At 45.0% G+C, this 57671-nt stretch carries 50 protein-coding genes (2 of these 50 only partly in view); 8 read left to right on the forward strand and 42 right to left on the reverse strand.

Translation table 11 applies throughout. The features are described 5' to 3' along the window. Positions 1-158: the start of an RNA polymerase sigma factor gene (locus MKY54_RS23960; RefSeq protein WP_076128962.1), read on the reverse strand. The gene continues 403 nt to the left of window position 1, outside the view; 158 of the gene's 561 nt are visible here — the first part of the coding sequence; the start codon lies at positions 156-158; the stop codon falls past the left edge of the window. Positions 159-449: 291 nt separating this feature from the next. Here MKY54_RS23960 and MKY54_RS23965 point away from each other — a divergent pair, with 291 nt between their 5' ends. Beyond that, complete coding sequence (locus MKY54_RS23965) at positions 450-629, forward strand: hypothetical protein (RefSeq protein ID WP_076128960.1); 180 nt, start codon at positions 450-452, stop codon at positions 627-629. Between the two features lie 214 nt (positions 630-843). On the opposite strand, the gene MKY54_RS23970 is transcribed toward MKY54_RS23965, so the two are convergent. The 5 genes from MKY54_RS23970 to MKY54_RS23990 all read right to left on the reverse strand — a co-directional run bounded on the left by MKY54_RS23970 (position 844) and on the right by MKY54_RS23990 (position 3497). Next, positions 844-1755, reverse strand: a complete 912-nt coding sequence (locus tag MKY54_RS23970; RefSeq protein ID WP_076128958.1) for a methyl-accepting chemotaxis protein — start codon at positions 1753-1755, stop codon at positions 844-846. A gap of 531 nt (positions 1756-2286) precedes the next feature. Beyond that, positions 2287-2436: a hypothetical protein gene (locus MKY54_RS23975; RefSeq protein WP_175619034.1), complete on the reverse strand. Its 150-nt coding sequence runs from the start codon at positions 2434-2436 to the stop codon at positions 2287-2289. An 11-nt stretch (positions 2437-2447) separates the two neighbouring features. Continuing rightward, a complete protein-coding gene (locus MKY54_RS23980) occupies positions 2448-2822 on the reverse strand; it encodes a hypothetical protein (protein WP_076128956.1) in 375 nt (124 codons plus the stop codon). Positions 2823-2919: 97 nt separating this feature from the next. After that, a complete protein-coding gene (locus tag MKY54_RS23985) occupies positions 2920-3099 on the reverse strand; it encodes a YfhD family protein (protein ID WP_036683923.1) in 180 nt (59 codons plus the stop codon). Positions 3100-3137: 38 nt separating this feature from the next. Next, entirely contained in the window at positions 3138-3497 is a 360-nt protein-coding gene (locus MKY54_RS23990; protein WP_076128954.1) for a hypothetical protein, read from the reverse strand. Between the two features lie 284 nt (positions 3498-3781). Between MKY54_RS23990 and MKY54_RS23995 the strand changes: the two genes are divergently transcribed. Next, on the forward strand, positions 3782-8332 hold the full coding sequence (locus MKY54_RS23995; RefSeq protein WP_339188175.1) for a S8 family serine peptidase: 4551 nt from the start codon (positions 3782-3784) through the stop codon (positions 8330-8332). Between the two features lie 1672 nt (positions 8333-10004). Here the strand turns inward: MKY54_RS23995 and dnaJ are convergent. The 16 genes from dnaJ to gpr form a co-directional block, all read right to left on the reverse strand. Continuing rightward, positions 10005-11129, reverse strand: a complete 1125-nt coding sequence (gene dnaJ, locus MKY54_RS24000; protein WP_036677487.1) for a molecular chaperone DnaJ — start codon at positions 11127-11129, stop codon at positions 10005-10007. Between the two features lie 253 nt (positions 11130-11382). Next, entirely contained in the window at positions 11383-13230 is a 1848-nt protein-coding gene (gene dnaK, locus MKY54_RS24005; RefSeq protein ID WP_036677488.1) for a molecular chaperone DnaK, read from the reverse strand. A gap of 174 nt (positions 13231-13404) precedes the next feature. Next, positions 13405-13986: a nucleotide exchange factor GrpE gene (gene grpE, locus MKY54_RS24010; protein WP_036677491.1), complete on the reverse strand. Its 582-nt coding sequence runs from the start codon at positions 13984-13986 to the stop codon at positions 13405-13407. Positions 13987-14034: 48 nt separating this feature from the next. Beyond that, positions 14035-15066: a heat-inducible transcriptional repressor HrcA gene (hrcA, locus tag MKY54_RS24015; RefSeq protein ID WP_036677493.1), complete on the reverse strand. Its 1032-nt coding sequence runs from the start codon at positions 15064-15066 to the stop codon at positions 14035-14037. 103 nt (positions 15067-15169) lie between these two features. Continuing rightward, positions 15170-15661 carry an N-acetyltransferase gene (locus tag MKY54_RS24020; RefSeq protein WP_051490987.1) on the reverse strand — a complete coding sequence of 164 codons (492 nt, stop codon included), beginning with the start codon at positions 15659-15661 and terminating at the stop codon, positions 15170-15172. Positions 15662-15754: 93 nt separating this feature from the next. Further along, positions 15755-16927: a radical SAM family heme chaperone HemW gene (hemW, locus tag MKY54_RS24025; RefSeq protein WP_076105910.1), complete on the reverse strand. Its 1173-nt coding sequence runs from the start codon at positions 16925-16927 to the stop codon at positions 15755-15757. Positions 16928-17112: 185 nt separating this feature from the next. Continuing rightward, entirely contained in the window at positions 17113-19389 is a 2277-nt protein-coding gene (locus MKY54_RS24030) for an FAD-dependent oxidoreductase (protein WP_339188178.1), read from the reverse strand. A 19-nt stretch (positions 19390-19408) separates the two neighbouring features. Further along, entirely contained in the window at positions 19409-20236 is an 828-nt protein-coding gene (locus MKY54_RS24035; protein ID WP_076129699.1) for a carbohydrate ABC transporter permease, read from the reverse strand. 63 nt (positions 20237-20299) lie between these two features. Beyond that, positions 20300-21184 carry a sugar ABC transporter permease gene (locus MKY54_RS24040; protein WP_249267723.1) on the reverse strand — a complete coding sequence of 295 codons (885 nt, stop codon included), beginning with the start codon at positions 21182-21184 and terminating at the stop codon, positions 20300-20302. A gap of 91 nt (positions 21185-21275) precedes the next feature. Then, positions 21276-22580 carry an extracellular solute-binding protein gene (locus tag MKY54_RS24045; protein ID WP_076141557.1) on the reverse strand — a complete coding sequence of 435 codons (1305 nt, stop codon included), beginning with the start codon at positions 22578-22580 and terminating at the stop codon, positions 21276-21278. A gap of 95 nt (positions 22581-22675) precedes the next feature. Next, positions 22676-23443: a response regulator gene (locus MKY54_RS24050; RefSeq protein WP_076141556.1), complete on the reverse strand. Its 768-nt coding sequence runs from the start codon at positions 23441-23443 to the stop codon at positions 22676-22678. After that, positions 23428-25233 (reverse strand): histidine kinase, encoded by a 1806-nt coding sequence (locus MKY54_RS24055; protein WP_254848730.1) that lies wholly within the window; start codon positions 25231-25233, stop codon positions 23428-23430. Before MKY54_RS24055 ends, MKY54_RS24050 begins: the two co-directional genes overlap by 16 nt. Before the next feature lie 105 nt (positions 25234-25338). Beyond that, entirely contained in the window at positions 25339-27153 is a 1815-nt protein-coding gene (gene lepA, locus MKY54_RS24060; protein WP_036677511.1) for a translation elongation factor 4, read from the reverse strand. A gap of 140 nt (positions 27154-27293) precedes the next feature. Beyond that, entirely contained in the window at positions 27294-27779 is a 486-nt protein-coding gene (locus MKY54_RS24065) for a hypothetical protein (protein WP_339188179.1), read from the reverse strand. A gap of 35 nt (positions 27780-27814) precedes the next feature. Next, positions 27815-29152 (reverse strand): stage II sporulation protein P, encoded by a 1338-nt coding sequence (locus tag MKY54_RS24070; protein ID WP_076129693.1) that lies wholly within the window; start codon positions 29150-29152, stop codon positions 27815-27817. 156 nt (positions 29153-29308) lie between these two features. Beyond that, a complete protein-coding gene (gpr, locus tag MKY54_RS24075) occupies positions 29309-30310 on the reverse strand; it encodes a GPR endopeptidase (RefSeq protein ID WP_036677518.1) in 1002 nt (333 codons plus the stop codon). Between the two features lie 240 nt (positions 30311-30550). On the opposite strand from gpr, the gene rpsT reads away from it, so the two are divergent. Further along, positions 30551-30823, forward strand: coding sequence for a 30S ribosomal protein S20 (gene rpsT, locus MKY54_RS24080; protein ID WP_036677521.1), 273 nt, complete (start codon positions 30551-30553; stop codon positions 30821-30823). Between the two features lie 149 nt (positions 30824-30972). Here rpsT and MKY54_RS24085 read toward each other — a convergent pair whose 3' ends face one another. From MKY54_RS24085 to MKY54_RS24110, 6 genes are all read right to left on the reverse strand, one after another. Next, on the reverse strand, positions 30973-31461 hold the full coding sequence (locus MKY54_RS24085; RefSeq protein ID WP_076193273.1) for a hypothetical protein: 489 nt from the start codon (positions 31459-31461) through the stop codon (positions 30973-30975). A 37-nt stretch (positions 31462-31498) separates the two neighbouring features. Next, positions 31499-32518: a DNA polymerase III subunit delta gene (gene holA, locus MKY54_RS24090; RefSeq protein ID WP_036677525.1), complete on the reverse strand. Its 1020-nt coding sequence runs from the start codon at positions 32516-32518 to the stop codon at positions 31499-31501. Between the two features lie 276 nt (positions 32519-32794). After that, a complete protein-coding gene (locus tag MKY54_RS24095) occupies positions 32795-34051 on the reverse strand; it encodes a zf-HC2 domain-containing protein (protein WP_339188181.1) in 1257 nt (418 codons plus the stop codon). Then, positions 34048-34596, reverse strand: coding sequence for a sigma-70 family RNA polymerase sigma factor (locus tag MKY54_RS24100; RefSeq protein ID WP_036677530.1), 549 nt, complete (start codon positions 34594-34596; stop codon positions 34048-34050). The genes MKY54_RS24095 and MKY54_RS24100 overlap by 4 nt, the downstream gene beginning before the upstream one ends. 308 nt (positions 34597-34904) lie before the next feature. Then, complete coding sequence (locus MKY54_RS24105) at positions 34905-35141, reverse strand: hypothetical protein (RefSeq protein ID WP_038572950.1); 237 nt, start codon at positions 35139-35141, stop codon at positions 34905-34907. Positions 35142-35379: 238 nt separating this feature from the next. Continuing rightward, entirely contained in the window at positions 35380-36021 is a 642-nt protein-coding gene (locus tag MKY54_RS24110; RefSeq protein ID WP_339188183.1) for a bifunctional 2-keto-4-hydroxyglutarate aldolase/2-keto-3-deoxy-6-phosphogluconate aldolase, read from the reverse strand. Positions 36022-36367: 346 nt separating this feature from the next. Between MKY54_RS24110 and MKY54_RS24115 the strand changes: the two genes are divergently transcribed. Continuing rightward, positions 36368-37318: a sugar kinase gene (locus tag MKY54_RS24115; protein WP_076179379.1), complete on the forward strand. Its 951-nt coding sequence runs from the start codon at positions 36368-36370 to the stop codon at positions 37316-37318. 3 nt (positions 37319-37321) lie between these two features. After that, positions 37322-37501, forward strand: coding sequence for a hypothetical protein (locus tag MKY54_RS24120; RefSeq protein WP_339188186.1), 180 nt, complete (start codon positions 37322-37324; stop codon positions 37499-37501). 377 nt (positions 37502-37878) lie between these two features. Here MKY54_RS24120 and MKY54_RS24125 read toward each other — a convergent pair whose 3' ends face one another. The 4 genes from MKY54_RS24125 to MKY54_RS24140 form a co-directional block, all read right to left on the reverse strand. Beyond that, positions 37879-38895: a LacI family DNA-binding transcriptional regulator gene (locus MKY54_RS24125; protein WP_076179378.1), complete on the reverse strand. Its 1017-nt coding sequence runs from the start codon at positions 38893-38895 to the stop codon at positions 37879-37881. A gap of 72 nt (positions 38896-38967) precedes the next feature. Further along, entirely contained in the window at positions 38968-40086 is a 1119-nt protein-coding gene (locus MKY54_RS24130) for a hypothetical protein (protein WP_076278810.1), read from the reverse strand. Further along, on the reverse strand, positions 40083-40622 hold the full coding sequence (locus tag MKY54_RS24135; RefSeq protein ID WP_339188188.1) for an RNA polymerase sigma factor: 540 nt from the start codon (positions 40620-40622) through the stop codon (positions 40083-40085). Before MKY54_RS24135 ends, MKY54_RS24130 begins: the two co-directional genes overlap by 4 nt. A 134-nt stretch (positions 40623-40756) precedes the next feature. Beyond that, complete coding sequence (locus tag MKY54_RS24140; protein ID WP_339188190.1) at positions 40757-42820, reverse strand: glycosyl hydrolase 115 family protein; 2064 nt, start codon at positions 42818-42820, stop codon at positions 40757-40759. 247 nt (positions 42821-43067) lie between these two features. Here MKY54_RS24140 and MKY54_RS24145 point away from each other — a divergent pair, with 247 nt between their 5' ends. Continuing rightward, entirely contained in the window at positions 43068-43418 is a 351-nt protein-coding gene (locus MKY54_RS24145; RefSeq protein WP_339188192.1) for a hypothetical protein, read from the forward strand. A gap of 374 nt (positions 43419-43792) precedes the next feature. Here MKY54_RS24145 and MKY54_RS24150 read toward each other — a convergent pair whose 3' ends face one another. From MKY54_RS24150 to MKY54_RS24160, 3 genes are all read right to left on the reverse strand, one after another. Beyond that, positions 43793-46468 carry a ComEC/Rec2 family competence protein gene (locus MKY54_RS24150; protein WP_076129705.1) on the reverse strand — a complete coding sequence of 892 codons (2676 nt, stop codon included), beginning with the start codon at positions 46466-46468 and terminating at the stop codon, positions 43793-43795. Positions 46469-46582: 114 nt separating this feature from the next. Beyond that, the gene (locus tag MKY54_RS24155) at positions 46583-47101 is read right to left on the reverse strand and encodes a dCMP deaminase family protein (RefSeq protein ID WP_076129685.1); all 519 of its coding nucleotides are present in this window, start codon (positions 47099-47101) and stop codon (positions 46583-46585) included. A gap of 113 nt (positions 47102-47214) precedes the next feature. Next, a complete protein-coding gene (locus MKY54_RS24160) occupies positions 47215-47916 on the reverse strand; it encodes a ComEA family DNA-binding protein (RefSeq protein WP_076129684.1) in 702 nt (233 codons plus the stop codon). 187 nt (positions 47917-48103) lie between these two features. On the opposite strand from MKY54_RS24160, the gene comER reads away from it, so the two are divergent. Further along, positions 48104-48955, forward strand: a complete 852-nt coding sequence (gene comER, locus MKY54_RS24165; RefSeq protein ID WP_036677548.1) for a late competence protein ComER — start codon at positions 48104-48106, stop codon at positions 48953-48955. Positions 48956-49016: 61 nt separating this feature from the next. On the opposite strand, the gene leuS is transcribed toward comER, so the two are convergent. The 6 genes from leuS to MKY54_RS24195 form a co-directional block, all read right to left on the reverse strand. After that, complete coding sequence (gene leuS / locus MKY54_RS24170) at positions 49017-51467, reverse strand: leucine--tRNA ligase (RefSeq protein WP_076129683.1); 2451 nt, start codon at positions 51465-51467, stop codon at positions 49017-49019. Positions 51468-51984: 517 nt separating this feature from the next. Continuing rightward, complete coding sequence (locus tag MKY54_RS24175; protein WP_036677553.1) at positions 51985-53052, reverse strand: AI-2E family transporter; 1068 nt, start codon at positions 53050-53052, stop codon at positions 51985-51987. Between the two features lie 179 nt (positions 53053-53231). After that, a complete protein-coding gene (locus tag MKY54_RS24180; RefSeq protein ID WP_036677557.1) occupies positions 53232-53441 on the reverse strand; it encodes a hypothetical protein in 210 nt (69 codons plus the stop codon). Positions 53442-53455: 14 nt separating this feature from the next. After that, entirely contained in the window at positions 53456-53977 is a 522-nt protein-coding gene (locus MKY54_RS24185) for a PRC-barrel domain-containing protein (RefSeq protein WP_036677560.1), read from the reverse strand. Positions 53978-54069: 92 nt separating this feature from the next. Further along, complete coding sequence (locus MKY54_RS24190) at positions 54070-55221, reverse strand: cysteine desulfurase family protein (RefSeq protein ID WP_339191273.1); 1152 nt, start codon at positions 55219-55221, stop codon at positions 54070-54072. 128 nt (positions 55222-55349) lie between these two features. Beyond that, on the reverse strand, positions 55350-55805 hold the full coding sequence (locus MKY54_RS24195) for a DUF523 domain-containing protein (protein WP_076129681.1): 456 nt from the start codon (positions 55803-55805) through the stop codon (positions 55350-55352). 156 nt (positions 55806-55961) lie between these two features. Between MKY54_RS24195 and MKY54_RS24200 the strand changes: the two genes are divergently transcribed. After that, the gene (locus tag MKY54_RS24200; protein WP_076129680.1) at positions 55962-56630 is read left to right on the forward strand and encodes an SOS response-associated peptidase; all 669 of its coding nucleotides are present in this window, start codon (positions 55962-55964) and stop codon (positions 56628-56630) included. 113 nt (positions 56631-56743) lie between these two features. Here the strand turns inward: MKY54_RS24200 and MKY54_RS24205 are convergent, their stop codons facing one another. Beyond that, a protein-coding gene (locus MKY54_RS24205; RefSeq protein ID WP_280753810.1) for a glycosyltransferase family 4 protein crosses the window boundary here: on the reverse strand, positions 56744-57671 show its 3' portion. The gene runs 173 nt beyond the window's last position; the window shows 928 of its 1101 coding nt (coding positions 174-1101); the start codon falls outside the window, past its right edge — the gene reads right to left on this strand; the stop codon is at positions 56744-56746.

Genomic DNA, 57671 nt, shown 5'->3' on the forward strand with positions numbered 1-57671 from the left:
GCCTTGATATGCTCCACGTGCTCACGATTACTGCGAAATACGGTAATAAAGACATCCTGAGTCAAATCCTCTGCATCCGCCGCGTCATGCACCATATAGTAGCAAGTCCGGTATACATCTTTATTGTAGGTTTCAAATAACTCCCGGTTACTCTCCAAATTTTGCGCCCTCCTTTCTTGACTGAGATATCTATATGACAACCAATCCTTGGAAAAGGTTCGTTTTTCTGAGCATAAACTATCGCTACTCTTAAAGACATAGAGAAAATCAAACAGGCTTAATAATCTGAATGAAGCAAATGGAGGAAGGACAATGACTCTTTTAACTACTGGTCCGTAGAAAACAATGTTAACTCAGAAAACAACACAAGACTTACACAACAGGTCACTGTCAAAATTGCTAATGGTAGCGGTCAGATTGCTTCCACAGTTCTGATCGAAGGCTACTACATGAATGAAGAAAGAATTCAATATGTAGGTGATCTGCTAGATGTGATGCCAAATCATCCAATCCAACTCTCATTTTGGGGTAAAGACAGTGCAGAGAAATTAGTAGCCCAGCATCGATTAGCTACAGCAGAATTACTCGGATATGGGGCAACTGGGGCAACTGGGGGGACGGGGGGCTAAAGGTGGGACTGGCTCTGATGGGGCGATTGGGGACACCGGAGTTACTAAGGTTAGTATTACTGTAGACGGAGTCATCACAAATCATAGATATATGATTCCTACCTTGATTGTTAACAAAATCGGATAATACCAACAATAAAAGGGTCCATCTCTTTCAAGTAGGAGACCGACCCTTTTTTGCTGATATTCAATCTATCAACATACATATTAACAATTAAAGGATATCCATAACCTCGCGCGCTTGTGTGTCGAGATTTTGTGCAGAAGAAGCAATCTTCGAAAAATCCTCCAACGCTACCAGAACCTGCTGCTGACTATCTTCTATACTTTCTTGTACTTGATTTGTACCTATAGAGATCTTTCCAATTTCCAGCGTGATCGCATCCACACTATCCCGTACCTTTATGATCGAATCTTGTACCATGGAAGATAATTTTCTTACTTCTTTTGCCACTACGTCAAAACCTCGCCCATACTCCCCGGCATGCGCTGCCTCAATAGCAGCATTTAGGGCTAATAATTGCGTTTGCGAAGCAATATCGCGAATCGTTTGCACGATGCTATGAATCGCTACAGCTTGCTTTTCAAGATTAGCTAAAGTATGTGTATTTTCTATCGATACTTCGGCGATTTTGTTGATGCTTCGTAATAATTCTTGACTGCGCTCAATACCTAAATCTGCTCTTTGATTCAAGCTGTCTGCCATCTCTTGCATCCGTTGGACAACATTACTCATGTTGTTTTGTCTTTGGGTGATATTAGTTGCTATTTTAGATACTCCGATGACTTGTTCATTGCTTTCATCAAACACTGGCATGTAGGTGGCTTCAAGCCAAACCGCATTTCCTTTCGAATCCATTCGTTCGATCTTATCCTGAAAACTCTTCCCTGTAAAAAGATCCTGCCAAAACCGTTCGTAACCTGGGCTATCTGCGAAATGTGGAAAACAGAATTCTTTATGATGCATTCCGTACATTTCATCTTTTTTATATCCCATGGAATTTGCAAAAACTTCATTCACATAAGCTACCCGGCGATCAAGGTCAAACCGGATAATAGCTAAATTTCTTTCTAAAGATCTAACAACAAGCTCATCAGTAACTCCTTGAGAGTGTACCAGCCCCATTCTAATTCCCCCTGAAAAAATTCAATAGTTGATTGGTCGTAGTTAGTATATTCGAACAATTATACATCCTTAATCTGTAGTGTGATATTAGCTATTTTACTTAAAATATTTATAACATCTGCAGACGTTAATATACTCGAAATGATGATAATTAGGGAAAACATCCCTAATGATGTGCAAGATTCGAATGTTCATCTATCTTTTTGGGAAATACTCCCCAAAAACTCATGAAATCAGGTCTTTTTCTATCTTTTCGAGCGTTTTTTAGGGAGGTTTTCCCTAAAATCTCTTTTTTTCGAGCATTTAGAGAAAAATAGAGGGAGGTTTTCCCTAATTTCATTTTCCAACAGAAAAATATCTACAGCTACGTCGACTATGAGACCCCCAAATTCTTCTTAGCATTAGCCTTACTTATAAGCTAAAAGCTTGCCCTAACTTAGTTCATTTTTACTGATCCATTACCAAAAACCCCAGCTGCAAATATCAGCTAGGGTTCAAACTCTCAATTTCATTTTCAAATTCCTATCATTCTCAATCCCATTTAGCAAAGTATGGAAGTTCCTCCGTTTTCAAATGCACTCCAGCCAGGCTGCGGCGCAGCAAGCCACGCCTACCCTCGCCTTCATGCAACAGTTGTCTGCGACCTGTACGAATATATTCCTTCTCCCATTGTACACACATTCAAAATTATCTTACTTATTGGATTTATAATCTTTTATTTTAATCCCCAAAACCATATCCTTCTGATATGCGTCAGCTTGCTTCAAACCAATAATCCTTGGGTCTGAAGGGTAGTGACGTTCAAGATATAACAAAAATGCGTGATGAAACCTAATTTCGGCATCCAATTTATTCAGTTCATTCGGATGATTCTCTAGTTCGGTTAATTCTGCTTCCCATCGATACAAATCGCTCGCCTCAGAGCGCTCCATACGAACCTTCTTTGTCAGCTCCCGCAACTCACGATAGGCGCGTTTTACTTTTGGAGAGTACAACTGCTTCTGGTTCAAATAGGTTAATAATGCGATCAATAAGGCTAACCCTGTCCACAAAATAACGTTATCCATCTTCTCCCCCCACACTTAAGCTCTTCGCCCTAATTATACATGCCCAAACGCAAAAATACCCCACAAAGTGAGGTATCCGCCTTAGCTTTTTTAGCTGCTATTCTTTCTTCATAATCTCATTCAGCTGACGTTTGTCCGCTTCTTGTGCGCGATCCTGAGCTTCAATATCATCAAGATCGGCTTCCGCCGCCGAGAATTCTACATCCTCTGCTTTAGCTTCGTATAACATTTTCAATTTCTCCGTCTTGGAGAAGATTTGTGAGTTCTCTCTATCCATTGTTCGTCTCCTTTCTTCTTACTCAATGAAGTGCCTGATCAGGCCATCCCGCCTGCTTCTTCAATTAAGCGCAGAGCCTGATCGTAGGACTTCGTATGCACAATAACCGTAAGCAAAATATCTCTCCCCGTTGGACCACCGTTACCACCATGACTCATCCCGCTAGAGCTGGTGTCCGCAGCTGCAAGTATGCCTGTGTGTGCATGCTCAGCAGTCATGGAGTCCATTCTGGCCACATTGCCTGTCACCGGATTTACCCCTGAGCTAAAGCTGGTACCTCCATATCTACTGAAGCGATCAATGGAAACTTCAATGGCCCGAAGTGCACGAAGCTTGCGCGCGACGCCTTCGGCTTCCTCTGGACTTTTAAAATATGCCAAAATATATCTTTCCGACATCTTATCCCCGCTCTCGCTTGAAATTCAGATATCTATTGCATTCATTTATATTGTCTTAATTTCATTTGTTTTATGCTCTGATTTTCTTATATTCCACTTATCTACTGGGAATTCGACATTTTCCTCAACGCTTCGCTGCAATATGGTACTAAAGTTGTATATTCGATTTGAAGTTATAGCTGTAGAATAAATTTAATTTTCATAATTTTTTACATTTTATTTTGAGGAGGAGAACCACAGACTCATTGCAATACAAAAAAATTCATTTGGGAGGATGAACTTATTTGAAACGTACCTTTAAACACTCTATTCAAAGATTTGGTATTGGAGCGGCAAGCTTCGGACTGGCTGTGTCTGTTCTTTTTCCATCAGCTGCATTTGCGAACTCATCCCTTGAATCTTCAACCCTGGTTACGGATGTACAGTCTCAAAGTGTAACCCCTCATAACTATGCTGGAATACTCAAAGGTTCAGCACCAGTATCAGTAATTGTGGAATTGACTAATAAACCAGTCAGTGTGTATGTAAATGAGGCAAAAACTTATTCTTTACGATCCTCAGTCTCCTCACAACGCAGTAAAATTATCTCAGAGCATAAAAGCTTTATTTCCTCAACACAGAAAATCGATGCCGATATCGGTTTTGAATACAGTGAGATTTTTAACGGGTATTCCATTACGCTGCCAGCCAATCAAGTAAACAAGCTGTTAGAGCTTCCAGGCGTTGCGGCTATCTATCCAAATGAAGAAGTACATGCACTAGCAGACAGTGTTGAAGTAGCGACATTACCTGTTACACGTTCCTATTCAGACAGCGGCAAGCTAATAGGCGCGGACAAACTACATGATTTAGGTTACACAGGCAAAGATATACAGGTAGCTGTTGTTGATACTGGTATTGATAAGAATCACCCTTTGTTAAAAGATAATTATAAGGGTGGCTATGATGTATATGATCAGGATGATGATCCGGCTGAAACAGCCCCTGATGCTAACTTCCCTCCAAGAGCAGGTACTCCTTACGAAACCTCGCATGGTACACACGTTGCCGGGACAATTTTAGATGTGGCACCTGAGGTAGAATTGTATGCGTATCGCGTACTTGGTCCCTATGGATCTGGTTCCACAGCAGATGTAATTGCGGGTATTGAGAAAGCAGTCGATGACGGAGCAGATGTGATTAACCTTTCTCTAGGCTCTAGTGTCAACCAAAGCTATTCCGCGAGTTCAATCGCGATAGACAATACCGTAAAATCGGGCGTGAATGTTATTGTTGCCGCCGGTAACGCTGGACCGGATGCAGGAACACTGGGCGAACCCGCTGGTGCCCAACTCGCGCTTAGTGTTGGAGCTTCTACTACTCCGATAAATACCCCTTTCTTTGATATTGGCGATGTTAAAAAGATTCCCGGGACATTAGCCAGTTACTCCCCAGATTTAATCGATAATATTGCTGGCAGTAAGATCGTTTTCGCTGGTCTTGGGAGTCATTCCGATTACAAAAATCTGGATGTCAAAGATAAGGTAGTGCTTGTTGATCGGGGCTCGCTGAGCTTCTCAGACAAATCTCTTAATGCCAAAGCTGCTGGTGCGAAGCTTTTGCTGATTGCCAATAATGAGCCTGGTGAAATCAGCCCCACCCTTGGTGCGCCTGGGGATTACATTCCTACCTACGGAATCAGTCAAGCCGATGGCAAAAAAATAAAAACTCAGATGGCTGCTGCTAAAGATATAATCAGTTACTATATAGCGCTTGAAGTAAATCAGTTAGCAAACTTCAGTTCTATGGGTCCAGGGATGCCCGATTATCTAATAAAACCTGATGTTGTAGCGCCCGGAGTCAATATCAACTCGACGATCCCTAGCTGGGATGGGAACTATGACCATGCTTTCGGCTTAAAAAATGGTACTAGCATGGCAACCCCACATGTTGTAGGAGCTGTGGCTTTGTTACTGAGTAAAAACTCTGATCTGAAGCCAAATGAAATTAAAGCTCTGCTGATGAACAATGCTGATCCTATCTTTAACCGTGATGGGAATTCTTACTCCTTGTACCAACAAGGTGCAGGTTTAATTAATCTGGAGAAGTCGATAAACGCTAAATCCATTGCTAAAGTCGGTGAGATCCTTAACAGCGGTCTTCCGGGTACTGTTGAAATTCCTTATTACACAGGTTCCTTATCCTTCGGCTTACAGCCAAAGGGTGTTACTGTAACGAAAGCTGTCTATGTAGAGGACTTTAAAGGGAATGGAGAAACATACACCCTGTCCACCAAATGGCTGACAGAAGCTCCTACTGATATTAGTATTGATTTTGCACCAAACAGCGTTACCTCAGGGGCAGATCAATATGCACAATTTACACTCAATGTATCTAAAACAGCAAAAGAGGGCGCACATGAAGGCATCCTGTTACTTACCTCTGATACAGAAACCCTTCGTCTGCCATTTAACGTTGTTGTAGGTGACCAATTTAATGTAGCACCTATTAATCAGCTCTCTTTTGAAAGTCCACAAATTTCACCTAATGGTGATGGTCGCTCAGACGACACCACCTTTACCTTTTCTGTCAATGAAGAGCTGGAAGGCATAAGTTTCGTTGCCTCTTCAAAAGATGCTCCTGAAACAGTTTTAGGTGAAGTTTATGCGATCGATGAGAAGATCTATCGTGGTGTATACGAAGTTCCAAATTGGGATGGAACATTAACAGACCTGGAGACCTCCGCCAAGTCTACTTTAGCAGATGGTCACTACTACATCATTCCTGTGCTTCCCAATGGGCAACTGCTCGAGAAACAAAAGGCCGAGTTCACAATTGATACCGAGAAGCCACTAGTTTCCGGCATCACCATTGAGGAGTATGAACGCGAAGCGCCAACCGATCCTGGCGTGGCACAAATTAGTGGTTTCATTGATGATGACCTAATGGCCTATTATATTTCTAATACAAACCCTATTGGAAACTGGTTTACCGTATATGCCGAAGGCAAACATTATGATGGGAATGCTTATAAATTTGGCGGTGTGATTGCAAATAACGGTGCCTTTACCATTGATGTTCCTGTTAACGAGGGGCTAAATGAGTACAAAGTCCATGTGGTCGATAAAGTTGGCAATGGTGCAGACGACGATGATTACGTTCAGCGGCTGCTTTATAGCACAGGGGACGGTACTTTCACAGTAACTCCGGCTCTTTCTGCATCCACCATTGAAGTAGGACAATCTGTGACCGTTAATTTAGATTATTCCGTGACAGATGAGGTTTATGGCGTCTATGGGGCTTCATTCGGTGTCATATACGATGATTCCCTTGAAACACCGGTAATCCAGCCAAGCGTACAGCTGGTTACGTATCAAGAGGAGCATTTCTCTAGTGTTCCACTTACAGAATATTCACAAACGTATGATCTTGGAGACGGCCACAAACTGACACAATATAGTGTCAATCTGTCAGGAGGTGCTTATCACGGCTCTGGCTCACTAGCCCAAATAACCTTCGAACCAGCAACAGCAGGAGATTATTCCTTTGAGCTATATGATGTCCAGATTTGGAATGATGCCACAACATCAACTATCCCATCTGGTTTGAGAACAGTAAGTGTAACTGTAAACACACCTGAAAAACCTACACCAACGCCGACACCGACACCAACGCCAACACCATCAGCAACGCCAGATCCAACAGAAACACCAACACCGACACCAACACCATCGCCTACATCGCCTCCATCTTCTGAGTCGTATGTACCTACAGCAACCAGCACTCCCACTCCTGGACCTTCTTCCAAATCCGGGAAGCTAGTAGAGACAGCCGATCCAGCTAGTGGTAAAGCTTCAGCGGTGTTTAATATCTTAGATACTGCATTAACAAATTCGATTCAGAATGCAAAAGATAAGACTTCTGTACTTGATCTTAGCGATGTGAATTTCAATAAGTATAGCCAAGTCGTTATTACGCTTACCCCGGCGCAAGCTGAACAGTTGAAGAAATCGGAGAATGCACTCAGCCTTAACGGTAATGGATTCAATGTTCTTATTCCAGCGGCAACCCTTCCGGATTTCATTAGCAGCAGTGGTTTGTTGCTTACGATAAGTCTGGCTGATGCTAGTGATGCAGCAGTGTTATCAGGAAGCTCAGCTGCGATCAATATTGGTTCTTCCATTCTTACCATCAAAAATGGTTGGACAACCGGAAAGCCGGTTACCCTTCAGCTTAATCTAAAAGACAGCAGTCTACGTGATGCTCGAAAAACTGCCGCCTATGCAGAAACAAAGGATCATAAATGGTCCTATCTGCAACCTGGATCTTTCTCTAAAGAAGGTATTCTACAGTTTACAGTTACTGGCGACGGCTCTTATAGCGTTGCATCCCGTAATGTAAGCTTCAAGGATATCGGCACACACTGGGCTAAAGGCGATATCGAAGTTCTTGCTGCTCATAGCATCATTGCCGGCAAAGGAACCGATGGCAGCTTCAAGCCTGCTGACACCTTAAATCAAGCGGAACTGTTAACGCTCTTCGACCGTCTACTCGGAAAAGGTGACACATGGAATACTCGTATCAAACAAAGTGGTTCACGCGATGTGCTGACTCGCGAAGAAGCAGCCCTTATCATTGCTGAGGCCCTAGGCGCTGATCTTACAGTAGCTAAGACTCCTTTGAGCTTTAAGGATGCCGACAACATCGCTGCAGAAGCACGTAACGCCGTAGCCTATGCTGTAAGCAAAGGTTATCTCAAGGGCGTTGGTGCGGACAACTTCAATCCACAAGGCACTCTGACTCGTGCACAAGCAGCAACGATTCTGAGCCGTGTGTTTGAGGACCTACGTTCTTAAACAGTATCTAGTTGAACTCTCAAAGAAAGCCCCAGCAGCCATTTGGCTGCTGGGGCTTTCTCGTCTTAAGGTCACATCTGCGGCGTATACGAGGCAACTATCGGACACAGTTGCACTTAAACGCTGAATTATGCGACATTTGCCATGCCAACGGACCCCATAGTCACTATTAGCACGTAAAACACCAATCATGGGCGCTTTTCTGAGCAATAGCTGCACTGGAGTCCGAAACTTCGCTCAAAAGGAGAAAAATGTGCTAATTGCATCAGCTGAGTCCGACTTCGCACAAAAGGCAATAAATTTGCAAATAGCGTCAGCTGGGTCCGTATGCCTCCAGATTCTTCCGGGTCCTATCCACGCAGAAGATTATGCTCGGCACTATCGGACACCGTTGCACTTAAACACTAAATTATGCGACATTTGCCATGCCAACGGACCCCATAGTCACTATTAGCACAAAAAACACCAATCATGAGCACTTTTCTAGGGAATAGCTGCACTGGAGTCCGAAACTTGGCTCAAAAGGCGATAAATTTGCAAATAGCGTCAACTGGGTCCGTATGCCTCCAGCGTCTTTCGGGTCCTATCCACGCAGAAGATTATGCTCGGCACTATCGGACACCGTTGCACTTAAACACTAAATTATGCGACATTTGCCATGCCAACGGACCCCATAGTCACTATTAGCACGAAAAACACCAATCATGAGCACTTTTCTAGGGAATAGCTGCACTGGAGTCCGAAACTTGGCTCAAAAGGCGATAAATTTGCAAATAGCGTCAACTGGGTCCGTATGCCTCCAGCCTCTTCCGGGTCCTATCCACGCAGAAGATTATGCTCGGCACTATCGGACACCGTTGCACTTAAACGCTGATTTATGCGACTTTTGCCATGCCAACGGACCTCATAGTCGCTATTAGCACGAAAAACACCAAATATGAGCACTTTTCTAGGCAATAGCTGCACTGGAGTCCGAAACTTCGCTCAAAAGGCGATAAATATGCAAATAGCGTCAGCTGGGTCCGTATGCCTCCAGCCTCTTCTGGGTCCTATCCACTCGGATGATTATTCTCAGCGCTATCGGACACAGTTGCACTTAAACGCTGGATTATGCGCTATTTGCCATGCCAACGGACCCCATAGTCGCTATTAGCACGAAAAACACCAAATATGAGCGCTTTTCTGGGCAATAGCTGCGCTGGAGTCCGAAACTTCGCTCAAAAGGCGATAAATTTGCAAATAGCGTCTTCTGGGTCCGCAAGCCCACCTAGATAATTCAAAGCATATAGTGTGTTTAAAAAAGCTGGAGACCAGTCGGGGGTTTCAAGGTTACAGGGTTCGCGGTTCGCGGTTCGCGGTTCGCGGTTCGCGGTTCGCGGTTCGCGGTTCGGGGTTGCCGGGGTTGCCGGACTTGTCGGGGTCACCGGGGTTACCGAATTTACCGGGGTTACCAGGTTTACCGAGGTTACGGGATTGGCCGAGTTAGCCAAACACGCAGAATTCCGCAGGTTCAAGCATCACAGCTCCTCCAAAGATTTGCATGAGGTTGGTTAACTGGCCCTGCCCTAATCTCATGCCTGGACAAAAACGCAGAGCAGCGATCCCCCAATAACGGGAGGTCGCTGCTCTGCTGTCTTTTTCTATTCATTTACTGAATGAATGAGTTAAGATATCAGTCCCCGCGAAACGCACGTTTCACACGATCAAAGAAGGACTGCTCGTGCTCATGTGTGTTTTCTCCGTTCAGAGAAGCGAACTGGCGTAGCAATTCTTTTTGCTCTTCATTGAGCTTGCTAGGTGTCACAACAATTACCCGTACATGCTGATCACCTTGGCCAGATCCACGCAGACGTGGAACACCTTTACCTTTGAGGCGGAAGAAAGTGCCTGTTTGCGTTCCGGCAGGAATCTTCAGCTTCACTTTTTCGGTTAAGGTTGGAATTTCAATTTCATCACCAAGTGCTGCCTGTGCAAACGTAAGCGGAACCTCGCACATAATATCATCGTTCTCACGCACGAAGAAATCATGCGATTTGACACGGATAACAATATACAAGTCTCCAGCAGGACCGCCGCGTAAGCCGCCTTCGCCTTCGCCAGTCATGCGCAGCTGTGCACCGTCATCAACACCGGCCGGGATACGCACATGGATCTTGCGTTGCTTTTTAACCTTACCCTGTCCGGCGCAAGTCGTACATTTTTCCTTAATAATCTTACCTGTACCACTGCAGTGTGAACAAGGACGACGATTACGCATCTGTCCAAGCGGTGTATTCTGTACGAATTCCTGTTGTCCACTACCATGACATACGGAACAAGTCTCTGGTTTAGTGCCCGGTTTAGCCCCGGAGCCGTAGCAGGTATCGCAAGTTTCTGTACGTGGAATAGTAATATCGGTTTCTTTGCCGAATACCGCTTCCTTGAATTCAATGGTCATGGTATACTGCAAATCCCCACCGCGCTGCGGTGCGTTAGGATCACGGCGTCCGCCGCCTCCAAAGAACATATCAAAGATATCGCCAAGTCCTCCGAAGTCGCCACCACCGCCGCCTCCGAAGCCGCCCATACCTTGGTTAGGGTCAATATGGCCATATTGGTCATATCTAGCTCGCTGTTGTCCATCACTAAGAACATCATAAGCTTCTTTTACTTCCTTAAACTTAGCTTCAGCGTCATCTGCTTTATTCACGTCTGGGTGATATTGGCGCGCCAATTTCCGGTACGCTTTTTTCACCTCATCGTCTGAAGCATCTCTACTAAGGCCAAGCACTTCATAATAATCGCGTTTATCTGCCACTGCTTTCACCTCCGTGCATACATACTCAAATTCCTTATTACCTGTCAAACAAACCATTATACGATAAAGCCTCAGGATCTGACCATCCAGATTCAGCGATGTTTATTCTTACAATATCAGAAGGCGCATTCGCAAAGAGTGTGCAATCTGATATTACAAAAGGAAAGTCAAAACACGGGATGACCCGGTTTTGACCTTCCCTTCTTAACTATATAAGAATTTATCAGTTTCCTATTACACTTATCGTATAAGGTTACCCTTGATTCTTATCTTCGTCAACAACCTCATAGTCAGCGTCAACTACATTATCTTTTTTAGGAGCGCCTTCAGCGGCTCCAGCGCCACCTTCAGCACCTTGCTCAGCTTGAGCAGCTTGTTCGTACAGCTTCATGGACAACTGTTGTACAATCTCAGTCAATGCTTCTGTAGCTGCATTGATTTCTTCAAGATTGTCAGTTTCAAGTGCTGCTTTAACTTTATCTTTAGCTTCATTTGCTTTTTCAACATCAGAAGCATCAGCTTTATCGCCAAGGTCTTTAATTACTTTTTCAGTAGAATACACGAGTTGGTCAGCACCGTTCTTCGCTTCCACCAGTTCTTTACGCTTACGGTCTTCCTCAGCGTGAAGCTCGGCATCCTTCATCATTTGTTCTACTTCTGCGTCGCTCAGGCCGCTGGAAGAAGTGATAGTGATTTTTTGGCTCTTGTTCGTGCCTTTATCTGTTGCAGATACATTTACGATACCGTTGGCATCAATATCGAAAGAAACTTCGATTTGTGGCACGCCACGTGGTGCTGGTGGAATCTCGTTCAGCATGAAGCGTCCCAGTGTCTTGTTGCCATTTGCCATTTGACGCTCACCTTGTAGCACGTGAATCTCTACGCTAGGTTGGTTGTCAGCAAAGGTTGAGAATACTTGGGATTTGCTTGTAGGAATCGTAGTATTACGCTCGATCATCTTCGTGAACACGCCACCTGCAGTTTCAATACCCAGGGAAAGCGGAGTTACATCAAGCAATACAACGTCTTTAACATCACCAGTCAATACACCCGCTTGAACAGCAGCACCAAGAGCTACTACTTCATCCGGATTCACACCTTTGTGTGGTTCTTTGCCAGTAAGCTTTTTGATAGCATCTTGTACAGCTGGGATACGTGTAGAACCACCAACCAGAACGATTCTAGTAAGGTCTGCAGGGGTCATGCCAGCATCAGACAATGCTTGACGAGTTGGTCCCAAAGTACGTTCTACCAGACCAGCAGTCAGTTCATCAAATTTCGCACGAGTCAAGTTGATCTCTAAGTGCTGAGGTACGCCGTCAACCACAGTGATGAACGGAAGCGATACAGTTGTTGTCAGTACGCCTGACAATTCTTTTTTCGCTTTTTCAGCTGCATCTTTCAAACGTTGTACAGCAGATTTATCTTTGCTCAGATCAATGCCTTGCTCTTTTTTGAATTCGGATACCAGGTAATCCATAACCACTTGGTCAAAGTCGTCGCCACCCAGCTTGTTGTCGCCGCTTGTAGCTTTTACTTCGAAGAAGCCATCACCAAGTTCAAGGATGGATACGTCAAAAGTACCGCCACCAAGGTCATAGACTAGAATGGTTTGATCTTCGGATTTCTCCAGACCATATGCCAAAGCTGCTGCTGTTGGCTCGTTCACAATACGCAGAACTTCCAAACCTGCAATTTTACCTGCATCTTTGGTAGCTTGACGTTGGCTGTCATTAAAATAAGCAGGAACAGTGATAACTGCTTGAGTAACAGTTTGACCAAGATAAGCCTCTGCATCGGATTTCAGCTTTTGCAGAATCATTGCCGAAATTTCTTGTGGGGAGTAGTCTTTACCATCAATGCTTTCTTTGTGGTTAGTACCCATGTGACGTTTAACAGAGCTGATCGTACGGTCAGGGTTAGTAATCGCTTGGCGTTTAGCCGTTTCACCGACGATACGCTCGCCGTCTTTCTTAAAACCTACAACCGAAGGGGTTGTACGCGCGCCTTCTGGGTTTGGAATTACTACGGCTTCGCCGCCTTCCATAACGGCAACGCAAGAGTTCGTGGTTCCTAAGTCAATACCGATAACTTTACTCACAATAATTTGCCTCCTCTAAAGTTATATGGAGCCTAAGCTCAATAAATTTATAAAAATATCAAAAAAATTCGATTGATAATAAACTATCCGGCAACAGCCTGCAATCGGATAAATAGTAGGCAAAAGCACTGCTGCTTTATGGCGAGCAGAAACTGCCCGTCCTATATAGACAGACTACATGCTGACTTTGACCATGGCCGGACGAAGAACTCTATCTTTCAGAAGATATCCCTTTTGAACCTCTTCTGTAACGATACCCTCTTCGTACTCCTCGCTCTCAACCTGCATAATAGCCTGATGGTATTCAGGATTAAAAGGCTGTCCTACTGTTTCCATAGCTGTAAGCCCCTCAGCCTTCAATACCCCATCCAGCTGACGGAAAATCATATTAACGCCCTTCGCGAAAGCTTCGGATTCAGGATTAGCTGGAGTAGTGACTAACGCACGCTCGAAATTGTCCAGCACGGAAAGCAATTCCGTCAGGAGCTTGGAGGTAGCATATTGAGCCAACTCTTCTTTTTCCTTCTGGGTACGACGACGGAAGTTATCAAAATCAGCTTGTGCACGCAGTGCACGACCTTGATATTCATCAGCAAGATCCTGTAGGCGTTTCACCTCAGCACCTGTATCTGAAGCACCTTCACTAACGTTTTCAGCTGTAAATGAGTCGGCATCTGAGACTACTTCAGCTACAGGCTCCTCATTGATCAATTCCTCTTTGAATTCATTAGAATCTTGAACTTGTTCCTTTTTCAAGTTGTCTTCACCTCCTTAAAATCATTCACGAAATCATGTTGACTCTGTTCACTTATACCAGTGCGCCAGCATCGCTGTCAAATCTCGGGATAAAATGCCCAAGATCCCCATCACTCTTGCATATTCCATACGGGTCGGCCCAAGGATCCCAATGCTTCCTAGTGCCTGCCCATCAAGTGAATAAGTGGCGGTGATCAGACTACAGTTAGCGAACGCTTCGTGATTGTTTTCTGTTCCTATTCGTACTTGAATACCTGTGCCACCCACTGTAGGGGCCAGCATTTTGAGCAGTGTCGGTGTCTCTTCCAGCAGATCAAGAATACTCTTCACCTTGTCTACGTCTTTGAACTCAGGCTGTGTCAGCATATTCGTTGCTCCGCTGAGATAGATGCGCTGCTCTTGATCGCTTTCCAGCGCGGTGTCCAGCACCTGCATTAATTCTTCATAATGTGAGATGTGACGCTGCATTTCTTCGCCAAGCTCGGAATAGAGCCGAGTCTTCAGCTTATAGAGTGGTACATTGACCAGTTTACTATTCAGTAGGTTAACCACTTTCTCCATCTCGGAAACAGAAATCTCCGGCGGAATGTTCACCGTACGATTCTCAACTTGCCCCGTACTTGTGACGATAATGGCCACAGCGGTTGTATCATCTAATGGTAACAACTGAAAATGACGCAATGAAGTATGAAAAACCTCCGGTCCCAGCAGGATGGAAGTATAATTCGTCATATTGGAAAGAATCATCGCCGCATGTTGGATTACCTGCTCCATTGCATTTAGCTTCTCGGCAAAAAAAGCGCGGATCGTGCCCATTTCTGCCGTTTCGGCGGAATTCCACGGTACCAAATGATCCACATAATATCGGTATCCTTTATGGGAAGGAATTCTTCCCGCCGATGTATGAGGCTGCTCGAGATAACCTAAATCCTCTAGGTCAGCCATTTCATTTCGAATCGTAGCCGGACTGTATCCTACATCTCCCCGTTTAGAAATGCTGCGAGATCCTACTGGCTCTGCCGATGAAATATAATCATCCACAATTGCATTTAGTATCATTCTCTGGCGATCAGTTAACATGTTATTCCCTCCTATCGGCTGTGGCTCCGATTCGTTAGCACTCGACTCAGATGAGTGCTAACCACTAATACAAAAATACCAAACTGACATTGACATTGTCAAGTCAGTTCAGTATCTTAAGCACTGCTATTTCATCGCAGGCATGCTGCTTTTTACAATTCACGCAATCTGTCCATACTTTTTCAGGGAAAATCTCTTTCTGGACAACTTCAAATCCATTTCTAAGAAAAAAATCAACAGCATAGGTTAGTGCCATAACCTTTGGGATTTTCTGGTTCCTAGCTTCCTCGACCAGCTTCGCCAATATCATGGAGCCTACGCCTTTACCCTTACCTTCATCATTCAATCCAATTGAACGAATCTCTACGAGATCATTCCCGAGCTTGAAAAGTGAACCACAGCCTACGAATCTGCCTTCGATTTCGGCAACTACGAATTGATCGATCTGGCGTGTCAGCGCCTGCCGGGAACGGGGCAACATGATGCCGCGCTGGGCATACTCTTCTATCATTAGATACAATGGCTCAACGTCTTCTACCACAGCATTTCTACAAATCACCTGTGCGTCTCCCGCTGGAGACGAATGGCGAATCATTTCCGTCTTGGCAAGCACTTTGGTTCACCCCTCTGTTGATAATATGAATAAATATACAACAGAGTGAATTACAATTCAAGGGGTATTTTAAAATTAAACTTCTGTCAGGGCGCCTACAAATTCAGCAAAAACATCGTTCCCAAACAAGATTCCTTGCTTGCTGAGTCGGTAAACCCCTGCTTCTTGTTCCAACAGCCCTGCATGCAGCATTTTATGCAAGGATTTTTCGAATACTTCCTCTATTGAACGCCCGAATTGCGCCTGAAAAGCTTCATTAGAGACGCCCTCATGCATACGCAAGCCGACCATCATAAAGTCTTCCATCGCTTCTGCTTCTGAGATTGGGTATGCATCCAGTCGTGGCAGCCCTTTACGTGTGGCTTCTACATATGGATTTACGCCCTTAACATTAATATGCCGCTGACGCCCCACATATCCATGTGCTCCTGCTCCTAGACCATAATAATCTTCATTACGCCAGTAGGTGATATTATGGCGGCTCTCCATTCCTGGTTTCGCGAAGTTACTGATCTCGTATTGATTGTAACCCGCTTCCTTCATAGAGGACATCAACAGGAGGTACATTTGCAATTCATCTTCTTCATTAGGAAGAGGAAGCTTGTTCTTATTAAACAGCGTGTGAAAAAGAGTATTCTCCTCCACCTTCAAGCTGTAAATAGAATAGTGGGGTAGATCCAGCTCCAACGCCTTGCGGATACTTTCGCCCAACATCTCAACAGTTTGATTAGGCAGCCCAAACATCAGGTCAACCGAAAGATTATTTAGTCCAACTGCACGTGCATTCTCTAGACTCCGGTATACATCATCTACATTATGAATCCGGCCGATGCCTGTGAGCAGCTCGTTCTGAAATGCTTGAACACCAAAGCTCACCCGGTTCACGCCGCCTTCTTTCATAACCGTCAGCTTGTCCAGATCCGTTGTTCCAGGGTTAGCTTCCATAGAGAACTCAATATCTTTATCCCAGTTGGGGAAATGCGTGCGAACAGACTTTAAGAAATAAGCCATTTCATCAGGTTTTAAAACAGTGGGGGTGCCTCCGCCGACGAAGATCGTTTTGATAACACCCGGAGGGGTGTTCTTGACGGTCTGCTCCATCTCTCGATCCAAAGCTTCGAGATAATCCATAACTGGCTGATCCTTGAGTACATAGGAATTGAAATCACAATAAAAGCACTTATTGGTACAAAAAGGGATATGAATGTATACAGCCTCAGGGGGACGGCCATTAGTCTTCGTTGTCATTAGCTGTCTCCTTTATATAAAAATATCGTTTGAATAGTGTAATCTAAAAAACAAGAAAAGGGAAGCCTGACGGCTTCCCTCCGAGGGCGTTCATTTATAAATGAACTCTATTTTATAATATAAGAAAGTATAAGTTTTACGTTATCCTATATATTTTGTATTTCCCGCAGAAACGGATACCGTCCCTATAAGGACGGCAAAGCCGTTGCTTCTTGATAAATCCGCATTTCCACAAGTTCGGCATGTACTCCACCGTTAGTTTCATGAATAACGATCCGGACAGCATCTGTAAGGACAGGCTTCTCTAATCGATGAACATTCTTCCGGCGATGGTTATCTTTGACACGGAGCATGACTTGCCACGCGCCATCAATGAGCAGCTCTACATCATAGTTCTTTACCAGTTCAGGAATCACTAGAAATGGCGTTTCATGGTGATGTAAGTTGATGAGATCTTCATTGACATCATCATTAAAGGTGAAATGGATTTCGGAGACTGGAGCAGCATCCGGGAGACGCGCCTCTACCCACTCCGATCTACCCGCGGTCATCGGCTCAGAAACCCAGCTATGTGGTCCCGCGAAAGGTCGAACATATCCATCAATGACTTTAGATGCAGCATATGCCGATGTTTCTACTGCAAAGCAGAAATGCCTGCGTACAAGTTGTTTCATGCTCCACTCTATCACCGGCTGATCTGGCTGATGATCCTCCAGCGCTGAATCAACAACGGATTTAGCACCTCGCTCAAATGTAATGACACCTGTGATTGGGGTTTGTGAAATATGCAATTGAAGGTGTTCATTAGCTCGAATAATAGCGAAGATATTACATTCGCCGATAAGACTACATTTCTCCTCTTGTATCGGAACTTCAATCCAATGCTGTTCTCCAGCCTGTACTGTTAAAACATCAACCTGTTTGCACTCCGCCGGCACGTAATTTTCCGCACGTCCAGTCATCCAGATCTCCACGGTCAGCTGCGTCTGAATACTTGCTGACACAAGCAGCCTTAACCCACGGATACTTCCTTCAACCGGAAACAAAATCCCTACATCATGAGAAAGCTCATAAGCTTCGGCTGGACGATCCAACAGGATACCATTCAACGTGCTGGATGCATGAATCTCGCTTTTTCTGGCGAGGTCCAGTGGATCTTCGTTACGTAATCCAATAATCGAAGCATCTTGCTTTAACATCACCTGTTGCAATTCATGCATATGCTGCTCGCGAATTTCACGTGGGGTCACACCTTTGATGACGGATAAAGCTGCACCTGCTCCAGCTGCTTCACCCATGATCGCACAGGTTGCCATAACGCGTGTTGTTCCAAAAGCCACATGAGATGCACTGATATTACGACCCGCGAAGAATAGATTCCGCACATTCTTCGAATATAGCGAACCAAATGGAATATGGTAGATCCCGTCCGCATGCAGATGCTTGGAGCCACTCTCTTGTGCGTACATCCCTTGCGGTGGATGCAGATCAATCGACCATCCTCCGAATCCAATCCGGTCTGCAAATTCACGCTGCGCAAGAATATCATTTTGCGTTAAGATCGTATCGCCAACAAACCGTCTGTATTCACGTTTACCCGGAATTGAGCCAACCCACTCCAGCGTCATATTTTCGGCATCAAAATGACCTGAGTTTTTAATGTAATCCCAAATCCCATAAATAACAGAGGATAGTTCATCACGTATACGTTCATTCTCATCCACCGTATCAAGCTCGCCGCCCCACTCAATCCACCAGTAGTGACAGCCTGAATCCCCACTCCGAATGACCCGGCGGATCGGGATAGACGTTGTTGTAATATCCTTCGCGAATGAGGGTGCAACATAACGTACCGGTTTTCCAGTATCCTGTGTATAGAATAATAATGTACTGCCTAATGTAATATTATCAGGCACTTCTGGTGCCCATTCCTCATTAAATTCATGACGGGCTTCACGTCCTAATCGAAAATCCGCTCCTGCTAGGAAGCCCACTAAACCATCACCCGTACAATCGATGAAAGCATCGCTCTCGAACGTGATTAAACGCTCAGATCCCATCATCCAGCCGGTCACACTCTGAATCGTACGCTCCTCTGCCTCACCTTCCGCTTCCACTTCACGTACATCGGTATTTAGGAACAAGCTGATATTCGATTCTGCCTTCACCGCTTCGAGCAAGGTTAGATCCCATAGATATGGATTCCCTTCCGGGTTCCGGTATTGATTCTCGATGAACAGCTCACCCATAATGCCTGTCTCCCGTGCATAGCGATTTACACCATGTCCTGTTGCACCACATACCCATACCCGAACCTCTGAACTCGAGTTACCACCAAGTACAGGACGATTCTGTACCAGTGCTACCTTTAACCCAAGACGTGCTGCAGCAATCGCCGCGTTCATCCCTGCAAGTCCACCCCCGACCACTGTCACATCGGATTTAACCGTTTCTGTTCTCATGTCAGTATCCCTCCTATAGTTAGCCTTTCACAGCCGAGCTAGAAATCCCTTGAATAATATATTTCTGACCTATGAAGAAGATAACAATCATTGGAATGATCGCAGCCGACGAAGCGGCCATCATCCCGTTGTAATCCACATTGTTCTCAAGAATAAAATTCTGCAATCCAAGCGGAATGGTATATAGCTTAGGGCTCTGCAAAAATACAAGCGCATTCTCATAATCATTCCATTGCCAGGAGAAATCAAGAATAGCAAACGTAGCGATTGCCGGCTTCGCTAATGGCAGAATTAAGCGGAAAAATATTTTGTAATGACCGGCTCCATCCAGAAAAGCAGATTCCGTAATTTCCTTAGGAATGCCCATAAAGAACTGCCGAAGCATAAATACACCGAAGATCGAGAACATGGCTGGAAGGATTAGGGCCAAATGCGTATTGTAAATCCCAACCCAGTTAAACATGATAAACTTAGGAACAAAAAGCACCTGCGGTGGAACCATCATCATGGATAGATATATGACAAATAGGCCATCCCGCCCTTTAAACGAAGTACGTGAAAATCCGTAAGCGGCAAGGGCAGATAGAAACACAGCTCCCGCAGTCCCAATAATCGATATCTTAAGTGAATTTAAATAATACGGAACAAAATCATAACTTCCTGTCCACACCCGAATATGATTGCTCCAGTTGAGAGATGAAGGCAGCCATTCGTTAAACACCTCGGCAGGTGTCTGAAAAGATGTGCTGAGCATCCATAGAAAAGGCACAATCATAAATAGTCCTAGAACAAACATGATGATCGTCACTGGCAGCTTCACCTTCATGTTTCCTGCTTTTTCATTCATACCGCCTGCTCCTTTAATTTATGGTTTCGGGGCCTCCCGCAAAGCTCCACTTTGTGGGTTTAATTAGTAATGAACCCAGCGCTTTTGGCCGATCCACTGAATGACTGTAATGACGAGAATGACGGCGAACAAGAACCATGAAATGACTGAAGCATATCCCATATCGTAATAACTGAATGCTGTTTTATAAACGAATAGTGATAAGACCGTCGTACTTCCGCTAGGTCCTCCAGCCGTAATGGCTTGAATAATCGAGAACGATTTCATCGTCATAATTAATCCGGTAATCATTAATAAAAAAGTTGTTGGACTAACAAGAGGCCATACAATTTTCCATGTTGTTTTGAATGTGCTTGCACCATCGATCCGGGCAGCTTCCAGCTGTTCTGTCGAAATTTCCTGTAGTGCTGCTAAATATATGATCATATTGTAGCCAAGCATCAGCCAGATCTGTACGATATCAATGGCATACATTGCGGTTTCCGTATCCGCAAACCACCCTGGCGGCGATGTTATGCCAATCCAGCGAAGCAGTTCATTGATGGGTCCCTGTGAAGGCTGAAATAGCAGCATCCAGACAAATGCAACGGCTACTCCACTAGAGATATACGGCAGGAAAAACATTCCACGCAATAATCCTTTAAGATACACACTGCGGTTTAGAAATAGCGCCACAATAAAAGCGAGCACCATCGATACTGGAACCGATATCAGGAATATCACCGTATATTTGATCGAGGCATAGAAATTATCGTCATGGAACAACCGTTTGAGATTATCCAGCCCGGTAAATTGCCAATTCGGATTTGAAAATTGATAATTCGTAAACATCAGGACAAAGGAAAAGATTGCAGGAATCACAAAGAATAAGAGAATACCAATCATATTCGGGAGAATAAAAGTCATGCCGATCCAGCCTTGTCTGTCCATCCAGCTTCTCCGCTTCACGGTATCGCCGCCTTTCGTATGCTGAAAAATGGGTACACGAAAGAGAAGAACGAAGAATTCTTCCTCCTTCTCTTTTGTGCCAGCTATTTCTTTATTTCATTAACTCTTGCGAACGGGTTTGCATATTTTTCATCGTGGTATCAATATCTTGCTTATTTAAGAAGTATTTTTCATACTCTTCTTTACGTGCATCAATGGCTTGTTGAGGTACATTTAGCTGGAAGGATGGGAATTTGCCGAATACAATATTATTCATTGAATCTGTATCATATTTGTCTTCTACACCATTCAAGAGAAGGCTCATCGCTTCCTTACTGTCCACACTCTTAGAGGCTGGAATACGACCCCCGCTTGCCATTGGCAGCATACCGCCATCCGCATACCATTTTGCGAACTCCCAAGCCGCATCCAGGTTCTTGGACTTTGCATTAAGAGCAAGCATGTCGCCCACACCGCCCGAATATTTATAATCCTTTTGATCTTTATTCACTTTTGGAATAGCGGCGAACGCGGTTTTGAAATCATGCGGATAGTCCTTCAAGTTGTTCGCATTGCGGAAAATAAACTCACCGGCTGCCAGCATTGCCGCTTTGCCTTGCAGGAACATGGTGTCAACCGGCATTTTACTGGTCAGCTGCTCCCCATATTCCGGTGTGGATTTGTCCACGAACATCATGTTATGCAATATTTCCAGTTGCTGTTTCCAGAGATCATTTCCAAAGTTTGAAGTACCATCCGCCTGTTTCACACCCATTCCAGCAAGCGTACCGTCCATCGTTGTTGCGAAGGAGGAATCTGCCTGCAATAATCCGTACACACCAGGTTTCGTTAGCTTCTTCGCATACTCCTCAAGATCTGACCAAGTCCAGTCCACCGCAGGAATCGGTAATCCTGCTGCATCCAGCATATCTTTGTTCAACCATACAAACGCCATGTTTTTCTTTGTAGGAATCCCATAGTATTTATCATTGATTTTCCACATCGCTGCGTCCTCGCCGATCTGGCTGTCGATATCATAATCTGTTTTCGTGCTTAGATCCAAGGCAACGCCTGCATCCATACGTTTCTGTAAATGAGCAAGATCGTAGTTCATGAAAAGGTCTATGTTTTGATTGGTCATCAAAGCAGTGTCCAGCTTTAAGTTGCCTGCATCGTCATTTACATTACGGATATACTCGACTTGAATATCTGGATGATCTTTATTCCAGTTATCAACTACAGCTTGAGGCCCGGCTTCTGCAGGAACTGCCCCCCACATCGTAAGCTTTATTTTCTCCTTTGCTGGTTCTCCATTTGCGCTGCCCTGCGATTCATTACTTCCACCACTCCCACAACCAGCCAGCATCGTACCTGCTAATAAGACAGAAAGCACTGCAGGATACCACTTTTTCTTCATAGATAGCTTCCCCCTTGGAAGGATTATGTGTTGTGCTCTACATCTATAACTTTATCATCAGAGCGGATTCTGGGGGATGAACTACATTTGGGAACTTATAGAACGTTTTTTGGTTCTTTACGGAATTCATTTGGCGTGACACCACACCACTTTTTGAAGATTTTTATAAAATAATTATCGTTCTCAAAGCCTACTTGCTGCCCAATCTCGCTAATTGTTAGCTTCGTTTCTGCAAGCAGCATTTTCCCAGCCTGAATCCGACGCTCTTGAATATAATTGGTCAACGTTTTCCCTGTCTTTTTCTTGAATAAGTCACTTATATAGCTGGCATCCATCCGGATCAACTCTGACATGGATTTGAGCGAGATGTCCTCAGCATAATGTTCTTCAATATAAGCTATAATTTTGTTCATCTCCACATGATCTGTCGGTCCCGTTTGTTGCTTCTCAGGAAACCATTTATCGGCCTTCTTCATCTTCACCATTCGCTCCAGCTCGGCCTGGACCTTACCCATAGTCTGCTTCAAGCCTTGGAGATCTAAAGATAACTTCAAAATGTAGTCCGAAGCCCCAAATACGAGCGCCTGCCGGGCGTATTCAAATTCACTCAATGCGGTCAACATTACAAACCGGCAGTCGAAGCCTTCCTCTCGCGCAATTTGAAGAAGCTTCACCCCATCCATCACCGGCATATTAATATCCGTCACTACCACATCAGGCTGCAGCTCACGAATCATTTGCAAGCCTACTTCTCCATTCTCCGCCTCACCTATAATTTCAAACGGGATTCCAGCCTTTAAGAATAGCTTCCGTATACTTTTAACCGCAGGTTGTTCATCATCCACAATTAACGTTCTCCACATGTGAGCTTACCTCCATCGTAAGGTTTTGAAATAAGGAATGGAAAATGGATGATCACTTCAGTTCCTGTGTCTGATGACACAATGTCCATACCTGTCCGTTGATTCTTGAACAACAGCTCCAAGCTCTCCCTAATATTCTGAACACCGATTCCTTTACGTTTCCGTGTAGCCTTATTCAGCTGTGCTCTTTCTATCCCCATGCCGTTATCTCTAACCTGCAGATACAGCTGTTGCTCAGTCACTTTAGCGGAGATATCAATTCTCCCTTGTTTTACAGACTGACCGAAGCCGTGAATCAAGCTATTTTCAATTAAGGGCTGCAGACAAAATTTAGGGATTAATGCGTATTGCAGTTCCTCGTTGATATCATATTGAATTTCAATCCCATGTCCAAAACGTTGCCGCTGTATCTCCATGTAAGATTCTATTAGTACGATTTCATCCTTTAACAGGATCAAATCGACTTCAGTATTTAAGGTTGTCTCCAATATTTTTCCTAGTGAAACACAAATTCCATAAATTTCATCATCATCTTTATCTAAGGCAATGCTCTTTATCGTATTCAATGTATTTAGTAGAAAATGCGGGTTCATCTGCGAAAGTAATACCTGAAATCGAACGAATTGCTTCTGTTTTTCTTCAAGCTGAAGTCGCTGCAACAGCTCATTTAAATCATGGATCATGATATTGAAACTCTGAGTCAGGGCAAGAATCTCTCCCCGCCCTTGCTCGGGTAATTTCATTTTGAGATTCGTCTTAGCGGTCATTTCCATCTTCTTCTGTAGCTTCTTAAGCGGTACTGTAATCGTCGATGATATGAAATAAGTTAATAGAACAAATAGCAGTAGAATGATTCCAAATCCACCAAAAAACCGTCGTTTCTGCTTGTCTACCTCAAGAAATAGCTGTGCTAGCTGCACCTTTTTAACAACGTAGCCATTTAACTCCTCGATGTAGCTGTATGTGTATAAACTTTCCTCCTTCGGGTCGACAATGGATGCAGCACGCCCCGTCTGCCGCTGGTTGGCACTCTTCACAATACTCTGCGCAATATCAGGGGAAAAAGTCTCATCCTTAAGCGGATTAAGCATCACACCCCCCAAGGCATCGAGTAGAAATAAAGCCCCTTCCTGTTTACTCCCTAACGTTGATCTAGTAAACCACTCCTCATAATCGATACTTAATCTTGCATAGGCATAAATATTCAAACCATTATCACGCATAACCTCATAGAGACTAAGCATTTTCTTACTTGTTGTACTTTCCCGGACCACATTATTCTTGTCATTCGGATTCCATATATATCGATTCGTTCCTTCTCGCTTCAATGCTTGAACCCAATCCTCCGATTGGATTTCGTCGTAGCTCAAGGTTTCCTTTGGCATAAAGGAAGTGTATGCGTTTCCATGAAGGTCGATTAATGTATAATACACCGTCGCTCCACTCATAAAGAATGTATTTTCAATCGCTCCAAACTTGTTTTCAACGAGTTTTTTTCTCGTGATTTCATCAGATTGCTCGGGATTCTTCATTATCGATAAAATCGTCGTATCTTGTTCGAGTAATGACCCTGTTTTCATCACGAGACTCATGAGATCAACAAAACCATTCTTAATACCAATAAGCTGCTCTATGTTCTTCGTTTCCGCATTATCCTGCAGCATTTGTTCTGTCTCTTTAAAGTTATATAGAACGAGTATGGCAATGGGTGTTAGTACCAACAGCAAGAAGGCTAACAAAATCCGATTCTTAAAGGTACTTGGCGTAAGTTTCAAATATAATCGCTTCACGAGGACTCCCCTCACTTTGTATGTGCTTACAATCCTTCCCCCTATTGTAATCTGCTCCTGCTTAAAAAAATAGAGCCGGGATATTCTCCCGGCTCTACCTATTTTCTACTCATCGATCTTCAGTACTGCCATAAACGCTTCTTGTGGTACTTCTACACTACCCACTTGCTTCATGCGTTTCTTACCTTCTTTTTGCTTCTCCAGCAGCTTCCGTTTACGGGAAATATCGCCGCCGTAACATTTAGCAAGTACGTTTTTGCGCATCGCCTTAACGGTTTCACGCGCAACCACCTTCGTACCCACAGAGGCTTGAATCGGCACTTCGAACATTTGACGCGGGATAATCCCCCGCAGCTTCTCACAAATGATACGTCCGCGGTTGTAGGCACGATCGCGGTGAACGATAAAGGACAAGGCATCGACCTGCTCATTGTTAAGCAAGATATCCATCTTGACCAGATTCGAACGACGGTATCCGCAAATTTCATAGTCGTAAGAAGCATATCCTTTCGTACCGGATTTCAACTGATCAAAGAAATCATAAACGATCTCTGACAGCGGAATCTCGTACGTAATCGTTACACGATTAGTATCTAGATATTCCATATTTACGAACTCGCCGCGTTTGTTCTGGCACAGTTCCATTACAGTACCCACGAAGTCGTTAGGCACAATGATCGCTGCTTTAACATACGGCTCTTCAATGTAGTCAATCGTACCGATCTCCGGATAATGTGACGGGTTGTCGATTTGGATCATTTCGCCATTGGTCAGCATAATTCGGTAAATAACACTCGGCGCTGTTGTGATTAGCGGCAAATTGAACTCGCGCTCAATCCGCTCTTGAATGATCTCCATATGCAAGAGTCCAAGGAAACCGCAACGGAAACCAAATCCAAGCGCGCTTGAACTTTCCGGCTCAAAGCTTAGCGAAGCATCATTCAGCTGGAGCTTCTCCAGCGCCTCACGAAGATCGTTATAATCGGAGGTCTCAATCGGATACAACCCGCAATAGACCATCGGGTTGATCTTACGGTAACCTGGAAGCGGCTCAGCAGTAGGATTCTTTGCGTCAGTGACAGTATCACCGACACGGGTATCTCCAACATGCTTGATCCCAGCTACGATAAAGCCAACATCACCGATGTTCAATTCATCGACAATGGTCATACGCGGCATAAATGCGCCAACTTCAATGACCTCGAAGGTCTTCTCAGTTGCCATCATCTTAATCTTCGAACCCGCACGGATCTTCCCGTCCATTACGCGCACATAGACGATAACGCCTTTGTAAGGATCGTAGTGAGAGTCAAAGATCAATGCTTTAAGCGGCTCTTCTGAATTACCGGATGGCGCAGGAACCTGCTTCACCACCTGCTCCAGAATTTCCTTGATTCCGATACCGGCTTTGGCAGATGCCATAACCGCTTCGCTGGTATCCAGCCCGATAACATCCTCGATCTCCTGCTTTACCCGGTCAGGGTCAGCGTTTGGCAAATCAATTTTGTTGAGCACAGGTAGGATTTCCAAGTTGTTATCCAGTGCTAAATACACATTGGCCAGTGTCTGTGCTTCAATTCCTTGAGCCGCATCCACAACCAGCAGTGCACCTTCACATGCTGCAAGACTGCGGGAAACTTCATAGGTGAAATCGACGTGCCCCGGTGTATCAATCAAGTTGAGATAATACTCTACACCATCGTCTGCACGATAGGTTAAACGCACGGCTTGCAGCTTTATTGTGATACCACGTTCGCGCTCCAGATCCATCTGATCGAGTACCTGTTCCTGCATTTCACGCGTGGTTAGTGCCCCCGTGTATTCCAAAATGCGGTCAGCTAGTGTCGATTTACCATGGTCTATATGTGCAATAATCGAGAAATTGCGAATTTGTTGTTGTCTTTTCTGAACGTCAGTCATTCCTTACCCCCACAGACAGCCTGATATTAATCCACTTATTATAACAGTACAAGCTTACTCCATCAATCCCGCGCTGGCCCAAAACAAAAGAAACAGCTATACACGATCCCGTGAAATAACCGTTTCTTCTAAATTTGCTGTTAATTTTCTGCCGAAGCGAACAATGAAACTACCCAGCGGATTCCCTTCTGGGAAGCCTGCTGCAAGAGACCTGCCGTCTTATCTGCCAGAACATCGACTGTAGGCTTTTGCTCCTCAGGAATTAGAATTTGCTCCGGAGATTTCGTACTATAATCATCCACAACTTGTTGAGGAGGATCTGCGGCTGGCGTTGTATTGCTATTTTGAGGCAAAGGAGAGACGGCCGTATAAGCACCTGTGACAGGATCGATCACCATTGGCACATATACATAAGTCTGCCCACCCTGTTTCACACCATTCTTTTGCAGTTGTGGCTGTGGCTGCATGCCTGTTACTTGACTGGTGGGTGTAGTCGGGCTGGCATTCCAGCCGGGCAGAATCTTAGAGACTGTTGAACCACCGCTTCCGCCGAACTGCATCCCTAAGAGGATGCCAATCCCTGCCCAAATCCCGACCATAACCAGTTTTTTTCCGAAACGCGACATGTACACCACTCCTTTTTAATCCTTGGTAATTTATTTTAAGAAGCTCCGTTTGATTTCTTTGGTGTTGTAGTGGGATTCGCCACTTTTTCAGGTGCGTTCACCTTCTCAGCGTCATGACTGCTCCAGTAAACATCAGCGATAGCATCCGCCAAAATATCAGCCGTACGCTTTAATTCCTCAGCCGAGTTATCAATTCCGCCCACTTCAATCAAAACACTATTGGGAGACAGGGTCTGATTGTACTCTCCGTTGTTGCCTTTACCCGCAGCTTTTCCCCATATCCCACGAGATATTCCCGGGTAATTCTTTTCAAGCTGTTGATGAATCTTATTGGCAAACTCTTCGTTCTTCTTCCAGTCTTTATTTGCATGTCCAATAATAAAATAGACCTGTGCGTAGCTTTTCCCGTCAATAACAGCTGTTGTTTTGCTATGACGCTGCGAATCGCGGTGAATGTCGATAAAACTATCCATTTCCTCATTTGCGCTGAGTGCTGATTTAACCAAGATCCGGGAATATTTATAGGAAAAGTTCCAGTTATAGTCGGTGATTTTGGTTGGAAAATCTTCTTTGGCATGAACCGTACCAATCCCGAGCTGTTCCAGTCTTTTCGTAATATATGATCCTACCAGCATTACATTTTTAGTTGAAACTCCGGAGCTGGGATTTTCATTTGCTGCCCCTAACAGAGGGTTGTAGGCCTCTCTAGGATGTGAATGATAGATTAGAATCCGTTTGATCGAGGTATCCTTAGTGCTGTCTGTGCCGCTTTGGGGATCACTCTTATCCGTCCCTTCCTCCGCTGATGGTTCAGGGGATGGTGCAACCGTCGCTTCAGGCTGCTGTGTTGTAGTATCTCCATGCTTGTCCCCTTCGTCCGGAACAGAAGTTTCTGCATCTTCACCACCCTCAGCCAGTTCATCAGTCCCAGGATGATAATCCACTGGTGCTCCTGTAGATCCACCTGAACCTTTCCGCAAAAGAAATGGATCATCCGCCGCCATCCCCGGCACTTCACGAGAGACTAGACTCTTAGGGTCGCCTGGATTCACGCTGGTCAGCAACTGAAATACGAAAGAAGTTACCTTTTCACCTGAAAAAGCGGATGGCTCTTTACCCTGCGGTAAATGCGGCACCTCCATCCCCAGCAGCTCCATGAAAAAACCACTGGACAGGGAGGCGGCAAGCCCCTTCATTGAAGGAATGGGTGAAGAGCTAAGCTTCTGCCCGGCCAATCCACCGGCTCCAAGCAGCATAAAAAATACTAGCGAACCTCCGGCCAACAGCAGCATCGTTCTCCCCAGCGATAAAACATCCAGCATTTTTCCCCTTAAACGGCCGATGTTCCAAAGCTGAAACCATTTTTTATTCATTGTAGTTATGTCCTCCTCCAGCCCTCTGTAATCTCTTATACTCCAAATCTATGAGCGCAAGAGCAATACTAGAACCGAAAATGAGAGAATAGACATAAAGCCCGTACAGGATACCTTAATTCAGCATCCCGCCGGGCTAAACAAACCATAATTCAGTTAGTGGGTATACGCGCCAACATTCTCAGGATCAACCGCATCATGTAAAGCCGCATTCAGACCACTGGCCACAATATTCGCGATCCCTTCAATAAATTCATCGATTTCCTTGGGAGTGACAATCAAATCGTGCCCCAGAGGTTCAAGCACTTCCTTCACTAATGACAAGCGTTCCTGCTCAGAGATATCGTCCAGCATCCCCATGATTTCCTTCGTATGGTTTGCTCCTTGCCCGAAGTGATTTTTCATCATCTCCAGCACATTATTTACAATAGTTGAGGCATAGCAGACAGTGGGCACTCCGATTGCGATACAAGGAACACCCAGAATTTCTTGGGTTAATCCACGTCGCTTGTTGCCAATCCCCGAACCGGGATGGATCCCAATGTCGGCAATTTGAATCGTCGTATTGATACGCTCCAGTGACCGGGATGCCAACGCATCTATGGCAATAATAAGCTCAGGTTTCGTCCGATCCACGATTCCCTGCACGACTTCACTCGACTCAATCCCAGTCAGCCCAAGCACTCCAGGAGCAATAGCGCTCACCTTACGATAACCAGGGGAGATCTGATCCGGAACCAGCTCATAGAACTGCCGCGTAATGAGTGAGTTCTCCACCACCAACGGACCCAGTGAATCCGGTGTAACATTCCAGTTACCAAGACCAACAATCAACACAGATGCATCCTTGCCAATCCCAATTCTGATCAAAAAGTCCTCAAATTCGCGGGCAAAAACTTCTGCCACCTTTTGCTGCAAGCCTGTATCTCCGCCACGCAGAGCGGGTACCTCAAGGGTTACATAGTTACCAATTGCGCGTCCTATTGCCTGTGATCCGGCAGCATTAGCTACACCAAGACGGGTCACTTTAATCCCATCAGACTCTTCCACTTCTTCGTTCACACCAGGGATCGGCGTTCGTTGTGGGCCTTGAGCCATTTCCTTTGCCTCTAATGCCAAATCGGTGCGCACAGAATATAGCTGCAGATCCGGTTCCATTGTGTACCAGCCTCCTAAAAGTTTTGTAAGCATACACTTCCATGAGTTCATCCTCATTTGGCAAGCTTCTGCCTATGCTCTTTTGTCGATAGTGTGCGAGAGAAAGCCAATGTTTATGCAGGATACGGAGGTTTAATTTGAAAGCTTTAAGTATTGCTTTTTGCTACCGGTCATGCTAAACTATTTTAAGTTGTGAATCATTTGATAATGATTTCGAATGTCTTACAGGAGGTGAATGCAATGCCAAATATTAAATCCGCGGTTAAACGCGTAAACACGAACGAAAAACGCCGTGCACTGAATGCTTCCCAAAAATCCGCGCTTCGTACAGCTGTGAAAACTGCTGATGTAGCTCTGACTGGTACGGAAGTAGAAACTGCTCAAGCTGCTTTCCTAGCTGCTTCCAAAAAGCTGGACAAGGCCGTAAGTAAAGGTCTGGTTCATAAAAATGCGGCTGCCCGCAAAAAATCCCGCTTGGCGAAGAAATTGAACGCTCTTACGGCTCAAGCCTAAGACGACATTCATAATGAGCAATTGAAGAACCTGACCGCTATGCTTCATACGGTTAGGTTTTTTTGTGTCTATTAATTAATAATAAGTAGTGTTTAAGAGATGTTTATTAAATGAAAGAAGACCCCCTCAGAGAGGCGGTCTTCTTTCATTTATTTATTCTCTTTTTTCATTTCATAATAGTTACCATCCCATAAAAAAATCATCGTTTGATCGTCTTTAACAATAAAACTGCTGCCGGGATTCGTCCAATTATTTATAGACACCGTCTTAACCGATTCCGTCTCGATGCCAAGGTCGCTTAATTCATTTCTGTATTCGTTAAAAAAGTCATCCTTTGTAATGCTCTCTTCTTTATATTCAGGGTTCATAATTTCATCTTTATCAAAAGATGCCTTTTCTTGCGAATAAGTTACCCGCATGCCAATAAGCTTTTCATCCTCCGCTGCCGAGACAGGTGTAGAACCTACTAGACCTTGTACACTCCATTCCCCAAAATAAGAAGGTGCATCTGCAGAGGTATTCGTATTCGCAGGCGACTCAGAAGCTGAACCTGACGGTGAATTAGTATCCGTTTTGCCACAGGAACTAATTAATAGAACGAGTAACAGCAGTGCCGAATATTGAAATATTCTTTTCATAGTCAGATCATCTCCAATACTTTTTCCCCTTCTTAGCTCAGACACCTAAACGCAGCATGAACAGCTCCAGCCCTAGCACTTTGTCTATAGCCCCTGTTTTCATTTTATAATCCAGATCCGCCAATGCACTTAAGATTTGCCGCAATCGTTCACTGGAGAACTTATGGGCCTGCTCCCCAGCAAGCTTAACCGCATATGGATGCAATCCGATCTGTGACGCAATCTGTCCCTGCGAATAACTATGTGCTGATAAATCCTTAACCTGCAAAATAATGCGGAACTGCCGCGCAACCAACGCTGCGATCTTGATCGGTTCCTCACGCTGCTTCAGCAGCTCATATAAGGTATCAAGCGCCTTATCAAGACGCAGATTAGCGATATCCTCAACAAGCGTAAACACATTTTGTTCTGTACCACGGTGTACCAGACTCTCTACGGCCCCCGCATCCACTGTGCCGCCCTTACCAGCAAATAAACAAAGCTTGTCCATCTCTGCAGATAAACCTTGCAAGCCTGTGCCTGCATTCGTTATAAGAATTTCTGCCGTGCCAGGTGCCATTACACAACCCCGCTCACGAATTCCTTTTTCCACCCAGCGCAGCAGCTCTTCTGCTCCCAGCGGATTAAAGGCTAATACTGTGCCCACTGATTTGACAGTCTTCACAATTTTTTTACGCTCATCCAGCTTATCATTATTCACCATAAAGACGATTACACTGAAGTCTACAGGATGCTGCAAATAGTCACTTAAAAGATCTATACGATGCTCCAGTTTGGCATTTTCTTTGCCCGCTGTAAATAACGAGGCATCCCGCACCAGCAATAATTTACGTTCTACCATAAATGGCACAGTCTCAGCTTCTTCTACCACAGCCTGCACCGGCGTCTCAGAGAGATCAAAGGGAATAACTGCGAAATCACGATCCTCTTTAGCAATCAGCTGTTCTTCCAGCAGTGCCGTGAATTCATTCATTCGAAATTTCTCACTGCCATATAAAACATATAACGGTGAGATCTTCCCTTGTTTGATTTCTTTTATCGCCGTTTTGGCATCCATCCCGCCACTTCCTTTTCCATTCATCTAGCCCATTTTGTCCAGAGTTCTATTGTAGCAAAAAAAACTACAAAAATGCATGCAAAAACGGAGAAACTCTGGCAGCCATGGCCAAAGCCTCTCCGTTTAAGCGGCGCATCTATATAAACGACGGAGTGCGAAGCTCTAGAAACTCCACATCCGGCGGTCATACCGATGTTCTGCAAAACCTATACTTTCTAGTTCCTGTCCTGTTGATATAGTATATTCAGAAACTTCGAAAAAAGTTCCAACCCCACTTTAATTTGTTGAAGATGAGGTTGGAGTGTTCGTTGGTGTCGCCCCAGGGGATGCAGCCGGACTTGAAGAAGCTGCTTCCTGTACAGTGTACACCTTGGTTACATTCACACCATCTTTTTCAGTCACGTACGTAAACTTCGAGCTGTCCGCAGACCATTCACCAGAAATCCAATTTCCTTCCAGCGGATAAGAGTTTACGGCTAACCGTTCTTCCGCTGAGCCCTCTGGCGACTTCTTATAAATCACAAGCTGCAGCCCAACAAATTCTATAGCATACTGACCATCAGGAGAAGTCCAGGTCTGCACATTAGGATCTTCAGAACTGCTTAAGCTCATAACTTCCCGTCCATAGTCATAAGGAATCTTTAAAGAATCCTCCATCAGCGGAGCAGAATCAGCTGCGCTGTCTGAATTCATATCAGCAGTTTGCTCCTTATTATTCACCTTTAGCTGATTGCTACTGGCGTTGCTAGAATCTGAATTATGAGATTTCGTGGCGATATCCTGCTTTGGCGAAACAATTTTCTCTGTAGGCTTAGGATCTGCGCTTTGAGGCGGTTCGGTGATCGAACGCCCTCCAGCTCCAGCTCCTGCATCAGCTGCATCCGCCGGTGCACTTGGCATCGAGGTAGGGTCCACTGGTCCCGTCGCTCTATCTAAAGCGGCGTTATCTTCGTTCATCTCCGGTACATCCGTCTTATACTGCGCAGCGCCCTCGTTCTCTCCACCAGCGGCAGGTGAAGCTCCATCAGAGTTAGCAGTAATAGAAGCTTGTGATTCCATTGCTGTATCCTTAGTATCATCGCTGGCTGTTTTAGCACTATCCTGCATCCTTTGTTCTACTTCTGCCCCAGGCATTTTATCGGGCATATTAAATATTGCGATCCCTAATAGAACGGCAGCTGCAATAGCTCCAATGCCTGTCCGTGTTGCTATAGAGGTTCCCTTGGAAGGTTTACCGCGGGAGCTTTCACGTGAAAATGGGACAACAACCGGCTCCTCAGATCTCACAACACTCTGTTCACGACTGCTTCGATCCAATTCTGCAAGCTGAGGTAAAATAGAGTCAACCAGACTAAACGGGGGTTTCACGTCTGGCAACTGCTCCAATTCATTGGAGAGAAGTGTCAGGCGCTCAAAGACTTCCGCGCAGGAAGGACAATTATCGATATGACGGAACATCTCAACAATCTCATCTTGACTCAAATCTTTGTCTAAATAGCGGTGCATCCATTCCATCACCTCCGCGCATTTCATCCCGATACACCACCTTTCTGGTACTCCTGAAGTCTATTCTGCAGTTGCTGTCTAGCCCGAAATAAGTATGATTTCACTGTATTCAAGGGCAAATCCAGACAATCTGCAATCTCGTTGTAAGAAAAATCCTGTAAATAGCGCAGGACGATGACTGTCCGATGATGCTCGGGCAATTGATCAATCGCTTCGCGTATATCCTCAGCTAAATAAGAGGATAGAACCTCACGTTCCACATTGTGTTTATCCTGAAACACCATTTCATGTTCATCAATAGAAACTGTAGGTTTAGTTCTTCTGAATTTATCAATGCAAATGTTAGTGACGATTCGCTGAACCCACGTTTTGAACTGGGCCTTCTCCTCATATGAGCCGATTTTTGTATAAACCCGGATCAAGGCTTCCTGAGATGCATCTAGCGCATCTTGTTCATTATGCAAAATGTAGAAGGCCGTTTTATATACATGTCCTTCAATTTCTCGCAATAGGGTGATTAGAGCGTCGCGATCGCCCGCTTGAGCGGCTCTGATGAGTCCCTGCTCCACCACGAAGGTTCCCCCTCTCTATGCAATCTTACTGACGCGCAAGACTGCGAATTTGTTGCAACCGTGTAATTAATATTTTTAGAATACCAAACTTTTCTTAGAACGTCATGTTAAGCCAGCCGTTACAACGCGCTATCCCGCATTGCACAGCCAATAATTCCTACTAAGCATACAGGGGAAACAACAATCATTCAAATACTCTTTTTCACTATCTTAGTAACAAAAATGACATCAAAAGAAACGGCCTATCCCCTTGTCGGAAATGAAGCCGTCTGTCTTAAATATTACCCTCCGGTATCGAGCAAGAAACTCTATTTATAGAGCGCAATTTTGCAGAGCATGAAGACCGCGTAGTTTTCCCTAGTCTCATCATCCACCACATAGGCTTCTCCATTCTCAAATAATTGAGGGTTATTGTAATTGCGCTCTAATCTGTAGATCTGCCCTTCCGTCACCTTACAACCATGGAATGCCGACTCAATTTCTACGTACTCAGCATCATCTTCATCCGCTGCTTGATACAGCTTTTTATCATTATAAGCAGGCATATACTCACTCCCGGCTGGATAATAAATCCTGACGTTCAGTCCATGTATCACTACTCTTCTATTATATAGTTTATTATCTTTATCCCGATTCTATACTTTCTAAAAAGCATAGAATAAAAGGAATATTGACAGCTCAAAGAAAATCAACATAAAAAGGCTGCATGGCCAACGTCTGTCAGCCACACAGCCTATAAATAAAAACGCAAATCAGGATTTCAATCTCCGTTCAAACTATACATTAAATCCCTTTTATCTCTTTAAACTTCGCCACATATTGGGCAGCAAGATCAGTAATCTGATCGTATCGGCCATTCTTCGCCGGTGCAGTCAAATTCCCCCCAATGCCCACAGCCATGCAGCCGTTTGCAATCCACTTCTCCATATTGTTCAAATCCACGCCACCGGTCGGCATAATATTTACATGTGGCATAGGACCTTTAACCGCTTTTACATAATCCGGCCCGAAAGCACTGCCAGGGAACAATTTAAGCACATCCACGCCGTACTTCAGCGCTTCCTTCATTTCATTTAATGTCATGCAACCAGGCATATAGGGAATGCCATAAAGATTACACATCTTAGCTGTCTCCACTTCAAAAGAGGGACTAACCACAAACTCTGAACCTGCAAGAATGGCTATTCTAGCTGTTAAGGGGTCCAAGACAGTTCCGGCGCCAATCACCGCACGACCTCCGTACTCAGCAACCAATCTCTTAATCGCCACATCCGCGTCTGGTGTAGTAAAAGTTACCTCAATATTATTTAGACCGCCTTCTATACAAGCAACGGACATCTTAAAAGCTTCCTCAGCACTATCTGCTCGAATAACCGCTACAACCCCGACGGATGCCACATTCTGCAATACTTTCATTTTCTTCATCAGTAGACTCCCTTTCTCTTGGTACGATCATAGATAAACAGGAAATACTTTTTTAGATAAACTTTTTTATTAAATTTACTAATTATTGCGTTTTGTTCTATAAGGAAATAGTAATAACAATACGATTAACAGTCAATACATTTTTATTACATCAGGTGCAAATAAGTAATAAAATCTAAGAAAAACCTTTATAAAACAAGGGTTTATGGAAACATTATTTTCTTTTTACGAAAAAAGTTTTTTGGTTAACAATTATTCTTTTATTGTACAAAACCGATTTATGTGATAATTTCAAATTACAAATCATTATACTGGGATAAAATCATTACCCTAGGAGGAACTAAAAATGAGTAAACAGCTGGATGCCGTCACTTTCGGGGAGCCGATGGCGATGTTTTATGCGAATGAGGCCGGTCCTCTGCATGAAGTATTTTCGTTCTCCAAAGCATTAGCAGGTGCAGAAAGCAACGTGGCTACAGGCTTGTCGCGTTTGAATCATCCTACAGGTTATGTTACGAAGCTTGGCGAAGATAACTTTGGCACATTCATTGCACAGGCGATGAAGAACGAGAACATTAATACGGACAATATTACTTTTACTAAAGAGTATTCAACAGGTATGCTTATCAAATCGAAAGTGGTTACCGGCGATCCAAAGGTCGAATACTTCCGCAAAAACTCCGCGGCCTCCACGCTTAGTCTGGAGGATTTCGACGAGGCTTACTTCAACTCCGCAGGACATCTGCATGTTACAAGTATCTCCGCCGCTTTGTCCAAGAGCTGTCATGAATTTTCTATTCACGCTATGGAATTTATGAAGAGTAAAGGAAAGACGATCTCTCTGGATCCTAATCTGCGTCCCAGCTTATGGCCGGATACAGAAACAATGGTGAGTACCATCAATGATCTGGCTACACGCTGCGACTGGTTCCTGCCGGGACTCGGTGAAGGTAAAATCCTTACCGGACTGAGCACACCCGAAGAGATTGCAGACTATTACCTGGAGCGTGGCGTAAGCTTAGTCGTCATCAAGCTTGGCCCTGAAGGCGCTTACTATAAATCCTCTGCTGGGGAAGGTTACGTGGACGGATTCAAGGTGGAGCAGGTTGTTGATACGGTGGGTGCAGGTGATGGATTTGCGGTTGGCGTAATCAGTGCGATGCTGGAAAAGCTTCCGATTGCTGAGGCCGTCAAACGCGGCAATGCGATCGGTGCGTTAGCCGTCATGTCGCCAGGCGATATGGACGGACTTCCCACCCGTGAGGAACTTGCGAAGTTTATGCAACAAGAAGTCTAATAATTGCAAAAAGACACAGAGCAGCGATTCTCCTGTTATTGGGGGAGCGCTGCTCTGCTTTTTGGGTCGCTAATTGGCTGCTATGGCTATGCTATGCCTTTGGCTTTGGCTTTGGCTTTGGCTTTGGCTTTGGCTTTGGCTTTGGCTTTGGCTTTGGCTTTGGCTTTGGCTTTGCTATGCTAAGCTTTTGCTATTGCTATTGCTATTGCTATACTTCAGCAGTGTAATCACTTACCTCAGGGCTTTCGGACCCAAAAGACGCTATTTGCAATTTTTTTACCTTTGCGGCGTAGTTTCGGACTCCAGTGACACTATTCCTTATGAAAAAGGGCATTTAGCATGTTTTCCATGCCGATAGCTGCGATGGGGTCCGATAGTACTCCAAATATGGGATTATACTGCATATAAGGTCAGCTGAGTCCGATAGTGACTTCCTACGCGAGAATATTACCCAATCAAACCCAAGTTTAGTGTTTAGATAAAGTTAGGTCCAATAAAAGGGGGAGTGCCCAACAAGCTAAGAAATAGCTGCTGGGCACTCCCCTTTTTATAGTTCAAACTTATTTGTAAGACTTCACCGACTGCCCTTGCTGCAAGGTCGGCGGGAAACGGTATGTAATTGGAACAGAAGCTCCCTTATCCTCGATACAAGAGAGTATAATCTTGGCAGCCTGCATCCCCATCTCGTAAGCAGGCTGACGGATTGTCGTAATGACCGGATTATAAATTTGCGCGAATTCCGCATCATCTATCCCGATGACCGACAACTGTTCTGGAATAGAGATGGCATTTCGATTCGCATATTTCAGAATTTCCGCTAGTGTGATGTCGTTCGTAGCCAGCAGTGCAGTTGGCGGCTCCGGCAGTGCTAATAAGTGTTCCAGCCCCGAAGCTAATTCCTCTTTGGATACACTGCAAATATACTCCTCACGCAGCGTTATGCCCGCTTCTTCCATCGCTTTTTTGTAGCCACTAATCCGCTCTTTGCGAGGAGTAATCGCATGCTCCCCAATTGGGAGGGACACCAGAGCAATCCGCTCATGGCCTTGCTGAATTAGCTGCCCTACGCCTATCTTTGCCGCCATTTCATTATCCAGCAATAGACTCTGCGTGGTGATTCCATCTACTAGACGATCCATAAAGACTAGCGGGAAATCAGCCTCTACCAGCTTGCTATAGGCAGACGGGTTATTCCCTGTAGGAAAAATAATCAGCCCATCCACCTGACGAGCGATTAAGGTTTCTACATATTTGCTTTCTTTCTCCGCATTCTCATCTGCGTTGCATATGATCACTTGGATTCCGTGATGCTGCAGCTCATTCTCAATCGCCCGGATACATTGGATTGACAGCGTGTAGTCAATATTAGCTACGATGATCCCGACCATATGCGTCCGGTTCTGCTTCAGACTGCGTGCCAGACCATTTGGCTGATAATTAAGCTCCTCAATTACGGCCTCAATCCGGTTTTTCGTCGCTTCGCTCATATATTTAAAACGTTTGTTCAAAAATTGGGAGACCGTACTTTTCGAAACTCCCGCTTTTTGAGCCACATCATCAATCGTTAACTTCTTCATCGCTTCGGCTCCACTCTTCTCAAAAGAAAATACTTTATCAAAAAGTATAGCTTTTATTTAGTGATTTATCTACTAGGGAGTCTGACTGTAAAATTCCTGATACAGCTCATTTTGTCGCTCTTCTGATAAAAATGCCCAATCTTCATCTAACCACCCTGGTCCACCTTTCGTAAGAATATCAGCTTTATAAAGTTCTCCATTCATCTCATATTCCATGGTTAACGATTGTCCATTAATGTCTCTAAATCCAATGGTCGATGCAGGTGTTTGAATGCTTAAGGTCTCCATATCATAAAGCACTGTTTTGTCTTGGTATGTCTTATCTACCGGGTATTCTAGGTAACTAAATACGATCTGGTCATGCTCCTTATCCACTGCGATTATTGACTTATATTCTAATAGCTCCCAATCAAAGGACGTAAGCTCTTTCGGTACCACTGATTCTCCTGTCGCTGCTTTTTTAACATTTAGAATAAAAAATCTACCATTCTCCATAATGCCTGAACCTATAGTCTTCGTATAGGTAAATAGCAGAGCGTAATCGCCCGCTCCAAAAAATCCACTCAAATATTGATAAGTACTTGCCCCTCCTGCAAAAAGAGGTAAAGTATAAATCCTAGTAGCTGAAGAAGCCGATAATTCCGTCTGGTCCTTCGAGCTCAGGTAAAGAGTGAACGGTTCTGTAGGATGTGTGTACTTTGGCTTCTTGTAGTCCACCATCGGGGGTGGCGGCGACCAAAGGATTCCCGCTGTTGTCTCAACGGCATACGCTTTACTCTTATCTCTGTTCATTGGCAAAGGCATGTAGTATTTCTTACCGCTAATCTCAAATTCTACTGGACTTGTCGGAGGCTCTATCGCTTTATCATTAGTTGCAGGACTAGAAGAAGGCAGTATGCCTGCGCCTTGTGACTGAACGGATGACGAATGGATTGGCCCTGTGTTTTTCCATATGCCCATAGGGAAGGTAAGCGCACCTATCAACAAAATCGTAGCCAGACTGGTCAACACCACATTTTTATTTATCCAATAACGTTTGTAAGCTGAACTTTTATTCGCAGCAGCCTGTTCGATCCGCATCATTAACTCAGGCGTAAAACCATCTTCAATGAAAGGATTTTTGCCTGCTTGCGCATACCAATCCGTCTGCCCGATCATCACTGGATTACTATCATCGGCGTTGCGTTTCATTCCCTCTCCTCCTTCTGGATAGCCTCTTTAACCTTCTCTCTCGCCCGCGCGAGCCGAGATTTCACGGTTCCTTGTGCTACATTCAGCAAATCTGACATTTCGGCAATGGATAATCCATGTTGAATATCTAGCACAAGCACCTCTCTGTTCTTCTCTGGAAGGGTCATAATAATTTCCCAGATCCGGTTCGCATACTGATTGCCAAGGGCTTCTTTTTCCGCAGAAGGTGCATTAACAGCAGTAGGTTGATCACCCAAAGCTATGAATCTGCGCCAAAAGCTATTTTTGCTCCAACTGAAGGCCGTATTTCTGGTAATCGTAAGCAGCCAGGTTTTCATCGAAGATTGCCCCCGGTATTTCCCAACATTCTTGTACGCCTTCAAAAACACTTCTTGGCTGATATCATTTGCCTGCTCTCGACTTCTAGTTAAGAAAAAAGCATAATTCCACACATCCGAGCCATACGCCTCCATCATTTCCCGCAAACTCATTGCGGGCGCATACGCTGCTGTATATGTTATATCTTCGCTTAGCATGTTTCGCCTCACCTCTTGCCTAATAAGACTTTCCAAACTTGAAAAAGTTCCCTCTAAAATAAAAAAATAGGTCATTTATTAAAAAACACCACCGATGAACGTTTAAGCGTTCACTAGTGGTGTGTGGATATTTTTTAAAGAGAGCTGAATTTCTCCTGTAGCCGCCGTGCAAGCTCATCGTCTGATAACGGATTACGATGCGTATTTTCCAGATAGATATGCTTTTCGGTCTCGGGCATCAAATATTCCTTATACCATAAAAACATATCCGGACTATCCCCCTGAATCCGCAAAAATTTACGGGCCGTTTCTACGTGATCTATAGTGTTGGCAATATTGATCAACCAATCAGCCCGATAAAAATGCTTCCACTGGCCGATCTCTGCCCGTAAAAGAGCCTGCTGGCCCTCCTTATAATCCCAAACCGCATGAGAAGCTTCGATAAACGCCTCTGGAAATCTCTCTTCTTGGTAACACATATACGCCTGGCAAAGAGAGGATAATCCTCTGCACCCGCTCCAATGCAGCTCAATTTGAACTAGCAGTTGAACATGCAGCCTGTTTCGCTCTTTTTCGGGTAAAAGTTCCATCACCTCTAGGCACTGCTTTCGCAGCAGATACCAGACTAGTACAACTCGCTCAGCTCGATCCCTGAACCATCGAACCTGCTCTACAAAAGGAACATCCCCTGAGGCCCAGCGCAGTCGCTCATCGCTCTCCGTCTTATTTTGCAGCCAATGCCCTATAATCTGCCTTGCCGGATGATGATAGAATTCATCGCCTGCGCGGTCGTCAGCATTAGGACCATATACTATGGTGTTTTTGAAGTAGCTTTTGTACAATTGTGCAATTCGCCCCTGCTGCGCTGTGTAGAAACGGTTAACGAAGGTCTGAAGCTGTTCATCAGCATCTGCTGTTCCATCCATCCACAACTTTGCTGTCAGATCTAATGTATAGAGATGAGGCAAAATATTCCCTGAATTCACTAGCAGATATTCACTAGCCCCTGCCGTAAATGCCCCCTGTAATTCCTCCACTATAAAGGACGGATCCGTTGGGAATTGTGTTAGATGATTGGAGGCCTGCAAGTCGTGGAAGGTGACGTGGTAATATACCCCGTTTTTGCCTTGATCTCCTGCCTCGGGTAGAGCAGGCACGCGCAGATTCAGATGGCCATGTCGTCGCGACACCATTTTACCGTATCCGTTATCCGCCCATATTTTAATAACACCTTCTGGCACTTCGATCTTTCCTTGTTTATACAGCTCCGCAATTTCTCCGTACATCGCCATACAGCACACAGGCTGGTCCACATATTCACAGATCATATCGTATTGCTTGCGAACTACAAATGAGATCAAATCGCCCCGTTTCTCCGGAGTATCAAAAGAGGGATCATTCTCCCAAAAAGGTTTATCACCCTGTCCGCGGAAAGAGAGCACCCAGAGTGTTTTTTCATCTTTTTGCCGCTCAATGGCCTCTCTCCACAGCTTTTCAAACAATTCTGGATATTCTTTATAGCTGGCTTGCTTGCCCGGAAAAGCACGTAGGAACATTTGCGCGCCAAGCGGCTCCGCATGATGATGTGTGATCCACAGTCCCATATCCACCGCAAGCTGATGATGAATTCCGTTTCTCGGCAAATCCGTCCCGGGGATTACCATATTTCCACCACAGCGCAGCAGCGCTTCAAAAACAGGCTTCCATACCTCCGCCGTCGGAGGATAATCCTCCTTCCAGCCGATAAGACACACTTCATCATTCACGAACCAACCTCGGTAGCGTACCTTTGGCTGAATGCTGTTGTAATCAGAAATAGGTAAATTGATCGCATCTTTCTTAACAGGAGGAAGCTCCGCCCAGAACCAGAAGGGATCGACACCAAGCACGTGGCGGCTATAATGAAGCATCCCATAAATAATGCCCAATTCATCGCGGCCGATAATATGCAAGATCCGATCCTCTTCACTACCTGTAAAACGCAAACAAAAACCCTCCGCCCATTCCGGGCAGCCATCATCCTCTGTCGCATAACGAATAATTACAGTAGCTGCTGCTCCTTGTACCGGAGCTTTTCCGAACACCTGCTCATGATCCCTGGCGATCATCCGCCAAGCATGTCCAATTGGATTACTGCGTTCCACTTGAACATCATATACACTTTCCGCTGTGACTCTAAATTCTGCATATGTATTCACTATCGCTTCATCTCCTAATTCGCTACAAAACACGGAGGACACAAGCTTCTCACCACCGCACTTTGCAACATAGTTTAAGTAGGCATAGAGTTTACCAGAATCTTCTATCTCTATTATAAAGCGTTTACATAGATTGTGCATGCGTACGTAATAATTACTGGAGGAGGACAGCGGTTCCTGGAGCTACTTGATTAGAGCAGCTGGTGCTAGTGAGGACAACAGATACTAGACAGAGACTGCAGTTACTGTGTTAGAGCACCAGCCGCTAGATAGGGAAAGTAGCTACTGGATTAGAGCAGCTGGTGCTAGACAGGACAACAGTTACAGTATTAGAGCAGCTGGTGCTGGACAGGACAACAGTTACAGTATTAGAGCAGCTGGTGCTAAACAGGACAACAGTTACAGTATTAGAGTAGTTGGTGCTAGAACAGGGACAGTAGCTACTGCGCTAGAACAGCAGGTGCTAAACAGGATATCATCTGCATTACTAGAGCAGCTGGTGCAAGACAGGGACAACAGTTACATTATTAGAGCAGCTGGTGCTAGAACAAATGGACTGGGATCATCAGCAAGTAACAGGAACTTATGTGAAAGTTAGTATCGCTACAACGATAATATGTAATTGAGGTGCTTTGATATGTTCATATGGAGCGTTTAGTTGCACTTTGTGCAACTAAAAAAGATCTTTCCAGCTCATAAAGTGATTTAGTTGCACTTCATGCAACTATTTCTGCTCAAATTTAGAAAAATAGGCGTTTTTCCAGATTTTAAGTGTACAAAGTGCAACTAAATGAAGAACCAGCTACTTTAAATTGCGATCTATTGCACAAAGTGCAACTAAACAAGGTTTTAGTTTTATAGTGGTGTAAAAGACCACGAAAGGAGCTTTAAAGGAGCTTTAAAGGGACTTTATAGAGTCTGCGAAAATTAACATACACCACCAGCACTAAATCACATTACTCGACTACCTCCCTAATCCGCTCCCTCCGCCAACTTATGACGCACAATAATCCCGTCGGCCCGCACACGCATCTGGATCTCTCCCTGCTGATCCGTTCTAAAAACAGCAGCTTGATTAGCTTCCAAACGTTCCAATACCTCAGCTTTCGGATGACCATATAGATTATTTACTCCCGCAGAAATCACCGCAGCAGCTGGTTGCCAAAACTGCAGCCAAGACTCGCCTGTTGAAGTTTTGCTCCCATGGTGAGCTACTTTCAAAACGTCAATGGCAGGTCCTGCGTTAATGCCCTTTTGCAGGGCTTGCTGCACAATCTCCTCCTCGGCTTCCAGATCCATATCTCCGGTAAATAGAAAATTTCTTCCGTTCATCTCTAGACGAAAAACTACAGAATCGTGGTTCTGATCCTCCAGCAGTGGGATGCTATTCAGCATAGAAGAACCTGACGCTGCTCCCTCTCTATCTTGTTCTTCCGGCCATAAAAAGGACAGCTCCGTCTTATCATCCGGGGAAAGCCTCATTCCCTGATGTACGGCATACAGTTGAACATTGTTCTCCAGCGCAGTCCGCATCATCTCCATATAAGATTCACGGTCAGCGAGTGTGCCATTAAAAAGCAGTGCCGAAACCGGAATCGCCTCCATAACGGCTTGGAGTCCCCCGGCATGATCCTGATCCCCATGAGTCAAAATAATCGCGTCCAGACGGTGGATCCCACGTTTTTTAAGCAAAGGCACCAACACTTTAGCCCCTACCTCGAACGGGCTGCGGCGAATGCGCCATTCTTCTTTTTGCCCAAAATTTAACGTTCCTCCACCATCTACAAGAATATGAGCTCCTTTTGGTGTAGTGATGAGGATACTGTCGCCTTGCCCGATATCCAGGTAACTAATCGTCCCTTTACCCGCTTGACGTTCTGACTGATAACCCTTGTACAGCATTAGGCCCAGTCCAACCGCAGATAGTAGAACAATCGCTCCGCTCCAACGTACAATCTTAGGTTCATCCAAAAAATACTGTGCGCTCCCCGTTCCCCCAAACCCGCCGTGCTTGTTCACAGATAAACCAATCTCAGCTAACGGCCTCGTCTCATCCTCCATATACTGAGGTGTTGCGCGGGCTTCTACTCTTAGCTTGGCAGCATACAACAGCCCATACAATAAGACATAATACACTCCGATCCACAGCAGTGAAGGCGAGCGCCAAATCAGAACTCCACCAGCAAAACCATTAATCCATTCAACCGCATAAAAAGTAACGTTATTCAGCAGCTCCGTAATATGTGCCAAAAAAATCGCGGCATCTCCCCACAATCGTCCAAGCAGTAGCGCAAGCGTTCCTAACGGCAATACGATAAAAGTAATAAAGGGCACAAAAACCAGATTAGCCACTAAAGACAGCAGAGAAAATTGATTAAAATAATAAATCGTCAATGGAAATGAGACTAACTGGGCAACTAGAGTCACAGAGACGGCGCTTTTAAGCCAGCGTGGCAGTGCGCTCAGCAGAGGGTCCATAAGCGGAACGTAGACCATTAATCCTAAGGTCACCAGAAACGACAACTGGAAACTGACACTGAGCAGCATGTAAGGATTCCAAATCAGCATAACCAGTGCCGCTGCAGCCAAAATATTCAGTCCATCCTTCAGCATGCCAACTCGTGCAGCGAGCAATGCAATCATACTCATTAATCCCGCACGCACGATAGACGGACCCGCACCTGTCAACAGGACGTATACAGGAACGAGCACTAAGGTGACTGTTAGCGTGGTTTCTTTTGTCATCCGTAAGCGCCTGAATATAAATAAAAGAACACCAACATACACCGCAACATGCATACCTGAAATGGCGAGGATATGTGTCAAACCAAGTTGTGAGAACTGCTTAAAGGTATCCGGATCGAGATCATCCTGCATCCCAATCACCAAACCCTTCATATATCCAGAGTGGCGCGCTTGAAACAGCCGATCCGTCTCCGCTCCAAGAACTGCCCGCGCTTTATCATTCCAGCGTAAGATCATTAACGGATTCCATGAATCTGGAGCAGTTGCTTGCACATTTTCTGCACCTTGACTCTTTAGAAGCCAGTGAATCTTCTGCGTATGCAAATAGGCCCGATAATCAAACCCTCCGTAATTCCGCGCTGTCGCTGGCTCTTCAAGTACACCGTTTAGCGACACCTGATCCCCTCTGCGCCACTCCGCAGCAATAGCGATTTCTTGCTCGGCAAGTAGTTTGATCTGCACCATAATTAACTCCCCATGCACTCTTTTATCTTGTTCGTCCCGCGGATCAGGTGAAGCGGCATCTTCCTCAGTAATCAACGATAACTCTGAGAGCTTCATCGTGAAATCAACCCGGTCCCCGTCCCGTTCCACAACGGAAACTATCGTCCCCTTAGCCTCCACGGCAGTCTCATTCAACTCCGACAATAATCTCCCTAGCGCTTCAGGCAGGTGACTTAAATTACGGCCTTCATTCCATTCCCAATATCCAGCGGATAAACTAATCGCCAAACAAAATACCGCCAGCTGCTTCCAGTTCATGTTCACCCAAACTCTCATACTAACCAGTAAAAATAGTAATCCAGCCCACGCCAACCATAAGCTAATCCCTGAGAATAAACACGCTGCTGCACTTCCAGCCACCCAACACACTGTAAAACTTAATAAGGGTCTCTCCTTCACGCCTCCATTCTCCTCCTTTCGCAAGATAAAAAAAAGAACCTCTGCATACGCCATAAAAGCGCACGAGAGGTTCTTCCTCAAGCCATCTTATTCAATTAGGGTTGTACAATACAGCTACTCGGCTACTTTAATCATCGTTTCACTTGGCGGCTCATAATTCTCCAATTGGCGAAATATGATGCCTTTGGCAGCCATCATTGCTTCTACCTTTTCCATATCCTTACGGTAAGGACGATAATACACAATCTCCACAATACCGCTGTTAGCCAGCATATTTGCACAGGTCCAGCAAGGCTCATCCGTCACGTAGACGGTACTGCCTTCCCGGTCAATCCGGTCTGTGAATAGCAAAAGATTCTGTTCGGCATGAATCGTGCGAATGCAGCGCTGTTTCTTCACCATAGTCTCTACGCCATCCACGATCTCCATCTCATATTGCTCCGATAGCATACAACCTGCCTCTGAGCAATCAGGTACGCCCATTGGCGCCCCGTTGTACGCGGTACCAAGCAGCTTCTTGCCTTGCACCAGTACAGCACCTACATGTCGTCGTGAGCAGCGTGAACGAGTTGAGACCATACAGGCAATGTCCATGAAATAAGTATCCCAGTCTTTACGATAGGCAGTAGTCATAATCAATCTCCATATCCTTCTAAATAGTTGTTAACTATTGTAGCACATCCCCGCAAGTTTTCACTAGGACAACGGTTGTGGCACTTCCAACGATCTTCATTTCTTATTTATCTTCAAAATATTACTAAATCTTTTAACTTCTCCAGCATTTTAGGTCCTATCCCCTTTACCTTCCCCAGATCAGACAGGCTGCGAAAGGTCCCTTCTCGGTTGCGGTAATCCATAATTGCCTGAGCCTTCTTTTCTCCGATGCCCGGAAGATCCATCAGCTCCTTAACACCCGCAGTATTCACATTTACTTTACCTTCCTGTGAAGCTGCTGATATGGAAAGCTCAGTCGTCTCCTTAGCCGCAACAACTTTATCCCCTGCCGGCGTTTGCTTCCCTGCAATGTTTGGCGTTTGAACTTCTGCCCCTGCTGGTGTTTGGCCTTCTGCCGTTGGCGTTTGGACCGCTCCTTCTGCTCTCTCCCCCGCAGCGGCTGTCGAAGCTTTTTCATCTGCCGAAGTTTGGACAGCTTGTTCTGCTTGCGCAGCCTCCTTAACCTTCTCACCTTCTTCAGCATTCCCAGCAGCTTCAGCCTGCCCTGCATCTTTCTCTAAATGTAGCTTATTTCCCTTCGTCTGATGACCTCCCTCACTGCCCCCAGCAGCTGGAGCGGCACCAGACTCAGCGATTCCAACCGCTTGCTCCATACCAACATTCAAAGTCTCCCACCCGGCAATCCCGGAATCGCCCTTGCTCCCTGCCGCCCATAAAAGCCCACTTCCTATTACAGCAGCAGCCACTCCGAGTACGATACTTCCTTTATTCATATTACTTTCCTCCTCACAAAAATTCTTCTTATGCCTTTTTGTGAATCTTCATACATTCCTGCGGCTGGAAACTCCTTTAATAATTCATACAAAACCTGTCATCTGTCCAAGTCTATCCTGCATACATATAACGAAGAGCATTCATGTCAGTTAGTAAATAAGCAACGCTAGAAAGGAGGAACCACAGGTGAAAGTTGGATTTATCGGAACAGGCAGCATGGGCAGCCTGCTAATTGACGCCTTTCTTTCTTCCGGAGCCCTGAATCCGTGCGATGTACTCGCCAGCAACCGCAGTCTGAATAAACTGCTGGAGCTAGAAGATCGTCATCCCGGCATAAACTTATGCGGAAGCAATAGTGAAACAGCGACTGGAAGTGACATTGTTTTTTTATGTGTAAAACCGCTGGAATTCAAAACCTTAACAGATGAGATCGGCCCTTATCTCCGCAGCGATCAAATCGTCGTATCCATTACAAGTCCCGTTCAATTGCAACATCTGGAATCCGCTTTGCCGTCCAAAATAGCCAAGATCATCCCCAGCATTACACACTGTGTCAAAAGTGGGACATCACTGTGCATATTTGGCAGCAGGCTTAATAAAGAAGACAGGCTCGTGCTGCTGCAGCTGTTGTCTTTCATAGGTGTTCCTTTGGAAATTCAAGAGGCCCATACCCGAATCGCTTCTGATTTCTCCAGCTGCGGACCTGCGTTCTTGAGCTATTTCATTGAACGCTGGATTGAAGCTGCGGTGGAAGTTACCGGGATTGAAGAGACGTTAATCAGCCGGCTTGCAGGTGAAATGCTGCTTGGAACAGGCAAGCTGCTAACAGAAGGAGAATTCACCCCGCAAGAGCTTCAAGAACGTGTAGCTGTCCGTGGTGGGATTACCGCAGAGGCACTGAACCATCTTCGCATTAGCCTTGAGGGCGTATTCGAACGTCTCATCATGACTACCCATGATAAATACGATGAGGATGTTACCAAGCTGGATGCGTTATTTGGGCATGACGGTATTATTCAAAGTCCCGTAGACCGTTAGAAAACAATAAAACCCGCAGCACGGAGTTCTCCGTTGCTGCGGGCAATATTGCGTTCTTCGCTTAACCCACTACGATATTTACAAGCTTGCCAGGAACCGCAATGATCTTGCGTACGGTTTTACCTTCTACTGCAGCACTCACATTCGGGAGTGACAACGCATGAGCTTGCATCTCTTCTTGACCCATATCCTGCGGGATCAATGCGCGTTGTACGATTTTTCCATTTACCTGAATAACGATTTCAACCTCAGCATCCACCGTCCATGCTTCATCATACGTTGGCCAAGCCACGTAGCTGATACTTCCTTCGTGACCGAGCAGCTGCCACAGCTCTTCAGCGATGTGAGGCGCCAGTGGTGACAACATTTGTACGAAGTGTTCAGCAGCTTCTTGGGACAAAGTTTCTTGCTTATAAGCATCGTTAATAAAAATCATCAACTGGCTAATTGAGGTATTGAAACGCAGATGCTCGAAATCATCAGTAACCTTCTTAATGGTCTTGTGCCAAGTGCGTTTGAACTCATCAGTGCCACCGTCTGCTGTGATTTTGGTGCTCAGCTTACCATCTTCACTCACGAACAGGCGCCATACACGGGACAAGAAACGGTGAACTCCTTCTACACCCTTTTCATTCCAAGGTTTGGTTGCTTCCAGAGGGCCCATAAACATTTCATACACACGCAGCGTATCTGCACCAAATGCTTCCACAATCTCATCAGGATTGATGACATTTCCGCGTGATTTGCTCATTTTTTCATTATTATTCCCAAGAATCATACCTTGGTTAACCAGCTTATGGAAAGGTTCTTTTGTTTCAACTACGCCGAGATCATAAAGCACCTTGTGCCAGAAACGTGCATAGAGCAAGTGAAGCACGGCATGCTCTGCTCCACCAATATACAGATCTACTGGAAGCCATGCTTTTTGCTTCTCAGGGGAGCAAAGCTCTTGATCGTTTTTCGGATCAATATAACGCAGGTAATACCAGCAGCTGCCCGCCCATTGCGGCATGGTGTTCGTCTCGCGGCGAGCCTTCATGCCAGTCTCAGGATCGATAGTTTCCACCCACTCTGTTACATTCGCAAGTGGAGATTCCCCTGTACCCGAAGGTTTGATTGCCTCTACATCTGGCAGTACCAGCGGCAGCTGATCCACCGGAACAGTCTTCATTGTGCCGTCTTCCAAATGCAGAATTGGAATCGGCTCTCCCCAGTAGCGTTGACGGCTGAACAGCCAGTCACGCAGACGATAGGTTACTTTGCCTTTACCTACGCCCTTCTCTTCCAACCAAGCAATCATCTTCGCAATCGCTTCTTCATTCTTGAGTCCATTCAGGAAATCAGAATTGACATGCGGGCCATCTCCGGAATAAGCCTCTTCTTCAACGTTGCCGCCTTGAACGACTTCCACGATATTCAGGCCGAATTGTTTAGCAAATTCCCAGTCGCGAGTATCGTGACCCGGAACTGCCATAATTGCTCCCGTTCCGTAACCAGCAAGCACATAATCTGCAATCCAGATTGGCGCCTTCGCACCATTCACAGGATTAATTGCATATGCGCCTGTGAAGACACCACTCTTCTCTTTCGCCAAATCCGTACGCTCCAGATCGCTCTTACGTGAAGCTTTTTCACGATATTCTGCCACAGCAGCACGCTGTGCTTCAGTTGTAATCACATCAACAAGCTCATGCTCTGGTGCCAATACGCAGTAACTTGCTCCGAACAGTGTATCTGGACGTGTAGTAAACACGGTCAGGTTAGCTTCGTGACCTTCAATGTTAAAGTTCACTTCTGCACCTGTTGATTTCCCGATCCAGTTGCGCTGCATATCCTTGATGCTTTCGGACCAATCCAGCTCTTCCAGATCCTCCAGCAAACGCTCAGCGTACTCTGTAATTCTCAGAATCCATTGACGCATCGGTTTGCGCACGACAGGGTGACCTCCGCGCTCACTTTTACCATCGATAACCTCTTCGTTGGCAAGTACCGTACCCAGTGCCTCACACCAGTTAACAGGTACTTCTGCTACATAAGCCAGGCCTTTGTTATACAACTGGATAAAAATCCATTGTGTCCATTTATAATAATCCGGATCAGTCGTACTGATCTCGCGGTCCCAATCGTAGGAGAAACCCAGCGATTTGATCTGACGACGGAAATTATCGATGTTCTTATCGGTAAAATCACGTGGATGCTGGCCGGTATCCATCGCATACTGCTCTGCCGGAAGTCCAAAAGCATCCCAGCCCATCGGATGCAATACGTTGAAACCGCGCATCCGTTTGTAGCGAGAAACGATATCCGTCGCTGTGTAACCCTCTGGATGACCTACGTGCAGTCCTGCACCTGAAGGATACGGAAACATATCCAGTGCATAAAAATTGGGTTTTTCAGGATCTTCTCCTGTCTTAAAGCTTTTGTTCTCATCCCAGAACTTTTGCCATTTCGGCTCAATAGCCTGCGCCCGGTAACCAGTAGCGGGTATGCTATTTGTTTGGTTGTCGCTCATTGTCTGCTCCTCCTTGGAGTGTTACTTCTTAGATTTCTTATTCCTTAACCAAGCATATTCGCCCTCGGTGTCCATATAAGGACGGTAAGCATTTATGCGGGAAATATAAGACATGAAGTATTGCGTGAAACGTATACTCTCTTATATTTACAAAAAAACCTCCCATCCCTAGCGTATTATCGCTAGGGACGAGAGGTTATAATTCCCGTGGTACCACCCTAGTTAGCGGCTGAATATACTTTATTCTGCCACTCACTTTGCACCCTTTAGCGGGGGTGAGGCGACGGCGGTTCATTCATGACATCCATTATCTCTTATGGATATCCTGTAAACTTGCACCGTTACTCCGAGGTGAGTTCACTCTGTTCCGTTAACCGACTCGCACCTTAGTGCCGGCTCTCTGCAATAACGGTATAGAATTAATACTCCTCATCATCGAACAACTATATACTGAGTCATCAGTAATATTCCCCAACATTATATACAAAACTGTTATCAATAGTCAATGATTATCCCTTTATACAGGCTTTCGTTTGATTAAAAACGCCATAAAGTGTTGAATAACGACTTTTGCAGCTGCAAAGAACGGTACAGCAAGGATCAGTCCAATCATCCCTGCCAGCTCACCACCTACCAGCAATGCAAAGATAATAAGCAGCGGATGCAAATGTAGCGTCCTGCCTACTACCTGTGGAGAAATAATATTGCTCTCCACAATTTGGCATAAAGTGTTTACCACAGCAACCAGTAGAACTAATCGAAAAGAGACGGTCGAAGCCATCACAATGGCAGGTGCAGCCCCTAGAAAAGGACCCATATACGGAACAATATTAAATACTGCCACCACACTGGCGAACAGTAAGGCATAAGGCATTCCGACGATAGCATAGCCGATATAGGCGAGCACACCTATAATGATGCAGACCAGAAATTGTCCGCGAATGTAATTGCCGAGCGCGGCATCAATATCTTTTAACAAAGTAACAATAGACTTGCGGCGTGCGCGGGGCAGACAAGAGACCACCGTCCGTTCAAATACGTCAAAATCCTTCAGAATATAGAACACCAGAAACGGCACGATAAAAGCATTGAACAGCAAGTTAATCGTTGTCCCTATGTTATCGAGAAAATGAGAAATCCCTTCGGCCAGACGATTCTCCAGTTGAAAAAACCAGTTGTTCATCCCCATTTCAACCCCAGGCGGTATTAGCCTTGTATTCATATGGCTCATCAGCCCCTGGGCTTGCAGTGTGATCTCAGGCAGATGTTCATTTAACTCTTCAAGCTGCTCAATAAACATCGGGATAAGGTTGATGGCGATCACGGTAATCGCCGTTAGAAACACTGCATATATAAGTAGAACAGCTACGCTACGCGGCATCTTCCGTCCGGCCAGCATACTAACCACCGGATTCAGCACATAGGAAATAATCATAGCTGCCAGAAATGGAGCGAGGATTGCCTTTAAGAATACAAAAATCCCCTGCAGCATCGGACGAAGCAACCAAACAAAATACAAAATGATCAGGGATAGCAGCACTCCGATCATCCAGCGGAACCATTTACTTTGGGACCATTGTTCCATGAGAGTACCCTCCTGCGGTAGAGCCTGGACTAGCTTCGTAAATAAGTATATGTATGGCCGCAGCAAAATAACCATCAAACACACAAAAAAGCGTCAATAACCTTACAACTGATTTCAGCTGAAAGGAAATTGACGCTTAAGTACATAGAGCAGTCTTGCTTACAAAGCAAGATTCATAGTCAAGACGACGCATGAATTTGCGGGAAATCCTGAGTCATATCATCCCCGGAGAACAGGTCGTCCAGTGAGCTTAGTGTGCCGTCTTCTTCAACTTGATAAACCGACATTTTCTCGCCATTTACCGTCAATTCGATGAAACAGCCCCAGCAATAAAACTGGTGGGAACCGATCTTTCCGATATCTTTGGAGTTGCAGTTTGGACACTTCATATAATACATTCCACCTATCCGTTAACAATATTAATGGCTTTTTGTAGCCGTTCTTCGCTCATCGCAGGAACCATTAATGCATTCTCACCAATGGACATCTCGTCAGAACAAGGCAGCCATTTGCGGCCTTCGATCAAATCAGTGACAAGCCCGTCACTAATTTCCAGCGCTCCTATTGTGTTTCCCAACTTTTGGTCAAAATAAACATCAGATATTCGTCCGAGTATAGTTCCAGTTGTAGTTAGCACTTTTAAATCCTTAAGTTTGTTCTTTCCAAGTAGAAAAGTACAAGGTATATGATCGGCATCTATCTTATCAATCGACTCTTTACTACGAATCATGACAGCATCCTCGCCGTAGGCCACAATATCTTCCCATGCCACAAATTTCACATGGCCACCAAAAAAAGATTTGCTTTCCAGTTCAATACCCGTAATATTCCAGTTTGAATCGAGCAAAATATCGACAATTTTGCCGATTGCGTTACCCTCTTCAACTTCATATACAGCCAAGCCGATCAGATCTTGAAGTTTCATGACTGCTCGGTCTCCTCACTTTGAGTGTAATTACGAGTTCTCAAAAAGTGAAAGCCCGAATGATCAGGATACCTATCATAGCCTAGAAGTAACTAGTCTCTGATACGCAGCCGATTCAGAATGGTTTCAACTTTTCGAGCAACGTACTCAATTTCTTCAGTAGTATTACCCAAACCCATGCTAAATCGAATCGCGGACCCTAAAATATTTTCTGGAAGCTCCATTGCTCTCAGAACATGGGATATTTCCAGTGATCCTGACGTGCAGGCTGAACCGCTTGCTGCCGCAATCCCGTCCATATCCAGGTTCATCAGCATAACATCTGTTCTAGCTCCCGGGAAGCTCAAATTCAGTATACTTGGCAAAAAATGCTCGGTATTGCCGTTAATCGAATAACTTTCCCGGCCAATCAGCGCATCCAGCTCTTCAAGTAGTCTATTGCGCAGGAGCTGCACTTTTTGTCGACGTTCTGATAGACCTGTAACTGCTATTTCAACAGCCTTGGCAAATCCAGCAGTACCTGCTAGATTTTCTGTTCCGGCTCGTCTGCCGCGCTCCTGAAGGCCACCGTGGAGTCTTGAATGCAGCGGTGCTCCACTCCGCACATAAAGGCCACCGATCCCCCCAGGTCCATTGATTTTGTGAGCTGTAAAGCTCATGTAATCTACTGGAAGCTCCCGCAGTGTGATCGGTAAGGCACCAAGAGCTTGTACAGCATCAACATGGAACAGAATTCCCCGCTCTCTGACAAGCTGGCCAATTTCCTGAATCGGCTGAACGGTTCCTACCTCATTGTTGGCATACATTACACTGATTAGCACCGTGTCTTCCTGCACCGCTGCTTCTACGTCTGCAACGGATACTCGGCCTGTAGAATCCACAGGAAGATAAGTAACCTTAAAGCCTTCCTTCTCCAGCTCTTCGCAGGTATGTAGCACCGCATGATGCTCTATCGCAGAGGTGATAATATGATTGCCTTTCTGGGCAACAGCAGCGACAGCTCCATAGAGGGCTAGATTGTCGCTTTCGGTTCCGCCGCCAGTGAACACCCACTCTTCCGGCGAGCAGCCTAAAAAGGCGGCGATAGTATCGCGCGCCCCATTCAATATTTTCTTGGCTGAACGTCCGAACTGATGTACACTGGACGCATTTCCATATTGTTCTGTCATTATATTCAGCATGACCTTGGCCACCTCGGGATGAACCGGAGTTGATGCGGCGTGGTCCAAATAGATGGTTTTCATCATTCATTTCTCCACTTCTAGGGTATAGGACAATAGTTCGTTTTTAAGAACTATTAAATTATACCGCGCGAGAAGTTAGTTTTCCACAAACTAAAGAACACAATATTGTAATCAATTCCCTACATAGGCTAGGATAATGACAGCCAATTCTCTTCAGAGGTAACTTCTATGCCGTTTTTTCTAAGTAAAGCCGCAGTCACGCCGTTGCCAGCGATCTTCTTCCCTTTGAACTCTCCGTTATAAATCATGGTGCTGCCGCAAGAAGGACTGTTTTCCTTGAGGACTACCATCGTGGCTGAAACCTCTTGAGCTTTTTCAAGCGTAATATAGGCCCCTTTTAAATATAGTTCTGTTACATCTGTTCCCGACCGGTCCACTACTTTTGCCGTTCCTGCAAGCACATCCTCACCATCCCCGCCGACAATTTCAGCTGGCTCTCTAGGCGTAGAGAATCCCCCTAATAATTCCGGACACACAGCAATAGCCTGATTCTCATTCAAAAGCTTCTGAATTTTCTCATCCAAACAATCCGTACCATTATATCTTACCTTCATGCCAGCTAAACAAGAGCTTACCAAAATCACCTATATGCACCGCTTTCTTCATTCATTGTGCTTCGTTTATAATAAGATACAACCCTCAACAGCCGTTCAAGCTAAGAAATATTTCGAGCATAACATGCTGATTACAAGCTGTAAACAAATCTAGCCTCAAAAACGACCGAATGGGAAGTGTATAAAATGTGCGGACGATATACAATAACAGTCACCATGGAAGAGCTGATGGTCAGATATTTTGCCAATGATTCTACCATTATCCACTATGCTCCAACATATAACGCAGCACCCATGCAGCAAATTCCGGCAGTCATTAACACAGGGTCCAGCAATAAACTTGGGGAACTGCGCTGGGGTCTGGTTCCTTCTTGGGCCAAAGATGATAAAATCGGCAGTAAAATGATCAATGCCCGGGCAGAGTCACTCCTTGAGAAGCCTTCTTTCAAGCGATTAGTAAGCTCCCGCCGCTGCATCATCCCTTCTGATGGTTTCTATGAATGGAAGGCACAGGGCAGCAGTAAACAGCCCATGCGAATCGTGATGCGCGATGGGGGTATTTTTTCAATGGCCGGATTGTATGATATTTGGATGGACCCTGAAGGTAATAAATTAAGTACCTGCACGATTATAACGACTACCCCTAATGAACTTATGGCTGAAATCCATAACCGTATGCCAGTTATTTTGAAGCCTGAGGATGAGCCTGAATGGCTAAGCCGGAGCAATCAGGACGCAACTTCGTTAATAAAGCTTCTTAAACCCTATGATCAGCATCAAATGAGAGCCTATCCGGTTTCCACTGCAGTGGGAAATGTCCGGAATAATACGAAGGAATTAATCAATGAGATATAGAAAACAATATTATTCAAATGGTAGGAATGATTGTAACCCTTTTATTGACACTAATTCTGACCTCGTTGTTAATCCATGAAAAAACATCTTAACCCTGCAGATTAACCGCAGAGTTAAGACCAGCGCCGCTCAATTTGAATTCTACGTCCCATCAATTGATGATACATCTGTAGAAATCTGTCTGCATACAGCTCGGAGGACAGGTTAGTCCGGATATGCCATTCTCCATTCATCCTGATTCTGGCCCGCAGTGCCGGATCATCCATTAAGGATAGAGCAGCATTCACAGCTTCATCCAGCTGCCCTCTCGTGTATATTTTTCCAGTGTGATTGTTAATGACAAGTCTTCGAACGCCGTCTGAATCTGTAGTAAGTACAGGACAACGGCACAACATCGCCTCAGCAACCGCGTATCCAAATCCTTCCAAGATTGAGGTCGAAAGGAGCAAACCTCCCGAATCACCAATAATGCTCATATAATCTGCCATTTGCTCATGAGGAATATTGGAATACGAAATTAACCGTGAAGAAATCCCTGTCTCAGCTACAAATTGATCAAAGCTTTCTTTTTGCTCTGGATCAAACAACGTATCATCCTGAAAAATCCATAAATAAAGCTCGGGATGGATCGCCAGCAGCCTTTGCCCGATTTGCAGAAATTCCCGCCAATTCTTATTCGTTTGAATGCGTCCTACCCAACCGAGGATAGGGAAACTTTTCGCGGGATAATTGGTATATCCAAACTGATCGCAATCGATCGGATCATCAAAACAATATTGTGGAATGGTTGGAAATCCGCCTTTGAAAAGCGCCTGCAAATGGGTTGTTTCCGGATACAGCAGTGCATCGGTGAGCCTGTAAATGCGCTCTGTAAAATTATTAACGACCTGCTCAGCTTCATCTAAGGTACCTAAACCCTGCACTTCAAAAACAAGCGGCCCTTTATACCCAAACCCTCGAATCCGCTCTGCTAAGTTAATATCCGTACACACTACAATTAAGTCAAAAGCTTCACGAGCAAGCATTGCCCTGATCTCGTCA

Origin of the sequence: Paenibacillus sp. FSL P2-0121 (assembly GCF_037975345.1) — a bacterium.
Classification (GTDB): Bacteria; Bacillota; Bacilli; order Paenibacillales; family Paenibacillaceae; genus Paenibacillus_AQ; species Paenibacillus_AQ odorifer.

Coding starts and splice junctions, on each gene's coding strand:
- hemW (WP_076105910.1), bottom strand. CDS start 16,927: ATGACAACGAAGACTAATGGCCGTCCCCCTGAGGCTGTATACATTCAT.
- MKY54_RS24020 (WP_051490987.1), bottom strand. CDS start 15,661: ATGATTCGCCATTCGTCTCCAGCGGGAGACGCACAGGTGATTTGTAGA.
- MKY54_RS24160 (WP_076129684.1), bottom strand. CDS start 47,916: ATGAATAAAGGAAGTATCGTACTCGGAGTGGCTGCTGCTGTAATAGGA.
- MKY54_RS23970 (WP_076128958.1), bottom strand. CDS start 1,755: ATGGGGCTGGTACACTCTCAAGGAGTTACTGATGAGCTTGTTGTTAGA.
- MKY54_RS23965 (WP_076128960.1), top strand. CDS start 450: ATGAATGAAGAAAGAATTCAATATGTAGGTGATCTGCTAGATGTGATG.
- MKY54_RS24035 (WP_076129699.1), bottom strand. CDS start 20,236: ATGAATGAAAAAGCAGGAAACATGAAGGTGAAGCTGCCAGTGACGATC.
- MKY54_RS23975 (WP_175619034.1), bottom strand. CDS start 2,436: ATGTGTGTACAATGGGAGAAGGAATATATTCGTACAGGTCGCAGACAA.
- rpsT (WP_036677521.1), top strand. CDS start 30,551: ATGCCAAATATTAAATCCGCGGTTAAACGCGTAAACACGAACGAAAAA.
- gpr (WP_036677518.1), bottom strand. CDS start 30,310: ATGGAACCGGATCTGCAGCTATATTCTGTGCGCACCGATTTGGCATTA.
- MKY54_RS24155 (WP_076129685.1), bottom strand. CDS start 47,101: ATGACTACTGCCTATCGTAAAGACTGGGATACTTATTTCATGGACATT.
- MKY54_RS24095 (WP_339188181.1), bottom strand. CDS start 34,051: ATGAAATGCGCGGAGGTGATGGAATGGATGCACCGCTATTTAGACAAA.
- MKY54_RS24135 (WP_339188188.1), bottom strand. CDS start 40,622: ATGCTAAGCGAAGATATAACATATACAGCAGCGTATGCGCCCGCAATG.
- MKY54_RS24070 (WP_076129693.1), bottom strand. CDS start 29,152: ATGAATAAAAAATGGTTTCAGCTTTGGAACATCGGCCGTTTAAGGGGA.
- MKY54_RS24110 (WP_339188183.1), bottom strand. CDS start 36,021: ATGAAGAAAATGAAAGTATTGCAGAATGTGGCATCCGTCGGGGTTGTA.
- MKY54_RS23980 (WP_076128956.1), bottom strand. CDS start 2,822: ATGGATAACGTTATTTTGTGGACAGGGTTAGCCTTATTGATCGCATTA.
- MKY54_RS23985 (WP_036683923.1), bottom strand. CDS start 3,099: ATGGATAGAGAGAACTCACAAATCTTCTCCAAGACGGAGAAATTGAAA.
- leuS (WP_076129683.1), bottom strand. CDS start 51,467: ATGAGCGACAACCAAACAAATAGCATACCCGCTACTGGTTACCGGGCG.
- MKY54_RS24030 (WP_339188178.1), bottom strand. CDS start 19,389: ATGAGAACAGAAACGGTTAAATCCGATGTGACAGTGGTCGGGGGTGGA.
- MKY54_RS24085 (WP_076193273.1), bottom strand. CDS start 31,461: ATGAAAAGAATATTTCAATATTCGGCACTGCTGTTACTCGTTCTATTA.
- MKY54_RS24200 (WP_076129680.1), top strand. CDS start 55,962: ATGTGCGGACGATATACAATAACAGTCACCATGGAAGAGCTGATGGTC.
- hrcA (WP_036677493.1), bottom strand. CDS start 15,066: ATGTTAACTGATCGCCAGAGAATGATACTAAATGCAATTGTGGATGAT.
- holA (WP_036677525.1), bottom strand. CDS start 32,518: ATGGATGCCAAAACGGCGATAAAAGAAATCAAACAAGGGAAGATCTCA.
- MKY54_RS24180 (WP_036677557.1), bottom strand. CDS start 53,441: ATGAAGTGTCCAAACTGCAACTCCAAAGATATCGGAAAGATCGGTTCC.
- MKY54_RS24065 (WP_339188179.1), bottom strand. CDS start 27,779: ATGTCGCGTTTCGGAAAAAAACTGGTTATGGTCGGGATTTGGGCAGGG.
- MKY54_RS24130 (WP_076278810.1), bottom strand. CDS start 40,086: ATGAAACGCAACGCCGATGATAGTAATCCAGTGATGATCGGGCAGACG.
- lepA (WP_036677511.1), bottom strand. CDS start 27,153: ATGACTGACGTTCAGAAAAGACAACAACAAATTCGCAATTTCTCGATT.
- MKY54_RS24105 (WP_038572950.1), bottom strand. CDS start 35,141: ATGCCTGCTTATAATGATAAAAAGCTGTATCAAGCAGCGGATGAAGAT.
- MKY54_RS24185 (WP_036677560.1), bottom strand. CDS start 53,977: ATGAAACTTCAAGATCTGATCGGCTTGGCTGTATATGAAGTTGAAGAG.
- MKY54_RS24115 (WP_076179379.1), top strand. CDS start 36,368: ATGAGTAAACAGCTGGATGCCGTCACTTTCGGGGAGCCGATGGCGATG.
- MKY54_RS24125 (WP_076179378.1), bottom strand. CDS start 38,895: ATGAAGAAGTTAACGATTGATGATGTGGCTCAAAAAGCGGGAGTTTCG.
- MKY54_RS24175 (WP_036677553.1), bottom strand. CDS start 53,052: ATGGAACAATGGTCCCAAAGTAAATGGTTCCGCTGGATGATCGGAGTG.
- MKY54_RS24050 (WP_076141556.1), bottom strand. CDS start 23,443: ATGTGGAGAACGTTAATTGTGGATGATGAACAACCTGCGGTTAAAAGT.
- MKY54_RS24045 (WP_076141557.1), bottom strand. CDS start 22,580: ATGAAGAAAAAGTGGTATCCTGCAGTGCTTTCTGTCTTATTAGCAGGT.
- MKY54_RS24190 (WP_339191273.1), bottom strand. CDS start 55,221: ATGAAAACCATCTATTTGGACCACGCCGCATCAACTCCGGTTCATCCC.
- MKY54_RS23990 (WP_076128954.1), bottom strand. CDS start 3,497: ATGTCGGAAAGATATATTTTGGCATATTTTAAAAGTCCAGAGGAAGCC.